The organism is Klebsiella sp. 28, assembly GCF_018223905.1.
In the GTDB taxonomy this organism is placed as follows: domain Bacteria; phylum Pseudomonadota; class Gammaproteobacteria; order Enterobacterales; family Enterobacteriaceae; genus Klebsiella; species Klebsiella pneumoniae.
The window spans coordinates 1-55607 of the sequence record NZ_JAGRQY010000076.1 but is presented as its reverse complement, the minus strand read 5'-3'; the positions used below and the strand labels follow the sequence as shown (position 1 = coordinate 55607).

The window sequence follows — 55607 nt, the reverse complement described above, 5'->3', positions numbered from 1 at the left end:
CTTTGTTCGTGGGCATAAGCAAAATCAGACAGCACAAGCGACAAGGCTGCCGCGGCAATCACATTTTTCATGTTTTATTCTCCCTGCTGAACAGGACAGAGGGTTACCGCGTCCACACCTGATGATGGTCTTTGGCTTGCGGCGTGTTTTGCGCCATCACGCCTGTGAGGAAGTGCGGCTGGTAGGCTTCTTCCAGATAACGGATGTCTTCCGGGCTCAGTTGAAGGGCTACAGCGTTGACCGCGCCGTCAACATGATGCTTTTGCGTGGCGCCGATCACCGGGGCGGTGACTTTAGTCAGCAGCCAGGCCAGCGAAATTTCGGTCATCGAGACCTGATGCCGTTCGGCAATTTCGGCGACGCGGGCAATAATGATCCGGTCCTGCTCTGCCGTGCCGTCGTATTTGCCCCGGGCATAATCATCTTCCACCTCTCGCCGCGTGTGGCCTTCTAAGCGGGAGAGACGGCCGCTGGCCAGCGCGCTATAGGGAGTCATGGCGATACCCTCTTCTGCGCACAGCCCGAACAGCTCTCGTTCATCTTCACGCATAATCAGGTTGTAGTGGCTCTGCACAGAAACAAAGGATGTCAGCCCTTCGCGTTCGGCAAGGGCGTTCGCCTTCGCCAGCTGCCAGGCATAGCAATTGGAAATGCCAATCGCGCGCACCTTGCCGGCGGTCACTGCGGTGTGCAGCGCCTCCAGCACGTCGATAACCGGGGTGTTGTAATCCCAGATGTGGTAGATGTAGAGGTCGATGTAGTCCATCCCGAGGTTTCGCAGACTCTGGTCAAGCGAGCGGGCTATCGCCTGTTTTCCGCTGATCCCCTCGGCAATCTGGGCAGCGGTTCGTGGCAGAAACTTGGTGGCCAGCACCACCTCCTCGCGTTTTGCCATCTCCCGCAGCGCCCGGCCAACGTACCGTTCGCTGGAGCCGTTCTGATAGGCGATGGCGGTATCGTAAAAATTGATGCCCTGTTCCAGAGCGTGGCGGATGATGTCCCGGCTGGCTGTTTCGTCCAGCGTCCAGCGATGCTGACCCGTTGACGGATCGCCAAACCCCATACATCCCATGCAGATACGGGAGACCAGTAAGTCACTCTTCCCGAGCCGGGTATACTGCATCGTTATTTTCTCCCTTTGGGTTATTCCACCAGAGTATTAAGCCGCGCGATCAGTCTGGCCGCGTGTTCCCGGGCAAGCGTTTTTTGCTGAGCGATTTTGTCGGCATCCCGGTCGGCGTAGCTAATACCGCAGGTATAAACCGGCGCCAGCAGCGCAAGATTGCACAGCCTGGCCGTGGTCTCGAAGGGAAGGAGATACTCCTCAATGGCATGGCCAAAGAAACCGTCAGCGGTATAGAGCGCCTGTGGCGCTCCCGTGGTGAAGGAGAGGAGCAGCTTTTTACCACCCAGTTTCGCCGTTGAGCCATGGGCGAAGCCGTGGACAAATACCTCGTCCAGCCACTGTTTCATTAACCCGGGCAGCCCATACCAGCTAAAGGGAAACTGCCAGACAATCACATCCGCCTGCAGCAGGCTTTCCTGCTCAGCGGCGATGTTGAATTTGCCGTCCGGATAGAGCCAGTCCAGACGACGGATTTCCGCATCAGGCAGGGCGGTCGCCAGCTCATCGAGGATGGTGGCGTTGGCGATGGAATGGTTAAGATCCGGATGCCCGGAAACGACAAGAATATGAGCCATTCCCAACGTTACTCCTGATGTTTAAATTCAGCGGAGAAGAGATTTTCCCAGCTAATAAACGAGCCGAGTGGAATACACTCGAAGGTTAATAGACCCGCTTTTGCCAGCGGAAATTCGGCCATGACATTATTCGCCTCTTCCACGGTGTCGCACTCGAGGAAAATAGCGACGCCGGGTCGATCCTGACGGAAATAGATGTCGCGAATAAAACCTGACTTGTACAGTCCCCAGGCGTGCAGGGCTTCTGCGGTAAGGTGCGGCGCATAGTGTTCCAGCGTCGCGCCGGGGGCAGGGATATCCAGACATAAAATTCGCATAGTTGTCTCCGGAAAGTCGTTGTCAGCGGGAAGAGACAAAAGTATACGAGCCGCAGGGGGGGAAGATTAGGCGGTCATTGACTTAAGAATATTTAGCCTGTACTTAATAATCAGGCGAGGGTGTCTTAAGGAGATGCTATGAATAACGCGCTTTATAATCAGATACGCATCTTTCAGAGCATTGCGCGCGAGGGCAATATCTCGGCCGCCGCGCGCAAGCTCGAAATCACGCCGCCGTCGGTCAGCAATGCGCTCAGGCTGCTGGAGGAGCATATTGGCCACCCCCTTTTTGTGCGCACTACCCGGCGTATCGAGCTGACGGAAACCGGGCAACAGCTGCTGGAGCAGACCGCCGCGGCGGTGGAGACACTGGAAAAGTCGCTGGAAATCATCCGCGACCAGAATCAGGAGCCCTCCGGGGCAGTGAGAATAACCCTCTCGCGCTTTGCCTACCTGCTTATTCTCAAACCGGCGATGGCGGCATTTTGTCAGCAATATCCGGGGATCCAGCTGGAAATATCGGTCTATGACGGTACCGTCAATATTATTGAAGAACGTTTCGACCTTGGGATCCGCTTTGGCGATATTCTCGAAGGCGGCGTGGTCGCCCGCCCGTTAATGAAGCCGTTTCGTGAAGGGCTATACGCCTCCTCTGCCTATCTTGCCGAATATGGCGTGCCCGCGATGCCTGCCGATCTCCATCATCACCGGCTGATTGGCTATCGCTTTATTACCAACAACCGCATCCTGCCGCTGATCCTCAATGACCACGGCGAGCAGCTCACCGTCGAGATGCCCGGACAGTTAATCAGCAATGATATTGACGTCATGGCCGACGGTATTCGCCACGGACTGGGGATTGGCCGTTTATTTGAACCTATCCTGCAATTACAGCCCGATCGTGAGCAGTTTATTCCCGTGATGGAGGACTACTGGAAAACCTATCCGCCGGTTTATCTCTATTACCCAAAAAACGCGGGCAGAACGAAAAGGGTGAAAGCCCTGATTGATTTCCTGATAATGCATGCCGCGGAATAAAGGCTATTTTGCGTGCGAAATATCTGAAGGCACAGATCCTGTCTTTCCCTCAGTCTTAACCCTATACTCCTTGCGGATAAAGCGGTTTTTATCGCGATGATTTTTGCCGCTCAACGGCTTAACCCATCACCAACGTCATAGGCTGGGAATATCAATAAGGGAGAGGTATCAATGGGCAGACGCTTCATAGTCTGTATATTCGCGCTGGTGGCGTTTTCGGCCAGTGCTGCGCATGGTGTTCACGGTGGCCATAACGGGCAGTCGGTGAGCGCTGGCGCCGACGGCGGCAACGGTTCGAACGGCGGCGATATCGATAATTCCTCGGGTCGGGCAGGGTGCCCTGGCGGCACCGATCCCGATAAGCACGGTCATTTTTATCTCCCTGGCACCAGCGAACCCTGCAATCCTGGGCCCCAGGATGCAGAGAAAGTCGGGTCTTCCCGCTAGCGTTCAGCTCAGATCGTGCAGCGCTTTGTCCAGCGGCGGGGAAAGCTGAATATCNNCCGCCAGTCCGCCACGCTCCGGTGAGCAGCACATGACGCCCGCTTTCACCGGGCCTGGCGGAAAGTAGCCGAGCCGCAGCAGCGGCCAGCGCTCGCCGTCGGTTGAATACTGCAGCCTTAACGCGTCGCCCTTGCGGGTCAGCCGCAGCCAGAAGGTGCGCGGGTCGCCGGGGAAAAGCCCGGTGGCCCAGTCGGAGTGGGTTAGCGTCAGTACGCTGCCGATGGCCGGGGCATCGTCATTAAACTCAATTCCCGCCTTCAGCCAGGTCTGCTCGTCGGCCATCATCATCAGCCCAGCCTGGTCGTAAAGCGTGGTGAAATCCGCACAGATTTTTGCCTGCAGGGTAAAATCGCCCGCCACTTCTGCGGCATAGAGATGGCCAGAGAAGCGCTCGAAGCCATACCAGGTATGGCGCCAGAAGTCGGTATGCTTATTAGTGACCACCGTCAGGCCGTCGGAATCGCGGCGCCACTCGGCAGGTTCATTGATCCAGTGAAAGTACGGCTGCATTTTTCCTCCGGGATATGCTTTCAGACAGGGTTATAACAGCGACTGCAGCGCGGGTGACGCCATGCTGGCCTCAAAGGGAATAATCTCTGTACGGGCGAGACCCAGCTGCTGGAAGGGATCCTGGCTCAGACGCGCTTGCAGAGTTTCCCGGCTATCGCATTTTGCCAGAATGACGCCGCCGGTGCGGGGAATACGGCGGCCGGAGGCGAGAAAGAGGCCGTCGGCATAGCCTTTTTTGAGCCATTCGATGTGGGCGGGGATCGCACGGTCAACCTCTTCGAGCGGTTTTATATACGTTAAAACAACCACATAAATCGTACTCATCCTGAAAGCCCTGGCAATCCAATGGGATCTCCAGCCTGACATATTTCGATGATGGAGAAAAGAAAACGCGGCATTTTTCCGTGCTATTTAGCAGGGATGGCGGGGCGCAACATCCCGGATGCTCATCGCAGACGTGAATTAATATATATGTTTTTGCGCATGTATATTGATCTTTCTTTGTGGCCCCGTATGCTGTCCGTCACGCTTGAGGAGAAATCATGTCTTTATTGCCCCTGCAACTGTTCAAAAACCTCGCCGATGAAACTCGGCTGGGGATCGTATTGCTGCTCAAGGCGCGTGGAGAGTTGTGCGTGTGCGATCTCTGTACGGCGCTCGTCCAGTCCCAGCCCAAGATCTCCCGCCATCTGGCGATGCTCCGTGAGAGCGGATTGCTGCTGGATCGTAAACAGGGTAAGTGGGTCCATTACCGCCTCTCTCCGCAGATGCCGGCCTGGGCGGCGCAGGTGATTGAGCAGGCCTGGCTCAGTCAGCAGGAGGATGTGCGGCTGATGATCAGCAGACTGGCTGGCGGGCCGGGGTGCCGGTAAAAAATTTATCTTAACATATATGATTTTTCGAATGTGATTGGCGGAGGAACGATGTTGCTGGCAGGTACGATTTTTATCCTGACCCTGGTGCTGGTGATCTGGCAGCCGCGGGGGTTAGGGATCGGCTGGAGCGCGGCCTTTGGCGCGGCGCTGGCGCTGGCCACCGGTGGCGTACAGGTAGCCGATATCCCGGTGGTATGGCATATCGTCTGGAATGCGACCGCCACCTTTATCGCCGTTATCATTATCAGCCTGCTGCTTGATGAGTCTGGCTTTTTCGAATGGGCCGCGCTGCACGTTTCCCGCTGGGGAAGAGGCCGGGGTCGACTGCTGTTTACCTGGATTATCCTGCTCGGCGCGGCGGTGGCGGCGCTGTTTGCCAACGACGGGGCGGCGCTGATCCTCACGCCAATCGTGATTGCCATGCTGCGAGCGCTGGGGTTCAGCAAGGGAACGATGCTGGCCTTTGTCATGGCCGCCGGATTTATTGCCGATACCGCCAGCCTGCCGCTGGTGGTGTCGAATCTGGTGAATATCGTTTCGGCAGATTTCTTTGCCATCGGCTTTAGGGAGTACGCTTCGGTGATGGTGCCGGTCGATCTCGCGGCGATCCTCACCACCCTGGCGATGCTGCACCTGTTCTTTCGCAAGGATATCCCGCCGGCCTGGGATATGGCGTTACTGAAAGCGCCGGCCACGGCAATAAAAGATCCAGCGACGTTCCGCACCGGCTGGGGCGTGCTGCTGCTGTTGCTGGCTGGCTTTTTCGTCCTTGAACCGCTGGGGATCCCGGTCAGCGCCATCGCGGCGCTCGGTGCCGGGATCCTGTTTGCTGTCGCGAAGCACGGGCGGGTAATTAACACCGGTAAGGTGCTGCGCGGCGCCCCGTGGCAGATAGTGATCTTCTCGCTGGGAATGTATCTGGTGGTGTATGGTCTGCGAAACGCCGGGTTAACGGACTATCTGACCACGGTGCTGAACATGCTGGCGGAGCGCGGCCTCTGGGCCGCGACGCTGGGCACTGGTGTTCTGTCGGCCTTCCTCTCTTCGATTATGAATAATATGCCCAGCGTACTGGTCGGCGCCCTGTCGATTGATGGCAGCGCGGCAACAGGGACGATCAAAGAGGCCATGATTTATGCCAACGTCATCGGCTGCGATCTGGGGCCCAAGATCACGCCAATTGGTAGCCTGGCCACGCTGCTGTGGCTGCATGTGCTGGCGCAGAAGCACATCACCATCGGTTGGGGGTATTATTTCCGCTGCGGCATCACCATGACCCTGCCGGTGCTGCTTGTGACGCTGGCCGCGCTGGCGCTGCGTCTCTCCTTCAACCAGCCATGAGAACGTACTATGAGCATCACCATTTACCATAACCCTGACTGCGGCACCTCGCGTAATACGCTGGCGCTGATCCGTAACAGCGGCGCCGAGCCCACCATTATCTATTATCTGGAGACGCCGCCGTCGGGTGATGAGCTGCGCCAGCTGCTCGCCGCGATGGGGATCCCGGTGCGCGCGCTGCTGCGGAAAAACGTCGAACCCTACGACGCGCTGGGCCTGGCGGAAGACCGGTTTACTGACGACCAGATAATCGACTTTATGCTTCAGCATCCGATCCTGATTAACCGTCCGATCGTAACGACACCGCAGGGCACCCGACTCTGCCGCCCGTCAGAGGTGGTGCTGGAGATCCTGACGGCGCCGCAACAAGGCGCATTCGTGAAGGAGGACGGTGAGCCAGTCATTGATGCCGCAGGGCAGCGTGTGAAATAGCGCGCAGAATGGCGCCGGCTGTAGCAGCCGGCATGCCGTGTTAAACCTGCTGTATGGTAGGCTCTCCAGGTATGTAGCGCCTGGATTGCTGACAATATTCTCGCTTAGCGCTATTTCTCCACTATCCAGTCTGTTTCCCTTACTTTTCCTGCCGTTATACACCGCCTCTGCGCCGGTGGTTTATGTCTCTCGATAAATTATTAACTGTTTGTTTTTAATGGGTAAAATATCGTTTTGTGCGTAATGATATAAAGTCAACGTCGTTTGCATTATTGCGAACATTAAATCTGTAAAACTAGATGTTTGTCGACTTTTCATCTAAAAAGGGAAGGTAAGGGGCTGGACAAAACCATTGCGTGGTTATCAAATGGTTAAAAATGCTCGTGTTTGATGTTAATACAAACAAATTATAAATCGTCAGCCTGCTTTATACGGTTAACTTGCGCTGCGGCGCACCTTACCTGGAGAATTTATGCATTCCTCTGTTAATAAAAACGAAAGCCGTACCTTTTTCGGCCATCCTTATCCGCTGGGCTCGCTGTTCTTCACTGAAATGTGGGAGCGCTTCTCGTTTTACGGCATCCGTCCTTTACTGATCCTGTTTATGGCGGCGACAGTGTACGACGGCGGCATGGGCCTGGCGCGAGAGAACGCCTCGGCGATCGTTGGGATTTTTGCCGGCAGTATGTATCTGGCCGCGCTGCCGGGCGGCTGGCTGGCGGATAACTGGCTTGGCCAACAACGCGCCGTCTGGTACGGCTCTATCCTGATCGCCCTGGGGCACCTGTCGATCGCTCTGTCAGCATGGCTGGGCAACGATCTGTTCTTTATCGGTCTGATGTTTATCGTCCTGGGTTCCGGGTTGTTTAAAACCTGTATCTCGGTGATGGTCGGCACCCTGTATAAAAAGGGCGACGCGCGCCGCGACGGTGGTTTTTCGCTGTTCTACATGGGGATCAACATCGGCTCGTTTATCGCGCCATTGATCTCTGGCTGGCTTATCAAATCGCATGGCTGGCACTGGGGCTTCGGCATCGGAGGGATCGGGATGCTGGTGGCGCTGATCATTTTCCGTGTCTTTGCCGTACCGTCGATGAAGCGCTATGACGCGGAGGTTGGCCTCGATTCCACCTGGAACAGCCCGGTGGCGAAAAAGAATGGCGTTGGAGCGTGGCTGCTGGCGCTGGCGCTGGGAGTGGCGGTGCTGGTCACGCTTATCAGCCTGGGCACGATCGTGATTAACCCGGTAGCGGTGGCCAGCGTGCTGGTCTATGTGATTGCCGCCTCCGTGGCGCTCTATTTCATCTGGCTGTTCGTCTTCGCCGGACTCAACCGTAAAGAGCGGGCGCGCCTGCTGGTGTGCTTTATTTTGCTGGTCTCGGCGGCCTTTTTCTGGTCCGCGTTTGAACAGAAACCGACCTCCTTCAACCTGTTTGCTAACGACTATACCAACCGGATGATCGGCGATTTTGAGATCCCCGCGGTCTGGTTCCAGTCGATTAACGCCTTGTTTATCATTCTCCTCGCGCCGGTATTCAGCTGGGCGTGGCCTGCGCTGGCGCGTAAAAACGTTCGTCCGGGCAGTATGACCAAATTCGTGATTGGCATCCTGTGCGCAGCGGCGGGCTTTGGCCTGATGATGCTGGCGGCGCAGAACGTTCTGAGCAACGGCGGGGCCGGTGTGTCGCCGCTGTGGCTGGTGGGCAGCATCCTGATGCTGACGCTCGGTGAACTGTGCCTCAGCCCGATTGGGCTGGCGACCATGACTCTGCTGGCGCCGGAGAGAATGCGCGGCCAGATGATGGGGCTGTGGTTCTGCGCCAGCGCGCTGGGTAACCTGGCGGCGGGCCTGATCGGCGGTCATGTGAAGGCCGATCAGCTGTCGCTGCTGCCGGACCTCTTCGCCCGCTGCTCCATCGCATTGCTGATCTGCGCCGCCGTGCTGGCCGTGCTGATTGTCCCGGTCCGCCGGATGCTGGAGAACAGTCGGTCCAGCGCCGCGCAAAAATCCCTCAGCAACGCCTGACGCAAGCCTCAGGCCGGCCCGGTGGGGCCGGCTTGTTTTTTGTCCAATCCCCGCCCCAGCAGAACAAAATCCCCTTTTCACAATGCGCGATGTCCCATAACGTGAGCGTGTTCTTTGAAATCACGTCGCTTTCCGGTCCATAGTGTAGTCAGGTTTACTATGTGGTTAATATAAGGACACACCTATGCCAGCAGTCATTGATAAAGCATTGGATTTCATCGGTGGTATGAATACGTCTGAGCCAGTACCACAGTCTATGGATGAAAGTACCGCGAAGGGAATTCTCAAATATTTAAAAGAACTGGGCGTACCAGCCACCCCGGCCGACGTCGCTGCGCGCGGCCAACAGCAGGGCTGGAGCGCTGGGTTTACCGACAAAGTGGCGGAGTGGGCTGAACGGGTCGCCGCCGGCGAACGGCTGGTGATTAAGCATCCGGAATTCTTTTCCACCTATATGCGGGAAGAGCTGCGCGCCCTGGTGTAATCGCCGCGCATCCACCCCGCCCCTTCAGCTTAATGCCTTCCCCTATTGGGAAGGCATTTTGGCGGATGACAAACCCGTTTCGTTATTGTGCCCGCCTTACTGCCGGGTGGCGGCTTTCGCCTTACCCGGCCTACAAAAAAATGCAATATCAAACAGTTATGCAGTTAGCTGTAGGCCCGCGCAAGCGCTGAATATTGCACTTTGTCTGCAGTCTGATTGCCTTCCCCTATTGGGAAGGCATTTTTGTTACTGCCCTCGATAGCCGCCGCCCAGGGCTTTGATCAGGGTAATGTCGGTGCTTAGCCGCTGGGCCTCAATGTCCAGCAGCAACAGCTGCTGGGCGAGGACCGCCCGGCGGGCTTCTTCGGCGGCGTAGCGGCTGAGGAGGCCGCGCTGATAATGGGCGCGAGCGCTATCGGTGGTGGTCTGCGCCGCGGTGACTTTTAGCTGCTGCAGCGCGCGCTGCTGATTCAGGTCGTTAAGCTGGCTGGAGCTGATAGCGACATCGCGAACCGCATCCAGCACCGCCTGGTTGTACTGTTTGATCAGGATGTTGCTGGCGGTGCGTACCGACTGCAGATTAGCGTTCAGACGACCGCCGTCGAAGATCGGCAGATACAGCCCGGGCAGCAGGTTGATCTGCTGGAAAGAGGACTTAAACAGATCCCCGACGCTCAGAGCGTTATAGCCCCAGAACGCTTTGATATCAAAATGGGGATAGAAGGCCGCTTTCGCCGCATCGACCTGGCTCAGGGAGGCGGTGACGTAGCCGCGCAGCGCCTGCAGGTCCGGACGGCGGGCCAGCAGCTCGAAAGAGAGCGACGGCGGCAGCGTCTCCTGGAGCGCCGGCAGCGCCACCGGATGGATGGCCGGCATGCTCTGCGCATCGGCGCCGATAAGCGCCCGCAGGGTTTCACGATACTGGGTCAGCATCCCCTCGGCGCTAATGATCTGCTGGCGAGCGGCGAGCTGTTCGGCCTGGGCGTTGGCCACATCCACACTGTCTTCCAGGCCGCGCCGGGTCCGGTGCTCGTGGGCTTCCACCGAGAATCGGGCAATGCCCTCCAGCTCCTGCAGCAGCGCGATTTTCTGGAACGTCGCCTGCATGGCGAAATAGAGCTGCGCCACGCTGCTGGCGATGTCGAGCTCAATGCCGGCGGTCTCCGCCAGCCGGGCGTTTTTCTCGCCAATAGCGGCGGCGACCCGTGCGCGATCGGCCCCCCAGAGATCGATATTCAGCTGCGCCCCGACGCCAACGGTATTCAGCGTATACCAGGGGCCGTTTTTATCCACCGGCAGGGAGTATGAGTAGGGCCAGCTAAAGGATTTGTCGGTGATCCGCAGGCGGTTTTGCGCCGCGACGGCGGTAGCCTGCAGGCCCATCGCCGACCGGGCGAGTTCCACCGTGGACTGCGACTGGGAGATGCGCAGCCGGGCGGCCTGCATGGTCGGCGAGTTCTGCAGCGCCCGGTTGATCAGCATATTGAGCTGAGGATCATCATAGGCCTCCCACCAGCGGGCGGCCGGCCAGTCGCTGTTCGCCAGGTGGATCACCTGCGCCAGCTGGGCCTGCTGCGGATTGACGATGGCGACCTGGGCAGGCTCATCCTGGATCAGCGCGCAGCCGCTGAGCAGCGTCAGCGTCAGGGTAAAAAGAGTGCCGCGCAGGCGCGCGGAGAAAGGAAGGATCATCATGACGTTTTAGCCTGTTGCTCAGTCGCTATCGGTGTCGGCCCCCAGTCGGGCAGGGCGGCCAGCGCGGCGGCCAGCGCCGGGCCAAAGGGGTTAGTCAGGTCGGCGGTCAGCTGTTCGCCAGGCGCCGTCGCCTCCTGTTCGATACGTTCAGCGTAGCGCCGCAGCTGTTCGGCGCAGCGGGTCAGGGTCGGGTCTCCCGGCGCGGCGTTGAGTCGGTAGCCTTCGCTGAGGCGGGCGATCTCCTCGGCCTGGGCGAGGGTGGCGCGCATCGGCCAGCCTTTCGCCTGGGGCCAGGGGTGAGCATACGTGCCCAGCGGTTCGGCGCGAACCCGGTGGATCAGCGCTTCGCTGTCGGTGAAGGCGACAAGCAGGGGAGCCAGCGGAACCGCCTCCTTCGGGGCGGCGAGGCAGTCCGCCAGCCGGCGATAGAGTGCCGCAAGGCGGGTTTTCAGCTGCGGCGCTTCGCTGTCCGGCCAGAGATACAAATGAACAATGGAGGAGACCAGCACCCCGAGCAGGATGCCCAGCACCCGATCCCGGAGCTCGGTGAGGTTCGTCAGCGGAGCAAACCAGCTGAGAAAGGCCAGCGCAAAGGTGAAACCAATCTGGATCCCGGCGTAGGCGATACGCTCCGAGCCGGCGGCAATCCACGCCGCCAGCGCCAGCACCGGCAGGGACATCGCCAGCAGGCCCGTCAGCGAATCGGTCCAGGGCTGGACAAAGACGATTAACAGCAGCGCCAGCAGGGAGGCGAGCAGCGCCCCGGCGATGCGCAGCCATGTCTTTTGCATCGTGGCGCCCAGCCCGGGCTGGGCGACGATCACGCAGCTCAGCATAATGGTATGTAGACCCTGCCAGTCGGCAGCGGTATAGAAGACATAGCAGATTAGGGTCGCCAGCAGGGTCTTGAGCGCAAAATGGAGATATGCCGGGTTGCGCCAGGCGTCCGGCGCCAGCAGGGGCGCCTTCTCCACCTCACCCTGCGGCAGGGCAACCGGCTCGCCCTGCGCCAACCGCTGCAGAGTGGTAGCCATCTCCTGCAGAACAGCGCGATTGACGCCGCAACCGCTGAGCGTCAGGGGAGGAATGGCGCCGTCAAACGGCCCCTCGCTAAGGGCGTTCTTCAGCTGAAGTACCGCCTGCGACAGCTGCTGGCGATCGTCACTATCCGCCTCGTCTGCTTGCAGCAGGGTCGCCAGCTGGTAGCAGCGCAAAGTGGCGGCCAGCCGCGAGCGCCAGGCCTGGGGAGCGGCGGCGATCTCCGGTGTCGCCCGGCTGGCCTGGGCGAACAGCGACTGCAGCTGATTGAACTGCGCGGCGGTCTCGCCGAAGGTCGGTAGCGCTTCAGCGTCCGGGGCCGCCAGCCGCCGGGCGACCTCGTGCAGCATCCCGGCCAGACGCGCCTTAAACTGGTTGCCGGGAAAGGCCTGCTGAAAGCAGGCGTTGACCAGCAGGGTGACGAGGATCGCGGTGTTAATCGCCACCCACAGCCAAAGCAGCAGCCGCACCAGGATCTCGCTCTGGCTGGTCATCGACGGGAAGGTCTGAGCGTAAATCACCGCCAGCGCCACCACGAAAAAGGCCAGTCCCAGCTTGCCCAGCACCCGCATCAGATAGAGGGCGCAGAAAAAGAGCGCCACGGAAGCCGCCAGGCGGATCAGCGGGTAGTCATAGGTCCACTTGATGATCAGCAGCACGCCGCCGAGCGCCACGGTGACGGTGACAAAAAAGACCACGCTGACCAGCTTAATCATCAACACGTTAGGCTGGCTGACGTAGAATACGACGATCAGCGCAACGGCCAGGAAAGGGATCTGCAGGGTCATAAACAGGGTGATGAGCACCGCGCAGCTTAGCGTCAGGCGCAGCGTGTAGCTGGCGCGTCCCGGCGCGTCGCGCAGTTCCTGGCGTAAAAAATGGGCGAGAGGAAACATAGCGTCGCCCGGCTACGGCTGCAGCACGGCGCTGGCCGAGGCGCCCATGCGGAACAGTTCCGGGTCGGGATCGCTGACGGCGATTTTCACCGGGAAGCGCTGCGAGACGTGGACCCAGTTAATGCTTTTCTGGATCAGCGGCAGCCCTTCGATGACGCTCCCACCTTCGGGCAGGACCCCGGAGCCGACCGAATCCACCACCCCGTTAAAGGTCCGGTTGTGGTTGGTCATCACGGTGATCCGCGCCGCCACGCCGGGGCGCACGTTGTTCAGGTCGGTTTCGCGGAAGTTCGCGATCACATACCAGCGGTCGTCATCCAGCAGGGTGAAGACCGGTTTCAGCGCCGAGGCGTACTGGCCGACGGTGGTTTTCAGCGCCACCACCACGCCGTTGAACGGCGCGCGCACTTCGGTAAATTCCAGATGCAGTTCAGCGAGGGCGATTTGCGCCAGGACCCCGGCGCGTTGCGCCACCATGGCATCCACGCCAGTCACGGCCGCCGAGGCCTGTTTGGCCTGCAGCAGCGTGGCCTCCAGCTCCGCCCGCGCCGCTTTCTCAGCGGTGCGCGCCTGATCGAGATCTTCCTGGGAAGCGAACCCCTGCGGCACCAGCGGCTCAAGGCGGATACGCGTGGAGGTGGTCTGCTTAACCAGCGCTCTGGCGCGCTCGACGGCGGCCGCCACCGACTGGGCGTTATACTCCTGCGCTTTGATGGTGCGCTGGGTCAGCATGATCTGCGCGTCGAGGGTCGTCAGCCGGGCTTTCGCGTCATCGAGCATTGCCTGATAGGGGCGGGGGTCGATGCGGAACAACAGATCGCCTTTTTTCACCCGCTGGTTATCGCGAATGGGCATCTCCACGATGCGTCCGCTGACCTCGGGCACTACATCGATGGTATCGGCATAGACATAGGCGTCATTGGTCTCCGGCGAGGTTTGCAACTGCCAGATAACGAGGATCAGCGCCAGGATGGCGGCAAGGACCAGCGCCAGCAGAGGCCACTTTTTGCGTAACAGGGGAGTGCGGGAAGTTGTCATAAGCGATCAGTGAACAAAAAACAGAAACCACAGCAACGTGGCGAACAGGAACATCAGCGCGACGTAGCTGAAGACCAGGGGAGAAAAGCGCGGCTGCCAGCCTTTACGGGTAATCAGGATATGGCAGGGGATCAGTAAAAACGCACCGCCCAGTAAGCAGAAAAACCAGCCGGGAAAAGCAGCGCCCAATACCGGGATCTCTGGCGAAAGTGAGCAGCCGGAAAGCGGCAAGACGAGCAGTAACCGCGCCGGGCGGGCGATGGTGGCAATATGATTCAATGGAACATCCCTGAGTGATCATACCAGTGTGTCATGAGTGTAATCGCCTCGTTGCGGGAATGAAAGTCAACCGATCGTTGACTGCGGGATCCTTGCGCGATGGGAGAGCATGATGTGAGGCGTCAATTCCCGCGCTTGCGCATAGTCAGCCGCCACGGCGAGGGCTATGCTTAGCCTGAAAGATAAAAACGACCGAGGCAATGTCATGGATAAGGAATTACTGGAAGCCGGCTACCGGGCCTACACCGGGGAGAAAATCGACGTCTACTTTAATACGGCGATCTGTCAGCATTCCGGGAACTGCGTGCGCGGCAGCGCGAAGCTCTTCAACCTGAAGCGTAAGCCGTGGATTATCCCGGATGAAGTGGATGTCGCGACGGTGGTAAACGTGATTGATACCTGCCCGAGCGGCGCTCTGCAATATCGTCATAAATAAGCGAGGAGAAGATGGAAATACTGGAAGGGCATAACAAATTTTATGTTAACGACGCGCAGGGAAACCAGGTGGCGGAGATTGTTTTTGTTCCCACCGGCGAACACCTCAGCATTATCGAACATACCGATGTTGATCCCAGCCTGAAAGGCCAGGGCGTGGGGAAACAGCTGGTGGCGAAGGTAGTGGAAAAAATGCGCCAGGAGCAGCGGAAGATTATCCCTCTCTGCCCGTTTGCCAAACATGAATTCGATAACACCCGCGAATACGACGATATTCGCGCATGACGTACCGGCACCGGTGCTAACCGGTGCGCTTTTCTCGCGCCCTCAACGATCCGCCGGATCGCGCTGGTGGGAAAAGCGGCGGATCAGATCCGGGAGATGTTCGCGCCGCATCGGTGGTGAAAACAGATAGCCCTGGAAGCGATCAATCCCCAGCGATTTTAACTGCGTAAATTTCGCCAGTGAATCCACCCCTTCCGCCACACAGCGACTGTCGCTTAACTGGCAGTAGTAGGCCAGGCTTTTTATTAGCGCAAGCGCCTTTGGATCGTGCTGGGCGTCGTTGACGATGCTCATATCCAGTTTATACGCATTGAAGTGCAGTCGACGCGCCGGAAAGATAACGCTCCCCTGAGAAAAGCAGTCGTCCAGCATCACGCGCACGCCAGCACGTTGCAGCTGCGCCACGTGGGCGGCGGAGCGGCTCTGATGGCGAAAATCGATAGTTTCAGCATATTCCAGCACCAGCCTTGCCACGCCCTCTGGCTGCCGAAGCTGCTGGCGAGCGGCTTCCACCATCCGCAGCAGGCTGTCACTGTCGGCGAGTGAGGAGGGTATGTTGACCGAAAAATAGAAGGTGCCTGGATACTCATTAATATTCTGCACGGCCTCCTGCAGAACAAAGGCCGTAAGCAGCAGCCAGGTGTAGTCGGCGCGGAAGTGCGGTAGAAAGGTCTGGGGGTGAAGTACCTGGCCGCGGTGGCGCCAGCGGATCAGGATCTCCACCCCCTGTAGCTGTGAGCGACTATCGACGATAGGTTGAAAAACCGGGAAGACCTGGCGATCGTGAATCGCTTGTACCCATTCCTGTTCAAACGCCGTCAGTGCGTTTGCGGGTGAGCGCGGCAGCAGCGTGCGCGGAAAGCGGGGGGCCAGATGCGGATGACATTCCACCAGCTTTTTCACCCCAGCCAGCCGCTGGGTGTAGAGCGTTTTCTGGCTCAATCCGAGACGTTGGGCCTGCTCGCCTATCGTCTGCCCTTGCAGCAGGGCGAGGATCACCTTGAGCTCGGCGTGGGTCAACCCGACGACCCGTTTTCCGTGGATCAGGGCGGCTTCGCTGGCAAGCCGCTCAAGCCGCGGCGCATTCTCCAGCCGATGGGCCAGCTCCGCGCAGGACAGATCGGCGGGGGCAGTATGGACGTTGCGCAGACGATCCGGATGACTCACCTGATAGAGCAGCGTTTGCCACAGCCAGATGGCCGGGCTGCGGCTCAGAATCAACATCGGTAACGGCGGCAAGGCCTCGTCGAGTAGCCTTGCCGCCTGGCGCAGCGTGGTGAGCATCCACAGGGGATCGTCAGGGAGATACACCACGATCCGCTTCACGGCAGCCAGCTCGCGCAGGGACACGCCCTCGACCGGCAGCTCAACGGGCCGCTTCGCGGCGTTCAGCATCAGCTGGCTCAACCCGCGGGCGGCCAGCGAGCAGGGCGAGAGGATATAATCGGTCATCATTGATAGACAAAGGTGATGCCGATGATCGACTGCACGTTGCCGGCGGTAACCTGGCCTGTGGTCCGGGCATAGGTGGCCGTCAGGCCGAGGTTGACCGGCGAGGTGCCGACGGTGCCCAGCGAGACCGTGCTGTTCGCCGGGACGGCGCTGCCGTTGCGCGTCAGCTGAACGCCTATCCCCTGCGCCGGCGAGGCGGAGGCGGTATTGGTGAAGATCGCGTTGGCGCTGTCCGCGGTGGTGCCGGAGAGGTAATACCCCAGCTGCTGGCTTTGCGCGCAGTGGACGGTGAGCGGCACGGCCATCGATCCCGGGTAGTCGGGGAGGGTGACGGTGACATCGCGGGCGGAGACATCGCAGCCGCCGGTGGGGACCACCACGTCGTTGTTGGCGTAAATGTTCCAGATGAACTGGAAGGAGTCGCTATTGTAGTTGTTGGTCTGATGCAGGATCAGCACCGCGATTAACGATCCTGCGGTGATGGCCACTCCACCGGCAGTGCTCACCGGCGTCAGATACAGGACGGCCGGCCAGGGTTTATCGGTCCGTGAATCATAAATCACCCGCGCGGTTTCCGTGGTGGTCGGGAACGGGTAAGAGGTGCCGTTATATTTCACGGTGCCTGAAAAACTCGACAGCACACCGCCATAGGCGGATCCGCGCTGCAGGGTCACGTAGTCGGTGATCGTTTCCGGATAGTCGTTATGGCAAAAAATCTGCGTGGAGAGGTCGACCACCAGGTTTTGCCCAACGTTCACCGCCGGGGTCAGGTTAACGTAGACGTTGGCTGACCCGCCGCCGATGGGAATCGTCGCCCCGGTGGCCGTTTTGCAGGCAAAGGACCAGGCGTTCATCGACCAGCCCAGCAGCAGCAGGGTGGTGAACAGGGGGATTATTTTTTTCATCATGATGCTCTCCTGGCTCAGGCGTAGGTATAGGTGACGTTAATCACCGCCTGAATGGTGCCTTGCGTGGCGCCGCCGTTGACGGACAGCGCCCTGACCTGCAGCGGGAAGCGAGCGGACTGGCTGGCCTCATCCACCTGTACCGACTGGCTGCTGCCATTGTTCAGCGTGGTGCCGTCCTCGTTCTGCAGTTCGAGCTGAATATTGCCCGCCGTTCCCTGGTTTTTGTAATAGCCGGTGCTGTCCGCCGTTCCGCTGAAGGTGGCTTTCACCCGTGAAGTACCCACGGGGCAGTTGCTCAGATCCAGCGCCACGCTGTGCCAGGCCGATGCCGAGCCCGCACCGATCAGGCTAAAGGTATAGAGATCGCCCAGCTCGACGGTGGCATTGACGGTGGAAACCGTGCAGGGTCTGGCCACCACCTTGCCGTTGACGGTGAGAGTGACGTCGGCCGCCCGCAGGGAAGCGCTCGCGGTTAACAGGCCGGCCAGCAGCCAGCCCACATGAGTCCATTTCATTTCAGCCTCCGCTTACTGAAATTCCAGGGTGAATATCGCTGTCGCATTGACATGCCCGGCGGTGACGGGCACCTGAGTGGCCATCAGCCGGGCGTAAAAGTTGAGAATATTGGTCTGGCCCGGGGTCAGCGTGGTCCAGGTCATGGTGGATGACGGCGCATTGACCGGCAGCCGGGACTGCTGCTGATCGAGAATTTCCACCCCCATTCCTGCCGCCGCCGAGGCCCCGGCATCGAGTTTTAACAGGCTGGTGTTGACGCTGTCCGCCACGCCGGTAAAACCGACCTTCACCGCGGTGACGGAAGTGCCGCAGGGCGACAGCACGATGCGGAACGGCACCGGCGGCGTCGTCGCCCCAACGGCATAAAACTGCTTCGCGGCGTTATCCTGTAAATCGACAGTAAAATCCTTCGATTCGCCGGCTACCGCGCAGGCGTTATCGCGGACATAGCCGCTGATGGCGATCGTGCTATCGGCGGCAAGCGCAGCCGGTGCGCCCAGGGTGAACAGGGCGCCCAGCAGATACTGCAGTGTTCTCATCATGATCTCCTTAGCGGCACGCGACCGAAAGCTGACTGAGCGCCTGCTGCTGGCTCTCCGGCGGCAGACGGTAATCGGCCACGCACTGAGCGTCCGGGCCATCGCCCCATTTCACCCGCACTTTGCCCGCCAGCGCCATCCCGCTCAGGTAGACCTGGCCGTTGTCCGCGACGATGCTGCCGCTCTGGTTGCTGTCGCCGGTGGCGAGGGCGCCAAACGGCACCGGTTTGCCGCGATGGGTCAGCGTCATCAGGATCTTCATCCCCACCTGGGCGTTAAAGTTGGCGCGGACAATCGCCCCATGGGTGGGCACCACGCTGACCACCGCATCGTCAAGGTCGACATTGTCCGCCAGGGTGTTGGTATCCAGCGCGATCCGGTTTTCGCGATACTCAGTGGCATAAGGCAGGACGGCATACCCGCGCCAGTCGGTGCGTACCCCGGTCTGGTTTTCCACTTTCACGCCGCCGGCGCCGGGGGCTTTCACCAGCACCACGGTATCGTTTAACGGTTGGCTCAGGGTGATGCCGTTGGCGTGCGCCAGCACGCCGCCGCTGACCCCGTAGTAGAGCTGTTTAAAGCCATCGCTGCGGCTGTAGCCGACGTTGGCGTTGCCGTAGCCGCCGCGGTAGTTGAGGGCGGTGTAGCCTGTGCTCCCGTTGTCGCCGTTGCCGCCGGCGGCATAGCCGGTCTGCACGCTATAGCTGAGGTTGTTGTCTTCCAGCAGGGTGCCGTACAGGCCCGCCAGATTGGTCATGCGGCCATTGAGATCGTGCGACAGGCTGTAGCTGGCGCTGGCGTGCCGCCAGACCGAGCGGCTGTCGGAACGCAGCCAGTGGCTGAAGGGGATATTGATATTGATCGCCAGCATTTGATCGCGCCCCTGCTGCCAGGCGTTTTTTGTCAGGCTGTAGCTTAGCGACCAGTTGATATCGTCCACGGCGGCGTTGAGGCCGGCCTGCAGCTGCTCATCGGCATCGTCGGTGCCCCAATAGGTCTGGTGGCTACCGCTGAGATAGAGGGTGGCGGTGCGCCCCAACTGCTGAGTCACGCTCAGCTGCACCTTGCCGCGCTTGCTGTAAGCCAGATTGTAGTAGTCGGTAAATTTCGGTTTTACCTGGATAACGCCGTCCTGGGTTTCCACACTGTAGCCGCTCATCCGGCGGTAAGTGGTATCGGCAAAGTTATAATAGCCGCGGGTAGAGTAGCGGTAGCCCACCAGCTGCAGGTTGGTGCCGGTCTCATCCAGGGATTTGTTATAGAGAAAACGCACCGACTGCCCCTGATGTTCGCTGTCGTCAGCCAGGGTGGCGTTGGCCTGAGTGATATCCAGCGACAGGGCGCCGAAATAGCCCATGTTTTTCCCCACCCCAAGGTTAAAGGCGCGATAGCGGTCTGCCAGCTGGGTGCCGCCGTAGAGCGTCCAGCCTGCCGGCAGGCCATGCATGGCCGTGCCCTGGAAAAAATCGGGCGTTTCCTGCTGACTGTTGCCGCTGCGGTACTCCCCGGCGGTGAGGGCGAAGCGGGTATGGCCTTCACGCTGGAGAACCGGCACCGTTGACCAGGGCACGCTGAAGACCTGGCGGGAGCCATCCGCTTCTTTGATCGTGACCTGCAGATCGCCGCCATTGCCCGCGGCGTAGAGATCGTCGATGGTAAATGGTCCCGGCGGCACTGTGCTCTGGTAGATTTCGTAGCCGTTTTGCCTGATTGACACCTGCGCCGTGCCGCGGGCGATCCCGTGGATCACCGGCGCAAAGCCTTTCTGGCTGTCCGGTAGCATATTGTCGTCGGAGGCCAGCTGGGCGCCGCGGAAGTTGATCCCGTCGAAGACATCGCCGTTGGTGTAGCTGTCCCCTAGGGTGAGTCGCGAACGCAGAGGCGTAATGTCCCGCTCAAGCCAGCTGTTAACGTGCTGCCAGCGATTCTCGTTGGATGAGGTGCTACCGCCGCTGCTGTAGCTCCAGGTGCTGTTATCGCGCAGACGCCAGGCGCCAATGTTCAGGCCGCTCTGTAGATTCAGATAGGCGTAACGGCTGCTGCCACCTGTGGTGTTATGGGCGTTATTGCCCGTGAAGTTATAGTTTATCAGCCCGGCGGTGATACCGTTATCCCACAGCTCCGGCGGAATATAGCCGCGCGCTTGGTTACCCATAAATGCCTGGGGGACGGTGAGGTACAGGCGCTGCTGTCCGACGTCGAAGCGCGTGGTAGCTTCGCTGATAAGCGTGGTCAGCGGCACGCAGGCCGTGCTGTCCAGCGTCGCCATGCCCGGCACCCGACCGGTATCCACACCCATGCTCGCCAGCTGGCCGCGTGTCAGGCAGGGGGACAGACCGTGACCCTGGGCATCGGCCTGGAAGGTGACGTCCCGGGTGGTCATAAAACCATTGTTGAGATAAATATCGACGCGATAGGTGCCTGGCGGAACCTCCTGGCCTTTTTCAAATCCCGACAGGTCAGCCACCGCCGCCGGATCGTCAGCTAAAAAGCGGGGGTTAAAATAGAGGTCCGCCCGCGCGGCAAACGGCTGTGAGCAGAGCCACAGCGCCAGCGCCGGAGATACCAAGCGCCGGGCAGTTCGGCAACCTAAATGATCCAGTCCATATTTCCGATGTGACATTATCCCTCCGGTCCGACGTTGCCCGGCTGTCATTGCTTCTGGTCATGCGCAGCGTGTCCCGCGCGGCGGGGCGCTTCTGGGTTAGCGCAGCACGCCATTCATTTTCGGCGTCAGCGCGCCGTAATCATTAATCGTGCGATAGGTGATGGTGTTCCCGGCATCCGCGGGTAGCTTGACGCTGGTTTTGCCCATCGGCGGTACGAGGGCGTTCTCCAGAATGCGTGTCCCGGCGTTCAGTTCGGTCACCGTCAGGTAATAGGGGGTGGGGTTCGTCAGCGTCAGCGACGATCCGCTACGGCTAAAGGTCAGCTTTTCCGCCGCTTGATCCGGAGGCAGGGCCAGTTTTCCCGGACGGTAGTAGAGCTTGATGCGGCTGATAATCGCCAGCTGCAGGGTATTGTCGCTGAGCTTTGATTTATCCATCGAAGGGATCGCCTTCACGTTCATCCAGAACAGACTTTCCCGATCCTGCGGCAGCTGGTTATTGGTGGCGTCGATAATGCGCAGGGTGTTCTCTTTTTTACCCTGCATGGCAAACAGCGGAGGAGTGATGACAAACCGGCCGTCTCGCTGACCATCGGCATTTTCCACCCATGACTGAATAAGCCAGGTACTGTTTTCATCATTATTGGTCACCGCGAGCTGGACCTGCTTCTGTCCCGCCGGGTAGATAACCCGGGTCGCGCCAAGCGCAACGCCCGCCTGCGCGCTGGCGCTAAAGATACTGGCGGCGAAAAGCACACATCCTGCCAGTAAGCCATGCGCCATCGTTGCCGTTTTTCTCACATTATCTCCTTGTCTGCTCACCGTGTTGTCCTGTTTGTCTGCGGATTAATTACTGATAGGTCAATGAGAACCAGGCCTGGGCATTGGCTGCACCGCCGGTGACCTGGCGTCCGGTCGCCCGATATTTGGCGACGAAATTTAGCGTCGTCGGTCCGCGGTAGAGTGATATCCAGCGATCCGCTGGACGATTGAGCGGGAGCTGCTGGCCCTGGCTGTCGAATAGCGCAATACCGATCCCACTGGCGATCCCCGGACCTTCACCCACCGACAGCACGTCGGGGTTTTTTCCATCAGCCACGCCGTGAAAGGTCACACCCACATGCTGGCTGACCGCCGTACTGCAATCCTGTAAATGAATCGCGAAAGGGATTGGGTTGCTGTCTTCGCCGACAGCATGAAATCGATTACTGCTGATCTGCCCCAGATTGACCGTCATCTGCCGATCGCCGGCTTCGACGCGGCAGGAGCTCGCCATTATCAGGCCCTGAAAACGCATGCTGCCCCCCGGCAGCGTGACGTTCCAATGATTACCGGCCAGCGCCAGCGGAGGCAGTAGCAGCAGCAGACCAGATTTCATTCCCTGCATCGTTTCACTCCGGTTGAAAATAGAGAGCGGGCCCTCCTGGCCCGAATAGCTTCCCTGCCTGACTCGGGTCTTACTCGTACTGCACTTTGAACGTGGCATCCGCGTTCGCTATACCAGCCGTCGCTGCGCCGGTCGCGTAGTAACGTGCCTGGAACGGGATGATGTTGGGGCCGTCATTCAGCGTGGTCGCAGCACTGAAGGTGGCGCCGTCCAGTGCCAGTGGCGTACCGGTATTGTCGAGGATCTGCACGCCGACGTTGGTTGCGCTGCCGGCGGCAGAGTTTTGCAGGGCCAGAACGGTGGTATTGCTGCTGTCGATGGCCGTACCGGCGAAGGCGACGGACGCTTTGGTGGCTACCGTAGTGTCGCAATCATCCAGCTGGATGTTGAAACCGACGGCCGAACTGGTGCTCCCCGCCGTGGCCAGTTTCGCGGAACGCACCTGGCCTAACTGAACGGTTTGATCGATAGAGCCGGCATCCACCGCACAGGCCGCATTAACGACTTCTCCTTTAAAATGCACGGTCCCGCCGTTGACCGTGGTGGTATCGGCCAGAGCTGCCGTGGAGCTCAGTGACAGGGCTGACACAACAATCATTGCCAGTGTTTTGATTTTCATACTGTTTTCCTTTGAACGATGTCGAAATAACGAACCGGATTGGCAGCCGTTGTGCCTTCCAGGCATTTCAGATTTCAGCCGAGTGGTCCGGCTGCCGGCTCTGCACAGTTTTCGCCCAACCGATGAGACAATTGGGGCCATTTTGACTCGTTGGGATAAATGATCTGTATTTTGTGTCAACCTGGTATTCTGTGGTTTTAAATTCTGCAAAATTTGGTTTTTATGGTAATATAATCTGGTGTGGTGGAAGGGGGGGCGAAAGGAATAGCGATGGCGCTGGCGACGGATCGCCGGTGCAGCAGAGATATGGTTAGAGAAAAGTGAGTAATTGCAGGTTTAAAAATATATAATAATCAATGAGATATGATTTTTTTTTGCGGAAATATGGCGCAGTGAGTTGCAAAATATGTCAAAACATTTTTATGATATAAACAGTTTGGCCCCAATTGACCTGTTCGTTATTTTTTTAATTCTTTAAAATCAATCTATTATTTCATTTTTCGTCTTCTGGTCTTTTTCCTCTAAAAGATTATTTCTTTCCCAGATGCCAGCGAAACGTGCCGCATTACTGGCGGTGTAACGTACTGTGTGACGAATATTACGATGTCCTAGATAATCCTGTATCAAACGCGTATCTGTCCCTCTTTCAGCCAGTTCATAGCCGCAGGCGTGACGCAGCATATGGGGGTGAGTGTGCGTGACGGTACCCGCATTTTCCCCGGCGGAGCGAATAATACGATACGCCTGCTGGCGGGAGAGCGCGGTGCCGCGGCGGGAGATAAACAGTGCGTCCGTTTTGTCCGCCGCTTTCCAGCCGGCACGGACCAGGCTCCAGCGCTCAATCGCCTCGCGCTCATCAAAACGCAGTGGATGAATCGTCGAAAAACCATTCTTTAATCGCCGCACATTAACCCGCCCTTCATGGAGATCCAGATCGTGATAATGCAGATCCAGCAGTTCGCTAATGCGCATGCCATGGCGAAAGGCCAGCAGAATGAGGCAGTAGTCCCGTTCGCCGGTAGGGCCCTGACGAGCAGCCTGCATCATGGCCTGAACTTCTTTGGCGGTTAGAAAACGACGTCGGTTCACAATAGTTGCTCCTGAAAATAGGTATGAATGACCGTCACAGCGAAACCATACGCCATGACGAAATAGGTTCTGTAATGCTAAAACGGTACAGGGTGAAGATGATTAATCACGAATTGATAACATATTACATTGCCAGACACTAAAAATATCGTCGGGTGATAATTCTTAATTTTAAAGATTTTAATCATCGGCTCAATAGTATCTGTGCGGGTTGCCGCCAGGTATATAAAATGAAAGGATATTTTCCACTACCAGCCGTTATTAAAAACACAGCCGCGGAAATTTTTTCCCACCAATAAATACCCAGTCTTATTCCTGAGTAAACGCAGGGTTATATTAACTCTCAGTCATAAGGATTAAATAAGAACTTGTGGGAACAGTAATCCTAATTAACGCAGGGTTAATAATCATGAATATTTTAATTTGTCGACCGATCGCGATACAACGCCATCCGTGGCGTCAAGGCTATTGGATCGGCGACGATCGCTGTTTGTCACGGGGATTGTCCCAGATGCCATAGAAGCGTCCCGCATTGCTGGCGGTATACCAGACGGTGTGGCGGATATTGCGATGCCCGAGATAATCCTGAATCAAGCGGGTATCGATCCCCATATTCGCCAACGCAAAGCCACAGGAGTGCCGCAGCATGTGCGGGTGGATCTCCAGTGGCAGCCCCGCCAGTCCCCCTGAGGACGCGATAATCTGATAAAACTGTTGGCGGGAAAGGGGATTACCTTTGCGGGAGAGAAACAGCCATTCGCTGGCGGCCTGCGGCCAGCTGCTGCGAATGGCCAGCCAGCGCTTTAGGGCGTAGATCTCTTTATCCAGCAACGGGTGGGTAGTCGAAAACCCTTTTTTAAGCCGATGGATGTAAACACATCGGGCAGCAAGGTCGATATCCGATATTCGTAGACGACAGATCTCGCTGGCGCGCAGACCATGGATGAAGCACAGTAACGTCAGGCAATAATTACGTGCAGCATAAGGACCGGTATCGGCCGCTTTAAGTAAAGACTCAATTTCATTCTGAGTCAGGAAGTTCCTTTTTTTTATGTCGGCGTTATTCGTCATGGTTTTCCCTTTTATTGCAGGCATATTTTTGGTTTTCCGAGCCTGCGTCAGGTCATTGTTAAATTTGACTGCCTTTTTATTTTGAAACAGCGTGGTGATAACGTTTTAATTTGCTACGAGCGCGAGCGGTATCATGGGCTAGCTCCATTGCTAACGATAAGAGGCCGCGATCTGAAGGGTAAAGAAAGGGTGAGCTGGCTGAACTGATGAATCTTTCCTGGGGGTTTCCACGTCCTGTACATCCCTGATCCTCTTGATGACACCCGCATGATGATGAAGGCTTGGGCTTCCGGCCACGGCAAGGCGGCTATCAATGCCGTCATGATTGATTGCCTGTCTACTGGGCAATGTCACCCCAGTAAACCAGCCTCCCTCGCCGACAACCTTCGGGAATGGCATGAGAAATTTCTCAGACAAAATACAACCTTAAGTCGTCTGGATAGCATTCACTGCAAAACTACAACAGTGATTAAACCATACTGCAAAAAGCCTGGTGATAATAGCATTGTCTGTAATAGAGCACATTACGCCGTATTTCAACGGGTAAGCTTAATCTGGTACATGCGGTTGAATGAGATGAAAACTCGTCACGGTCAACGTATACAGGAAGATATCAATGGGAGGTAGTAGAGGACAGGTAAGTATTGCGACACGGTCTGGCGGCGGGTTGGAATGCTCGCTTCGGCGCGGGAAGGACTCACATCCAGGATACGCCGAAGCCTGCCGGTTCACCACTTTTCGTCACGTGCCTCCTGGCGCTTGTCGCTGCGCCAGGTGGCCTGTACGGAAAGCGATGGCAGCAGTAACCAGGGTAAGTAAGCCTCTTTTCATGGGAGTGATCCTGCTGAAGAGTACAATAAATAGCAGTTAAAGAATATTCTTGCCGGAAGCGCAGCATAATAACTGACAAAAAATGCTCGCCAAGAAATAACTTATTTATTTTTATCTGTGATTTTTTGAGTAATTATTCCTGTTAAAAGGTATTGGTAACCAATAACGCATAAAAAGATATAGCTGTGGTATGCTCAAGATATTGAGGCATTCTGCGCTAATACAGTGTCGAGAAGATAGCGATCGGTAGATAATGCGGAGCCTGGTGACTACGAACAATCCCGTGAACAGCTTCGACAAATTCCTCACCCTTCAGCGCTGACACCTTCGCTCGCCTGTCGTAAAGTTGCTGTCAGGCGGTTTACGTTTACTACAATGGTATAACGATGACGACTCCGATTGCGCTCCGCGACTGGCGCCTGCTGGCGGCCGGGTGCGGCGGCCTTCTACTGCTGGCCGCCGCTATCACCTTGCACAGCCACTGGGGTGACTTTCTCCAGTGGTGTCTCGCCACCCAAATTACCCTGCATCGCTATCTGGTGATGTACCTTCTGTTGCTGAATAACCATCAGTACAGCGGCGGTATCTGGCTGCTGGTGGGGGCCTTTCTCTATGGCGTGCTGCACGCCGTCGGACCGGGACACGGTAAATTTATCGTGACGACCTACCTGAGCACCAATCAGGAGAGCCTGACGGCGGCGCGGGTGGTGCCCTTTCTCGGCAGCCTGTTACAGGGCGTCACTGCGATACTCTTCGTCTTTATTCTTGCGGTGGGGCTGAATCTGGCCGCCGGCGATCTTAGCGCCAGCCGCTGGTACGTCGAGAAGATCAGCGCCCTGACCATCGGCGTCTTTGGGGCTTATGTTATCTTTCGCGCTCTGCAAAGCCTGTGGCCGACAAAACAGGTGATTCGCCGTCTGACGCCAGCGCATCAGCATGACGCCTCGTGCGGCTGCGGCCATCACGGCGTGGGGCAGGATCTGCAGGGCGCTGACTGGAAGACGCGCCTTGGCGTGGTGCTGGCTATCGGCGTTCGGCCCTGTAGCGGGGCGATCATGATTTTATTATTCGCCAATGCGTTGGGGATTGTTAGCTGGGGCATCGCCGCGGTGATGAGCATGGCGCTGGGCACCGCGCTCTCGATCCTCGGTCTGTCGCTACTGGTTCACTATGCGCGCCATCGGACGGTCAAACGATTGGCCACGAATCACCGCCCGCGGCCCTGGCTGGTTCCGCTGATGAAGATCCTCGGCGGTCTGGCGCTGATCCTCTTTGCCGTGGGATTGTTTTTCAGCGTGGTGCCGATCAGCGCCAACGGCGACTTTATCGCCGCTGGCTGTTAGCCCGTTTCCAGCAGTCGCATCAACACCCGCAGCGCCTGATCCAACTGCTGGCGTTCACCGTCACTGAGTCCTGCCAGCAGTTGCCGTTCGTTGTCGACGTGGGTTTCCACTGCGGCATCGATCCGTTCGCGTCCGGCGGAAGTCAGGGCGACCAGCATACTGCGGGCATCCTCCGGATTGGGCAGGCGGGTAATAAACCCGCGTTTCTCCAGCGCCTTCAGACGATGGGTCATGGTGCCGGAGGTAATCATCAGCGTGGAGAAGAGCTGGGTGGGCGAAAGTACGAAAGGCGCCCCGGCGCGCCGCAGCGTCGCCAGCATGTCAAACTCCCAGCGCACCAGATCGTGGCGCGTAAAGGCCACTTCCACCTGCGGCTCCAGCAGCATAGCGCATCGTTTCAGGCGACCTATCGGCCCCATGGGGCTGCAGTCGAGGTCTGGCCGTTCCCGCTGCCACTGGGCGAGGATGCGATCCACGGCGTCGATCGGCGGTGATTTGTCCATTAGTGCTCACTTGTCTTGATATCAAGATACTTGGCGGTACATACTTCACTCCCTAATTTACCTTGGAGTGAAGATAAAATCATGGCTTTTCTCTCACGTAATCTGATTCTCGACCTGCTGCTCACCGCGCTGGCGCCCGCTATCTGGGGGACGACCTACATCGTCACCTCCCAGTTTCTTCCCCCTGACCGCCCATTTATTGCTGCGCTGTTGAGGGTGCTGCCGGCAGGTATCGCCCTGCTGATCTGGAGCCGTCGTTTTCCGCAACGCGGCGAATGGGCAAAGCTGATCGTTACCGGCATCTTAAATATCGGCGCGTTTCAGGCGCTGTTGTTTATCGCCGCCTATCGCTTACCCGGCGGGCTGGCGGCAGTGATCGGCGCGATCCAGCCGCTGCTGGTGATGCTCCTCGCCTGGTGCGTCGACCGGCAGCGCTCGCCCTGGCTGGCGGTGTTCTCCGCCATCGCCGGCATACTCGGTATGGCCATGCTGCTGCTGTCGCCGCACACCGTCCTCGACCCGCTGGGCATCGGCGCGGCGTTTCTCGGGGCGATCAGTATGGCGCTGGGCACCTGGCTCTCCCGGCGCTGGGCGCTCTCCCTGCCGATCGTCGCGCTGACCGGCTGGCAGCTGACGATCGGTGGGGTGGTGCTGGCCCCGGTGGCGCTGATCGTTGACCCTCCTTTGCATCAGGTAACAGTGCTGCAGGCGGCCGGCTATCTGTGGCTGTGCCTGGCGGGCGCCATGCTGGCCTATGGCCTGTGGTTTCGGGGGATTGGCCGCCTCTCACCGGTGGCCGTGTCGGCGATGAGTCTGCTGAGCCCGGTGACCGCCGTGGTACTGGGATGGATATTCCTCGGACAAAAGATCCAGGGGATGGCGCTGATGGGATTGATCGTGGTGCTGGCGAGCGTGATGTCTATCCAGCGCGCGCTGGCGCGTCAGGCGGCGGGAGCAAAAACGAAAAAAGCCCCGTAACGGGGCTCGACATTGCTGCGTGCGGGGTGGGCGGCGGGAGCCAGACCAGCCACCCGCAGGCGGCCTGTCCGGCAGCTCCCTCTGCAACCATTCGCTTATTTAGACAGCTCGGCGGTCATATGGACCTGGTTGCCGGTATAGGCTTCGGTGATGTGGTAGGAAGCGCCTTGTTCTTTCGCAATGGTTGCGATTTTCGCTTCTGCGCTGTCCAGGGTGTCTGCTGTCACGCTCACCGGATGAGCGAAGCTAGCGAAAGAGACCAGGGAGAGCATACCGGCAGCGGCGAGTAATTTTACGTTTTTCATGGTGTTTGTCCTTTTAACTTTTATGGTGGAAAGCATGTTTGCTTTCGATGGACTTATAATAAGCCTGCTAACTATAACGTGCGTGGCAAAAAGTGCGATTTAGATCACATTTTTATGGCGGTTTGATGGCGTAAACATGATCGTTTATCTATTTTTTAATTTAAAAACAATGAATTAATGATTTGTTTCTGAAAGGGGGGATCACATGGGCTGCCCTTGTTCAGGGAGAGGAATGCGCCTCATTCATGCTTTCATCATTCGTTGTGTGAATGGTTTGGTGCTGTTTTCACCACCGCAAAGGCAGATTCAGACTTATCGCGATGGCCTTCCGAGGGCTTTTTCTGCATGTTGTTGCGGGCACTTTCTCTCGCTCTGGCGTTAGGCTTGCTGCGCTGTAAACAACCACCCTCGCGTTTTCATCTATCAATGACTGTTTATTAATAGTCGATGGTTATCTGTTATATAACTTAATGAAACGTGAACAAATGTATATTTGTCGGCGAATAAATAGCATTCTTTGACGCCGATAGCACCAGCGAACTTATATTTTTAGGTTCGTTACCTGACGCCTTAAATATTGCGGCTCCCGGTCAGTCGAAGATTCTATTAGCAGTGGCATAAATCAGCATCGCCTGATGTTTCTGGTTCTATGCGAATTCACAGTGTGCTCATTGATTCGTAATTCACTCTGACAAGGAAATGGCAATGAAAAAGGTTCTTCTCTCTGCAGCAATGGCAACCGCGTTTTTTGGCATGACTGCTGCCCATGCAGCTGATACCACTGTTGGCGGCGGCCAGGTTAATTTCTTCGGTAAAGTTACCGATGTATCCTGTACTGTTTCCGTTAACGGCCAGGGCAGCGATGCGAACGTTTACCTGTCTCCGGTAACCCTGACTGAAGTTAAAGCGGCAGCAGCGGATACTTACCTGAAACCGAAATCTTTCACCATTGACGTCTCTAACTGCCAGGCTGCTGATGGCACTAAACAGGATGACGTAAGCAAACTGGGCGTGAACTGGACCGGCGGTAACCTGCTGGCTGGCGCAACCAGCAAACAACAGGGCTACCTGGCGAACACTGAAGCTTCCGGTGCTCAGAACATCCAGCTGGTGCTGTCTACTGACAACGCTACCGCGCTGACCAACAAAATCATCCCGGGTGACAGCACTCAGCCGAAAGCGAAAGGCGACGCTTCCGCTGTAGCTGATGGCGCGCGTTTCACCTACTACGTAGGCTACGCCACCAGCGCGCCGACCACGGTAACCACCGGTGTGGTTAACAGCTACGCGACTTACGAAATTACTTACCAGTAATTCCGTCAGAAAATAAAACTGCCCCGCGATGGGGCAGTTAATAACAATAATAAAGCGGCAATGTCCGCCGCTTGTATTTTTATTCTGAGGTCAGCATGAAGCGTATTGCCCTTTTTTTCTGTTTCATTTTTAGTTTTGCGGCCCATGCCAACAATATTATTGTTAACGGTACCCGCTTTATTTATCCAGGAAATGAAAAAGAAATAACGGTACAGCTTTCAAATAACGCCGACCGTCCGGCGCTGGCGCAGGCCTGGCTGGATAACGGCGATGCCGATGCCACACCGGATACCATTACCACCCCGTTTATTATCACCCCGCCGATTTCGCGCGTTGACGCCAAGAGCGGCCAGACGCTGCGTATTAAGCTCGGTAGCAGCGCCGGTCTGGCGAAAGATAAAGAGACGCTGTGGTGGCTGAATCTGCTGGAAATTCCGCCGGTGGTGGCCAATCAGAAAAATGAAGGCCAGAACGTGCTGCAGCTGGCGATCCGTTCGCGCTTTAAATTTATTTATCGTCCTGCCGGACTGGGCAACCGCGATGCGGCGGCCGAGAAGCTGACCCTGACCGCCAGCGGCAGTAGTCTCGCCATCAACAACCCGACGCCGTTCTACATTACCGTCAGCCGTATTTCCCGCGACGGCGGTAAAGCCCTGAACAGCAAAACCGTGATGCTGGCGCCGCAGTCTAGCCAGACGGTGGCGCTCTCCTCCGCCGTCAACCGCGGCGAAACCCTGACCGTTAACAACATTAATGACTATGGCGCCGATGTCGCAGTGAAAGTGGCCGTTAAATAAGGGAAAAGCTAATGAAGCAGAGGTCATTCTGCCCGGGAAGATTAAGCACCGCGATCGCCATCGCGCTGTGCTGCTTTCCGCCATTTTCCAGCGGACAGGAAAACCCGGGAACGGTATATCAGTTTAACGACGGCTTTATTGTCGGCAGTCGCGAAAAGGTCGATCTGTCGCGCTTTTCGACCAGCGCGATTACCGAAGGCACTTACTCCCTTGACGTCTACACCAACGACGAGTGGAAAGGGCGCTACGATTTACGCATCGCGCGCGATAAAGATGGTCGGCTGGGCGTCTGCTACACCAAAGCGATGCTGGCCCAATATGGCATCGCGGCGGAAAAGCTCAATCCGCAGCTGAGCGAGCAGGAGGGCTACTGCGGTAGCCTCAAATCCTGGCGCAACGAAGAAAACGTCAAAGACAACCTGGTCCAGTCCTCCCTGCGGTTGAACATTTCGGTACCGCAGATCTATGAAGATCAACGCCTGAAAAACTATGTCAGCCCGGAGTTCTGGGACAAAGGTATTACCGCGCTCAATCTTGGCTGGATGGCGAACGCCTGGAACAGCCATACCTCTTCGGTAGGCGGGTCGGATAACAGCAGCGCCTATCTGGGCGTCAACGCCGGACTGTCGTGGGACGGCTGGCTGCTGAAGCACATCGGCAACCTGAACTGGCAGCAGCAGCAGGGTAAAGCGCACTGGAACAGCAACCAGACCTATCTCCAGCGCCCTATCCCACAGCTCAACTCCATCGTCAGCGGCGGGCAGATTTTCACCAATGGTGAATTTTTCGACACCATCGGTCTGCGCGGGGTTAATCTTTCCACCGATGACAATATGTTCCCGGACGGCATGCGCTCGTATGCTCCGGAAATTCGCGGCGTGGCGCAGAGCAACGCCCTCGTCACCGTGCGTCAGGGCAGCAATATTATCTATCAGACCACCGTTCCGCCCGGACCGTTTACCCTGCAGGATGTCTATCCTTCCGGCTATGGCAGCGATCTTGAGGTCTCGGTGAAAGAAGCGGATGGCTCGGTAGAAGTGTTTAGCGTGCCTTACGCCTCCGTCGCCCAGCTGCTGCGCCCGGGCATGACCCGCTACGCGCTCTCCGCCGGTAAAGTGGACGACAGCGCGCTGCGCAACAAGCCGATGCTCTATCAGGCGACCTGGCAGCACGGGATCAACAACCTGTTGACCGGCTACACCGGGGTCACCGGTTTTGACGACTATCAGGCCTTCCTGGTGGGGACCGGGATGAACACCGGCATCGGCGCGCTCTCTTTTGACGTCACCCATTCGCGGTTGAAGAGCGATGCCCATGATGACTCGGGTCAGAGCTATCGCGCGACCTTTAACCGCATGTTTACCGATACCCAGACCAGCATCGTGTTGGCGGCGTATCGCTACTCGACGAAAGGTTATTACAACCTCAACGACGCGCTGTACGCCGTCGATCAGGAAAAAAATAGTCGCAGCAACTACACCCTGTGGCGGCAAAAAAACGGCATGACCTTCACGGTGAACCAGAACCTGCCGGACGGCTGGGGCGGGTTTTATCTCAGCGGCCGTATCTCCGATTACTGGAACCGCTCCGGGACCGAGAAGCAGTATCAGGTCAGCTACAACAATTCATTTGGTCGTCTCTCCTGGTCAGCGAGCGCGCAGCGCGTCTATACGCCAGACAGCTCCGGTCATCGTCGCGACGATCGTATTTCACTCAACTTCAGCTACCCGCTGTGGTTTGGCGATAACCGCACCGCCAACCTGACGTCGAACACCTCGTTCAATAACTCGCGCTTTGCCAGCTCGCAGATTGGTATCAACGGTTCGCTGGACAGTGAAAACAACCTTAACTACGGCGTGTCGACCACCACTGCCACCGGCGGTCAGCATGATGTGGCGCTCAACGGTAGCTACCGTACACCATGGACCACCCTCAACGGCAGCTACAGCCAGGGCGAAGGCTATCGTCAGAGCGGCATTGGCGCCAGCGGGACGATGATCGCCCACAGCGGCGGCGTGGTGCTCTCACCGGAAAGCGGCTCGACGATGGCCCTGATTGAAGCCAAAGACGCGGCCGGGGCGATGCTTCCGGGATCGCCGGGCACCCGTGTGGACAGCAATGGTTACGCCATCCTGCCGTATCTGCGCCCGTACCGGATTAACGCCGTGGAAATCGACCCGAAAGGCAGCCATGACGACGTGGCCTTCGATCGCACCGTGGCGCAGGTTGTGCCGTGGGAAGGCAGCGTGGTTAAGGTCGCGTTCGGCACTAAGGTGCAGAACAACCTCACCCTGCAGGCGCGTCAGGCGAACCACGAGCCGTTGCCGTTTGCGGCAAGTATTTTCTCCCCCGACGGCAAGGAGATCGGCGTTGTCGGCCAGGGCAGCATGATGTTTATCAGCGATGCGAACGCCAAACGCGCGATTGTGAAGTGGAGCGGCGGGCAGTGTTCGGTGGATCTGGGACAGCAAACAACAAAGGATAGCGTATGTCGCTGAGGAAATTACTAACGCTTTTTATCGTCTTAATGGCGCTGGGAACCACCTCGTCCTGGGCCTCCTGTACGCGTCTCTCATCGCCAACGGTGATGCTGGACATGGTGGTGGGCAGGGTGGTGGTGCCCCCGGATCTGCCGGTGGGCTCGGTGATCCTTACCCGCGACTGGACGATGAGCGCTCCCGGCGGGGCAAGCTATCGCTGTACTTCCGGCACCAACCGCTTTGCGGCGAAGATCGTATCGCCAGGGGCCACGGACCTTGGAAATAAAATCTACTCCACCAACGTGCCGGGAATCGGCATGCGTTTCAGCCGCGGCGGCGCAACGGTAAATATCGTCTATCCCGACGTCTTTTCGTCCCGGGTATATAACACCACCAACTATTCCCTCGAAGGGTCGCGCTTTACGCTGGAGATTATCAAAACCGCGGCAACCACCGGCAGCGGCACCCTGGCGGCGGGTAAGTACACCTCCTACGACTGGGAGAGCGGCGGTAACCCGATCCTCGAAACCTATCTGAGCGCCAACGCCATCACCGTGGTCTCGCCCTCCTGTTCAGTGCTGAGCGGGAAAAATATGAATGTCGATGTGGGTTCCATCCGGCGCACCGACCTGAAAGGGGTCGGCACCACCGCCGGCGGGAAGGATTTTAATATCGACCTGCAGTGCAGCGGCGGCCTGAGTGAAACGGGATATGCCAACATTAGCACCTCGTTCTCCGGTACCCTGGCCACCAGCACTACCGCTACCATGGGCGCCTTGCTGAATGAAAAAGCCGGCAGCGGGATGGCGAAAGGCATTGGCATCCAGGTGCTGAAGGATGGCTCCCCGCTGCAGTTTAATAAGAAATACACCGTCGGCCGCTTGAATAATCAGGAGACCCGCTACATCACCATACCGCTGCACGCGCGTTTTTATCAGTATGGCCCGACGACCAGCACCGGCGAGGTGGAGTCGCATATGATCTTTAACCTGACGTACGATTAATACGGGAGGGGGAATGAAGGGATTGCCGAAAAACACTATCGCGTGGCTGCTATTTTGCGGCAGCCTCGCCGCCCCCTCGGCGTGGGGTTTTGAGACCAATTACGATCGCGGACGGGTCGATTTTGCCGGGCGGGTGACGGATATTTCCTGTAGCGTCGCGCTAAACGGCGGCCAGCATGCCGGCAGCGGTAATGTCTGGCTGGCGCCGGTCAGCCTGGCGGAAGTCCACGATCGCGGGGCCGGGGCGTTTATGAAACCGCAGCCGTTTACCCTGGCACTGTCAAACTGCCAGCTGCGCCATGATGGTGGGGCAGCCTCGCAGGATGAGGTGCGTCGGGTCAGCGTGCGCTGGGTCGATGGTTTTTTACTGACGGCGGTCGGTAACGAAAACGCCGGGTATCTGGCCAATACCTTGCCGGATGGAGCGCAGAATATTTATCTGGCGCTATCGACTAACGATAATAATACTCTGGATAAGAGTAATAAAATTGTCCCGGCGGACCCGCAGCAAAATCAGGTGCGTTTGCAGGAAAGCGCGGTCAGCGGCGGCCTGTTCACCTATTACGTTGGCTATGTTTCGCCAACGCCGAAAAGCGCCACCAGCGGGCCGATTACCAGCTGGGCAACGTGGGAATTAGTTTATAATTAAGTGACGTTAAAAAGCCGGGAATTCCCGGCTTTTTTTACATGGCAATATCATCGGCGACCAGTTGTTCAATACTGACTTCCCGCCAGTAATGTCCCTGGATAGCAAACCACTCCATTCCCTGCAGCCATTCTTTATGGGCTTCACTTTCCACACCTTCAATAATCACATTATGATGGTTGCGCGATAAAAAGGTCACCAGCGCATCCATCAGCTGGCGGCCGGACTCTTTGCGCATCAGGTGCCAGAAAAAATCCTTATCAATTTTCACATAGTCAAAGTGATAACCGCGAATAGCGTTAATTCCCGCGTAGCCGGAGCCGAAGTCGTCGAGCCACAGTGAGGTATCCTGTGGGCTCTGCCAGGCGGCAAGAGAATTATGCAGCAGATTCTCGGCGTTTTCGGTTACCTCGAAATGGACGCAGGTCAGGGCGGCGATTTTGGCTTTTATGTCCTTCTGGCGCAACAGGTTAAGGATATGGTCATCAACGTTAATTGTTGCGGAAATATGGTTACGTAAAAACCAGGCTTTATGCTTTTCAATCAGTGCCAGTTGTTCGAGAAANNAACGGCGGCGGTAGCATGGCGGAAAAAATCTTCGGGGGAAATAGAAAGATTATCAAAGCGGCTTAAGCATTCCACCGCGACCAGAGTACCTTGTGGGGAAAACATTTTCTGAAAGACGTAGCGTACAGCGATATCATTACGAGATAAAATGTTGTCTTCGAATATTTTAGTGTTCATTATCCCTCTTCACGAGGTTAGTCAGACAATAGGCAGAGGATACATTAATTATAGGCTACCTGATGATTAATGGGAATGGCGGGAAATGTAAATCAACAGCGAATAAGTACGCTTTATCCGCTACTGATTTACCGGGAGAACATTTAGCATTGATGGAGAGCGGCAATACGCTGATTCATAGTGCGGGAATTATCAATACCCAGTTTTTGCATGATATGGATGCGGTGGCTATGAACCGTTTTATGAGCAATGCCGAGCAGGGCGGCAATACGCTTATTATTATTGTTGGCAATGAGCAGTTCGAGGATCTGACACTCCCGTGGTGAAAGCTGTTTGCGCAATCCTCGCGGCGGCAGTTCGCTGACGCCTTTGGCGCGTTGGACGATAGATGAAAAAAGAGTTAGCGGAGATTTCTCACTAATAATCATAGCGTTGTCAAAGTTTATCAACTCTCTGCACAGCCCGACAATGTCGCTTTTCACCATTAGCACCGGCTGCTGGCAGCGCAGCAGGGAAAGGCGGAGCGCATTCAGCAGATCGACGATTCTGATGGCAGAAATATCCTTATTAATTAAATTGAAAATAATCGTCTGGGCCAGTGGCAGATGTTTCTCATGGATGACATCGGCATAACTCAGACGGGTGGCATTTTCATGGCTATCAATAAGGTAGTGATAGATTGAGTGACCAATGAGATTGTCATTGGTGTACAGCAATATACTGTCCAAGGTTGTCAGATTCTCTTTTTGCGCTTGGCTTCTAAGATCAGGTCCAGCAGTATCTTCTCTATTCTGCGCTGGTCATCGAGATGGCGGAACTTAAACTGGCAGGATATCTGATAGTAGCTCTCACTCTCTTCATTAGCGTTATCCAGGGTGATAACAATGACATTTTTGACCACCAGGTCGATGGTGATCTCGCCATATTCTGCAAGCATAAGTACGGCGTTTTTCAGTAAGGCGTTGTGGCTGAGAAATTTAAGATTCGGCGTTTTGGTCATCAATGCGCAACCGCCATCTGAAATGTCTTTGATATCGAAAAGATAGTTTTCGCCGTTTTTATGGCGGCCGCGGCAATAAAAGTCATGCTCATGGCGTAAACGAAAGCGGGGATCGCGGCGACGCTGCACTACCTGCAGGCATTCAGGCAATGAAAAAGCGTAGCGGATACCTTTATCGACACCGCTATTGTCATGTTTTGTCAGGGCCGCATTAAACTCTATTTTCCCTGAATCGCTATGCAGGAGAAAGCGAATTTTATGCCCGGACGGGATTTTGCGATGGGTCTGAATATGAAACTCGGCAAAGTCCACGCGCGTCAGTTGGGTTATGATACTGGTGTTGTTAAAAAATATTTCAATTTCAGTACGTTTGCGCAACTCCTCTCTGAAAATAGCAATAATTTCATACTTACTGGTCTTTATCGTTCCCTCTGTCATATGCATCCCTTGTAAATAGTTGTCGTGAGGCGTTTGATTTTTCTTATAGCAATAGCAACATTCTGATTGGGTTAATCAGATGTTTTTATGAGCGTTTGATGTTATTGACTATCTTTGCAGCCAGATTGATATGTATAAACTTGGAATTTGATATTGTATTTCCTGTAATCAAGAGTTTCGAATTTTGGTCATGACAAAAACGACAACGGCCTCCAAGCTGGAGACCGGTCGAAGGATAAAAACTTAAGTTTAATTAACGGGGATAATGAGAGAACGATCGTCGATCACGCCCCATTTGTAGGATCTATAGTGCCAGTAGCGGTGAGGTTTTTCCAGGCAAATATTGAGGAGGGATAGGGTTCCCTCCATTTTGTCTGGCAGGTCAGCGGCGCGCGGCGGTGGCGATATTATCGAGGGTGCGCAGCGCTTCCGCAGGCAGGACCAGCTCGGCAGCGGCAATATTTTCCGCGAGGTGCGTGCGGGAGGAGGTGCCGGGGATCAGCAGAATATTTGGCGCTCGCTGGAGCAGCCAGGCGAGGGCGACCTGCATCGGCGTCGCCTCAAGCGAAGCCGCGACCTCGTTCAACTCCTGCGCCTGCAACGGCGTAAAACCGCCCAGCGGGAAAAAGGGCACCCAGGCGATGTGCTGGGCGGCCAGCGCATCCACCAGCGCGTCGTCGGCGCGATGGGCAACGTTATAAAGATTTTGCACGCAGACGATGGGCGTCATTTTCTGCGCATCCGCGACCTGCTTTGCCGTCACGTTGCTGAGGCCGATATGGCGGATTAATCCTCGCTCTTTCAGTTCCAGCAGGGTGGCGAGTGGCGCCTCCAGCGAACCCTCCACCGGGCCGTGCGGGCTCAGCATACTGCGCAGATTAACCACTTCCAGTACCTCAAGCCCCAGGTGACGCAAATTGTCTTCAACGGCCTGGGTCAGTTCGGCGGGCGACATGGCCGGTAGCCAGTTGCCTTTCTCGTCACGGCGGGCGCTGACCTTGGTGACAATGCACAGATCGTCAGGGTAGGGGTGGAGCGCTTTGCGGATCAACTGATTGGTGACATGTGGACCGTAGAAATCAGAGGTATCGATATGGTTTATCCCGGCCTCGACGGCGGCCTGTAGTACGCGCACCGCTTCTTCAGGATCTTTGGGCGGGCCGAAAACACCGGGGCCGGCCAGCTGCATCGCGCCGTAACCTAAGCGATAGACCTGGCGATCGCCGAGCGTGCCGCGACCGGATAAGGTGACACTGGACATAAGAACTCTCCTCACGGTGGCTAAGCCGTAAGTGTAATCCGCTCACAAGGAAGGCAAGGGGGAGAATATTGTCAGAATGTGCGACAGCAGCTCAGGCAGCCGCTGTCGCCAGAGGGGATTAGCCGAAGAACATCACCGACACGCAGAGCAGGCCTACCACCAGCGTAATTGCGTTACCCACCGAGCGGTACGGCTTCAGCGCCGGAATGAGCCATGTCGACAGCGTGGGCATAATAAACAGGATCATGGCGATAAGCGGTCCGCTGATAGCGTAGATCATTGAGATCGCATTCGGGTTGATAAAGCACACCGCAAAAGTGAAGGCGGAGACCAGCAGGATCGACATCGCGCGGTTGAAAGCGCGGCTCTTACGCACGCCCAGCAGGCCCAGCGAGCTTTTGACGATTTCGCTGGCGCCCTCAATCACTCCGAAGTAGGTTCCGAGAAACGACTTCGACATAGCGACGACGGCGACGATGATGCCGGTCACCGCCAGCCATCCCGGCGCGCCTGGCACCATCGACAGGGCGGAGAGGATAGTCACCCCCTGATCGCGGGCGGTCTCTATATAGGTTGCCGGGATCGCCAGCAGACAACTGAAGACAAAAAACAGCACGCTGGCGCAGATGATGGTGTAGGCCACCTTCATGATTTTTTTGCATTTACCCATGGCCAGGTCGCCGTGTTTCTCCTGCTGATCGATAGCAAAAGTCGAGATGATCGGCGTATGGCTAAAAGCGAAAACCATCACGGGAATAGAGATCCAGACCTGGTGGAGCGTCTGCGGGCTGAACTGCATCTGGCTGGTGAGATGCTCCGGATGCCAGTCGCGGATTAAATAGAGGGAGAGAAACAGGAAACAGGCGATAAGCGGGAAGACCAGAAAGCCCATCACCTTGATGGTGACCTGCCGTCCCATGAGAAAGATCAGGTTGAGGACCAGCACGACCCCCAGACTCAGCAGCGCACGCAGCCCTGGGGTCATCGGCGTGCGATGCGCCACCTGTTCGGCCAGCGAGTTGGTGATGGCCACGGCGTAGATGAGCACCACCACAAAGAAGGCAAGGAAATAGAGGCCGGTGATCAGGTTGCCAATTTTCTTACCATAGTAGTGATTAACTGCGCCGGTGATCCCGGTTCCCGGCGCGATATTGGCCGAGAGAATAAACTGGCTCAGCGCTTTGTGGGGCCAGTAAGTGAGCGGCCAGGCGACCAGCGCGGTGATGAACAGCACAATGGCGCCAGCCGAACCCAGCTGGATCGGTAGAAATAGCGTCCCAGCGCCTACTGCAGTGCCATATAAGGCAAAACTCCATAGAGTTTCTTCTTTAGACCAAATTTTAGACATTATGCGACTTTATCAACCGTCAAACCAAAAAAAAGGAGTGCAATTTACCATATTTATGGTTCGTCTGTTGCGATAGTTTTTGGTGATAAAGTCGCGGCGGATCGTCGAAGATCCGCGCCGGGATTAACCGCGCGCCGTCTGGCGCGGGCGGCGGTGACGAATAACGCGCTCGCGCAGGGTGTCCCATACCCAGTTAAAGGCCATGGTGTAGGGCAGGAAGAAAAGCATAAAACCGATCTCCAGCATAAACGCCTGCAGCAGCGAGACGCCCAGCACGATCGCCACCATGGTGACGCCAATGATGACGAATCCGGTTTCGAAACCGAGCGCGTGCAGGGCGCGTACTTTCAGCTGGCGGGGGAAGCGGGAGACCGGCCACAGGCGATCGAACGCCGCGTTATAGATAATGTTCCATACCATCGCCAGGGTGGCGAGCAGAATGCTCAGTCCGCCCATCTCCACTACCGAGCGCTGCATCAGCCAGGCGGCGGTAGGGGCGAGGATCAGCGTCGCCAGTCCTTCGAAGGTGATGGCGTGGATAACGCGTTCGGTGAGCGTCTTGCGCTGATGTGGGGTCTGTTGCATGGCGAGCTACCTCCAGTTTTAGCCTGAACAGGAAATTACCCGGCAGTTTATGGAAAAATATGATAAACAAAAGATAGGACCCATCGATATTGTAGATACATCATGCGTTATTCACCGGAAGCCTTAACCGCCTTTGTCGAGGCGGTCGACAGCGGATCGTTCTCCGCCGCCGCCCGCCGCCTGCGGAAAAGTCAGTCGACGATCAGTACCGCCATCGCCAATCTGGAGGCCGATCTCGGCGTAATCCTCTTTGACAGGGCAACGCGGCAACCGACGCTGACCCCGCAGGGGGAGCAGGTGCTGAGCTATGTCAAAGCGATTCTTGCCGCCAGCGAGCGGCTGGACGAACTGGCTGTGTCGCTGTCCGGCGAGACGGAGCCGCGGCTGACCTTCGTGCTCTCCGATACTCTGCACCCGGACGTGCTGGAAGATCTGCTGGTGCAGTTTGACCGCCGCTTTCCTCATACCGAGTTTGAGTGTTTGATTGGCGAAGACGAGGATGTGATCGATCTCCTGCAAAAATCCCGCGCCCAGGTGGGGCTGATTGAGGCGAGGGAGCGCTACCCCACCGATATCGGCAGCACCCGCCTGCCGCTGCAGACGGCGATGGGCATTTATGTAGCCCCTGGCCATCCGCTGGCGGCGCAGGGTAAGGTCGCCTGGGATGAGCTGCGCAGCTGGCGCGAGCTGCGTTTGAGCACCTTTCTGGCCAGCGCCACCGAACCTGCCGCAGGCCAGGTCTGGTCGGCGCCAAACTACCTGCTGCTGCTCAGCATGGCGGCGCAGGGGTTCGGCTGGTGCATTCTGCCCAGCGCGCTGGTGGCGGAGTTTGCGCCGCAGGGCGGGCTGGTGGCGCTCGATATCCCCGGCTGGCCGCGGGCAATTTCAGTCGATCTGCTGTGGAATAAGAAAGCGCCGCCGGGAGCGGCCGGCAGCTGGCTGCGTCAGCATCTGCAGCGGCGTGAACGTTAACGAATAGCTATTTCTTTGTGATTGGCTTCACTTTTTTTAAACAATTACAAAGTTTTTTGATAACAATTATCTAGTATATCGCTGTTTCTTTGCGCAAATGCATGGGCAGGGGTAGAGGATGAAGGATGTCGTGATCGTCGGCGCGCTGCGAACGCCGATTGGCTGCTTTCAGGGCGCATTATCGCGCCATTCAGCCGTCGAGCTGGGGAGCGTGGTGGTGAAGGCGCTGGTGGAGAAGACGGGAATCGATCCGCACAGCGTGGATGAGGTGATCCTCGGCCAGGTACTGACCGCGGGGACCGGACAAAATCCGGCGCGTCAGTCCGCTATTCGCGGTGGGCTGCCTAACACCGTATCGGCTATCACCATTAACGATGTCTGCGGTTCCGGCCTGAAGGCTCTGCACCTCGCTACCCAGGCGATCCAGTGCGGGGAAGCGGACGTGGTGATCGCTGGCGGCCAGGAGAATATGAGCCGCGCTCCGCATGTGCTTACCGACAGCCGCACCGGCGCCCAGCTGGGCAACAGCCAGCTGATTGACAGTCTGGTGCATGATGGGCTGTGGGATGCTTTCAACGATTATCATATGGGCGTCACGGCGGAAAACCTGGCCCGGGAATTTGGCATCAGTCGCGAGCTGCAGGACGCCTGGGCGCTCAGCTCACAGCATAAGGCGCGCAAGGCGATTGATTCCGGTCGCTTTCGCGATGAGATCGTCCCGGTTGTCACCGAGCATAACGGCGCGGCGCGCACCGTGGATACCGATGAACAACCGCGGGTGGATGCCAGCGCGGAAGGGCTGGCCAGCCTGCAGCCCACCTTCGATCGCCTTGGATCGGTAACCGCCGGCAACGCCTCAAGCATCAATGACGGCGCGGCGGCGGTAATGATGATGAGCGAGGCTAAAGCGCTGGAGCTGGGGCTGCCGATCCTTGCGCGGATCCGCGCCTTCGCCAGCGTCGGCGTCGATCCGGCGCTGATGGGCATTGCCCCGGTGCATGCCACCCGTCGCTGTCTGGAGCGGGCCGGCTGGCGGCTGGACGACGTCGATCTGATCGAAGCCAATGAGGCCTTTGCCGCTCAGGCGATCTCGGTTGGCCGGGTACTGGAGTGGGATGAGCGCCGGGTCAACGTCAACGGCGGCGCGATCGCCCTCGGCCACCCCATCGGCGCCTCCGGCTGCCGGATTCTGGTGTCGCTGGTGCATGAAATGATCAAGCGCGATGCCCGCAAAGGTCTGGCGACGCTGTGCATTGGCGGCGGTCAGGGCGTGGCGCTGGCGGTAGAACGCGCATAGCGCTATACCTCGATTTCCATGGCCTCCTGCGGGAGGCCTTTTTTATGCGCCGTGCTTTGCCGAACCCTTATTTTTTCCCCTCCCTCTTTCACTCTCCCCGGCGAAATTATTGAGCTTCGTCACGTCTTGTTGTGCCACCTTTTTTGAAACAAATAACTACGATCCTGGTCACTAAAACTATGGTGCCTAAAAAATAAAATGATGTTTCATAAAAACGAAATGTCATTTTATTTATTGTAAGGGTACCCTATGTTAAAACGATCTCTGGTTCTCGCCGCCCTCTGCGGTATGTCTTTTGCGGCAACCGCGGTAACGATAGATTTACGTCATGAATTTATTGATGGCGGAAAGAGTGATAAAAGTAATGCTGACCGCGTCTCCGTTTCTCACCGCTTTGCCAACGGCTTAGGCTTTACCGTCGAGGCCAAATGGCGTTCGGGTGGCGACAACGGTTCGCAACCCTATTCGGACGTGGTGGGCAATGGTCATGAAGACACCATCAGCTGGCGCTGGAAAGCGACGTCGAACTTGTTCCTCACCCCCGGGTTTACCATTGAGAGCAACGACAGCCGCTCCATCTACAAGCCGCACCTGCACGCGCAGTACAGTTTCGACAACGGCTTCTATGTCGCCGCTCGCTATCGCTATGAATACACCCGCTATCCGAACAACGCCGGCAAAGATGATGACAAAGTTAACCGCGGCGACGCGTGGGCCGGATTTGTCCTCGGCGACTGGCGTACAGAGCTGAACTATGTCTATGCCCGCAGCTCGGAAGGGGTCAGCCGCAACGACAATAAACCCTACTCGCAGGAATATAACGTGAAGGTGGCCTATAAGCTGGATAATAACTGGTCGCCGTATGGCGAAATTGGCAACGTCGGGGTCAATGACCGCAGCGATCGCCAGACCCGCTTCCGCGTTGGGGTGGCTTACTCGTTCTGACCGACCATTCATCCCTCATCGTTTGTTTTCCCCGGCGCCGTCAGCCGGGGTTTTTTATGGGGGAGAGAGAAGGGACAAAAAAAGCCCTCCATGAAGGAGGGCAAGGCCAGTTACAGAAAGAAGTGTGGCGTGGATCAGGCGCTCAGCATTGACGGGTGCGCAGGTAATTTCGCGATATAGATGGCCGGTTTACCGTCTTTATCGGAGCTGAACAGAATGGCGCTATCGTCCGGGGTAAATGAGGGGTGCGGGTGCGTTACCTGGCGGCTGTTGGCCACCGTCGCCCACGAGGTATCATGGCGCGCGACGCGGAAGTAGCGCTTTTCCGCCACGTTAAAGACATACAGCCAGGGATCGTTATCAATGGAGTAGCCGCCGGTATCCTTGACATCCACCGGTGTACCTGAGCCATCGCCTACCAGCAGCGTGCCATCGAAATTGCTCATCAGATGCGAGCAGGCCGGCATCGTCATCAGGGCCTCGTTGACGCCGCTTTCGGGATCAAAGCGATAGATCGTCCGCCCCTGCTGGCCTTTCAGATAGGAGACGTAGATCAGCGCCGAACCGTCCGGCACCCAAAATTCATGAGTACAGCTTTCGCCTGGAGCATGCGCTTTGACTTTGCGAACATGGCTGCCATCCTCGTTGACCAGCCACATGCGGGCGTCCACCAGATCGTGCGGCCCTTCATGGCAGAAGGCGACGGTATGGTCGTCGAAGGGACGATAGATCGGGTGTCCCAGCCAGATTTTTTCCTCATGGATCACCTGGCTCTCACCGCTGCGCAGGTCGACGCGCAGCAGGCGGCAGTGCGGTCCTTTATGGAAGAAATCATGGAAAATCTGCCAGTCGTTGAGTGGCGTCCAGTCGCTTTTGGCAATCTCAATGCCCACCAGTTTGCTGCAATCGCTGTTTGCCACCCAGGTGCCATACCCTACCCAGTCATCGCTAACGCGATAAACTTCGCGCTCGGCGAGGGTGGTCAGGTTGACTTCCAGCAGGATACGGTCATTTTTCACGTAATAAAGCGACTTATCGTCCGGGGAGAGGAAGCCGCCGAAGGTGTTATCCCCGGCGCCTTCGGTTAGCTGGACGGCCTCGGCGCTGGCGATATTCAGCAGATAGTAGTTCCAGTGGCCGTCAAACTCGCCGGCGAACAGTAAATGGCTGCCATCGTTAAAAAAGCACTTCTGATAGAAGTAGTTGCGATGACAGGTGACCTCCGGGGGGGTTAAGCGGGTGACTTCCGCCCCGGTATCCGGATCGTGGCTGACGTGATAATTCAGTTTGACCCGCATGCCTTTAGCCATGTAGTGCTCCTTTCTTTCCTGCGATGCCGCTGGACCAGAGGCGTGCCGCTGAGTGATATGTTTTAAAAGACAGGTGTTAATTTATCAAAACATTGTTTCATTATTTGTGATGGCTCACGCAGTTCAGCGTAATTCCCGCGTTTTCAGCGGGCTGCTGGCTTCGCTTCGGCACCTCTGCAGACAATCGGTTGAATCTTCATCTTTTCAAAACCTTTTCCGGCCTGGCGCGTGCCGGGAGGCTCCTTCGCTTTTTCTTTTTTTGTAATCGTCATCATAAAAAATGAAACATCGTTTTAAATAATATTGAAAATGGCTGGGGGCGGGGCTAAGATGGCACCCATCAGCAAAACGGAACTCTGTTTTATTTTCATTATGGTGGGCTATGCCCGAGAGTTCGCCCCACGCTCAGTCGCGCCGCCGGCGCGGACCGGGCCGAGAGAACCTTGCCTGCAAACAGCAGGCTCTGAACGACTAAGGAACATAATATGATTCTTGATGCATTCTCCCTGCAGGGAAAAGTGGCCGTCGTGAGCGGATGCGATACCGGTTTAGGTCAGGGGATGGCCCTCGGGCTGGCGGAAGCGGGCTGCGATATTGTCGGTATCAATATCGTCGAACCGGTGGAGACTATCGAGCGGGTAACCGCGCTGGGACGCCGTTTTCTCAGCCTGACCGCCGACCTGCGCCAGATCGACGGTATTCCTCAGCTTCTGGAGCGGGCGGTGGCGGAGTTCGGCCATATTGATATTCTGGTCAATAATGCCGGCCTGATTCGCCGCGAGGACGCGCTGGCGTTCAGCGAAAAAGACTGGGACGACGTGATGAACCTCAACATCAAGAGCGTATTTTTTATGTCCCAGGCGGCGGCGAAACACTTTATCGCCCAGGGCAGCGGCGGGAAGATCATTAACATCGCCTCCATGCTGTCGTTCCAGGGGGGGATCCGCGTGCCGTCGTATACCGCATCCAAAAGCGCGGTGATGGGCGTCACCCGCCTGCTGGCCAACGAGTGGGCCAAACACAACATCAACGTCAACGCCATCGCCCCGGGGTATATGGCGACCAACAACACCCAGCAGCTGCGCGCCGACGAGCAGCGTAGCAGCGAAATCCTCGATCGCATTCCCGCCGGGCGCTGGGGGCTACCGGCCGATCTGATGGGGCCAGTCGTGTTCCTTGCCTCCTCAGCCTCCGATTACATCAATGGCTACACGGTGGCGGTGGACGGCGGCTGGCTGGCGCGCTAACCGTCCGCGATGGCCGGGGTCTGTGGTATCGCTCCGGCCTTGTGAGCAATTATTGTCCATACGGCAAAGTGCGGATCGTCCATACTCCGGAACACGGGTATAATGTTACCGCTCTGTATAAACAGGGTTATTAACTATTGGAAACGCATTTTTTGTTACTTTGAAAGTTTAATGTCCATCACAAAACCCATCCTGCCAGCAATATAGTCCATATCTTTGGCTTATCCTGCCTGACCCATTCATCCACCAGTCACGTACTTTCGTCTTATGTCTTACTCTGTGTGGCAGGAAAAAAATGACTTCAATCAGTAACGACTCTACATTATCGCCGCGGACGCAACGTGATACCCGGCGGATGAACTGGTTTGTTTCCATCGCCGCGGCGGTGGCGGGCTTGCTCTTTGGCCTGGATATCGGCGTGATATCCGGAGCGTTGCCCTTTATAACCGACCATTTCACCTTATCCAGCCAGCTTCAGGAGTGGGTGGTTAGCAGCATGATGTTGGGGGCGGCGATAGGCGCGCTGTTTAACGGCTGGCTGTCGTTCCGCCTTGGTCGTAAATACAGCCTGATGGCGGGGGCCGTACTCTTTGTGGCCGGCTCTATCGGATCCGCTTTTGCCGCCAGCGTGGAGGTGCTGCTGGTGGCCCGCGTGGTGTTGGGCGTGGCAGTCGGGATTGCCTCTTATACCGCGCCGCTGTACCTCTCCGAGATGGCCAGCGAGAACGTGCGCGGGAAAATGATCAGTATGTATCAGCTGATGGTCACCCTTGGCATTGTGCTGGCGTTTCTTTCCGATACCGCCTTTAGCTACAGCGGTAACTGGCGCGCCATGCTGGGCGTGCTGGCGCTGCCGGCGGTGATCCTGATCATTCTGGTCGTCTTTTTGCCGAACAGCCCGCGCTGGCTGGCGGAGAAGGGACGCCATATCGAAGCGGAAGAAGTGCTGCGGATGCTGCGCGATACCTCGGAAAAGGCGCGCGACGAGCTTAACGAGATCCGTGAGAGCCTCAAGCTGAAGCAGGGCGGTTGGGCGTTGTTTAAGGTCAATCGTAACGTGCGCCGGGCGGTGTTCCTGGGCATGCTGCTGCAGGCGATGCAGCAATTCACCGGCATGAACATCATCATGTACTATGCGCCGCGTATCTTTAAAATGGCGGGCTTTACCACTACTGAACAGCAGATGATCGCCACCCTGGTGGTGGGCCTGACCTTTATGTTTGCCACCTTTATTGCGGTGTTCACAGTGGATAAAGCGGGCCGCAAGCCAGCGCTGAAAATCGGCTTTAGCGTGATGGCGCTGGGCACTCTGGTGCTGGGCTACTGCCTGATGCAGTTCGACAATGGCACCGCATCCAGCGGCCTCTCCTGGCTCTCCGTCGGCATGACCATGATGTGTATTGCCGGGTATGCGATGAGCGCGGCGCCGGTGGTGTGGATCCTCTGCTCCGAGATCCAGCCGCTAAAATGCCGCGACTTCGGCATCACCTGCTCGACCACCACCAACTGGGTGTCGAACATGATCATCGGCGCCACTTTCCTGACGCTGCTTGACGCAATTGGCGCCGCCGGCACCTTCTGGCTCTACACGGCGCTCAACGTGGCCTTTATCGGCATCACCTTCTGGCTGATCCCGGAAACCAAGAATGTCACCCTCGAGCACATTGAGCGCAACCTGATGGCGGGCGAGAAGCTGCGCAACATCGGTAATCGTTAATGTGAGGCGCGCGGCAACCACGGGCTGGCGACTTTGCGCGTCTCCCGATGGTTGTCGCCGTGAATGATATGCAGGGCGCTCAGGCGCCCGATGTCATAATGCGGCAGTTGCACTGTGGAGAGCGGCGGTAGAAACAGATCGCCAATGCCCACCATGTTGTCGTATCCCACTACCGCCACGTCCTGTGGAATGCGTAACCCCTGGCCCAGCAGCGTCTGATAGACCATAAACGCGATGCGATCGTTGCCGCAGATCACTGAGTCAAAGCCAGGTTTACCCTCGCGGATATGCGCCAGCACCACCGCCGGGATATCGTGGTAATGCTCATCGCCCTGGCCCATATACGAATGGCTCAGATGGTCCGGTTCGATACCGGCCTCCCGGCAGGCGCGCTCCAGCCCCCGGCGGCGGCGGATCGTCGCCGGCTGGCTGGCGGGTAAGTGCAGGCACAGCGGACGACGATAGCCAGCGGCAAGCAGGGCTTTCACCGCGTCGTACTGCCCCTGTTCATCGTCCGGGATATAGCTGGCCACCGGCTGGCTGAGGCTTTCGCAGTTGGCCAGCACGCAGGGCAGAGTCAGCAGTTTCTCCGGCAGCGGTACCTGGCGCAGGCCCATGGTGGTAAAGATAATGCCGTCCGGACGGTGGGAGAGGAGCAGGTCGACCACCGCTTCCGGACGATCGTCAGAAAACATATTGACCACAAAGCTGTTCCAGCCGTGGGCGCGGGCCGTCTCTTCGATCGAGAGGGTGATCTCCACCGAAAAGGGCGTGGTGACGGTATCCAGCGCCAGCACGCCGATGGTGCTGGGGGTGGCGCGCGCCCCGCGGATCTTCTTCGCCGACAAGTCGGGGACGTAGTTGGTCTCGGCGATGGCGGCCTGCACGCGGGCCAGTGTCTCAGGCTTCAGCCGCTCCGGGGTGTTCAGCGCCCGTGAGACGGTCATTAGAGATACATTCGCCAGTTTTGCTACATCTTTCAGGGACGCCATTTTTTCCTCCGCCATTGCCGCAGAGTACAGGCTATACAACTAAGTCGCTGATGTAAAAGAGTGAAACGATTTTCTGCTATCGCCGTCGTGAGCTATGTTGCGGTTGATTTTTGATCGCGATCGCATCTTCATTATGTTAACGTTAACTTTTGTGATTAACATCATATATCGCAGCGAATCCACCTGCGTTTTGTTTTTTGTTAACGTTACCATAATTGCATTCCTCTAACACGAGAATGTCATGATGAAAGCGCCTCACTCACACAGCTACCCGTTGCTCAGTGCCTTACTATTTTTCTTTTTCGTGACCTGGTCGTCATCCGGCTCCTTGCTCTCTATCTGGCTTCACCAGGAGGTTGGGCTGAAGGCAGGCGATACCGGTATTATCTATGCCGTACTGTCGGTTTCCGCGCTGTTTGCGCAAGTTTGCTATGGATTTATCCAGGACAAGCTGGGGCTGCGCAAACATCTGCTCTGGTATATCACCGCGCTGCTGATCCTCTCTGGTCCGGCGTATCTGCTGTTCGGCCACCTGCTGAAAATCAACGTCCTGTTGGGCAGCATCTTTGGCGGGATCTATATCGGTTTGACCTTTAACGGCGGCATCGGCGTGCTGGAATCTTACACCGAGAGGGTGGCGCGTCAGAGCCAGTTTGAATTCGGCAGGGCGCGGATGTGGGGCTCGCTGGGCTGGGCGGTGGCCACCTTCTTCGCCGGCCTGCTGTTTAACATCAATCCGCAGCTAAACTTCCTCGTCGCCAGCTGTTCCGGGCTGGTGTTCTTTATCCTGCTGGCGCGTCTGCGGGTCTCCTCGGCGCCGCATGCGATGCAGGAGGCGGTATCGGGCGGTAAGGTGACGCTGGAAGATGCACTGCGCCTGCTGACGCTGCCGCGGTTCTGGGCGCTGGTCTTTTTCGTCATCGGCACCTGCATCTACGGCGTCTATGACCAGCAGTTCCCGGTCTATTTCTCATCGCAGTTCGCGACCCTGCAGGAAGGCAATGAGATGTATGGCTACCTCAACTCCTTCCAGGTGTTCCTCGAGGCGGCCGGCATGTTCTGCGCGCCGTGGCTGGTGAACCGTATCGGCGCCAAAAACGGTCTGATTTTCGCCGGCATGGTGATGGCGATGCGCATGGTGGCCTCCGGTCTGGTGGAGGGGCCGCTGCTGATCTCCATCACCAAACTGCTGCACGCGGTGGAGTTGCCGATACTGCTGGTGGCTATCTTTAAGTACAACAGCCTCAACTTCGATAAACGTCTCTCCTCCACCCTCTATCTGGTGGGCTTCGCCTGCACCAGCTCGATTATCGCCAGCGTATTGTCGCCGCTGGCGGGCTACAGCTATGAAAAATATGGCTTCGCCCAGTCCTACCTGATCATGGGCCTGCTGGTGTTCTGCACCACCTTTATTTCCATCTTCTTGTTGCGCTCCGGCAAATCCTCCGCCGATCCGCTGGTGTCGCAACCTACCGCTATCTGAATCAAAAAGAGTGAAAATGATGACTTACACAATCTCCCGGGCTGAACAGGTACTCCAGACACAACGCCAGGCGCTCAATCTGCGCTGGTATCCGCACTATCACCTGGCGGCCCGCGCCGGGTGGATCAACGACCCAAACGGTCTGGTGTGGTTCGACGGCTGGTACCATGCCTTTTATCAACATCACCCGTACTCCACCCAGTGGGGACCGATGCACTGGGGGCACGCGCGCAGTAAGGATCTGGTGCACTGGGAGCATTTGCCGGTAGCCCTGGCGCCGGAGGGCCCGGAGGATAAAGACGGCTGCTTTTCCGGCTCGGCGGTGGTCGATGGCGATACCCTGGCGCTGATTTACACCGGGCATAAGTTCCACGGCGATCGTGGCGACGAAGCCAATCTGTATCAGGTGCAGTGTCTGGCCACCAGCCGCGACGGGATCCACTTTGAGCGTCAGGGGATGGTGGTCGACACCCCGCCGGGTATGCACCACTTCCGTGACCCGAAGGTCTGGCGTGAGGGAGATAGCTGGTACATGATCGTCGGCGCGCGCGAAGGCGATACCGGCCAGGTGCGGCTGTACCGTTCAGCCGATCTGCGCCAGTGGCAGGACGCGGGGGTGCTGGATGAAGCGGAAAGCACCATGGGCTATATGTGGGAGTGCCCGGACTTCTTTACCCTCAACGGCAAACGCGTTCTGATGTTTTCCCCACAGGGGATGCAGGCCGCGGGGTTCAGCAACCGCAATCTGTTCCAGAGCGGCTATCTGATCGGCGAGTGGCAGCCAGGCCAGCGTTTTATTCGCCATGGCGAATTCCGGGAGATGGATAACGGCCACGATTTCTATGCCCCGCAAAGCTTCGCCACCCCCGATGGCCGGCGGATCGTGATTGGCTGGCTGGATATGTGGGAATCGCCGCTGCCGGAGCAGCAGGACGGCTGGGCGGGCATGCTCTCCCTGCCGCGCGAGCTGAGCCTGAGCGCGGATGACCGCCTGCAGATGCGCCCGGCGAAAGAAGTGGAGAGCCTGCGCGGCGCCTGGTTCCCGTGGCCGGTCAGCACCCTGAACAACCAGCAGACGACGATGGTCGACAACTGCGAGGCGATGGAGGTGAATCTGCGCTGGGACTGCGCCCGCAGCAGCGCCGAGCAGTATGGTCTGCGCTTTGGAGATGGCCTGCGCATCTACGTGGATGCCCAACAGCAGCGTCTGGTGCTGGAGCGGCATTATCCGCAGTATGGCCTGTGCGGGACGCGCAGCGTGCCGTTGACCGCCGGGGCGGATCTCAACCTGCGAATATTTTTCGATAGCTCTTCGGTGGAGGTTTTTGTCAATGACGGCGAAGCCTGCCTGAGCAGCCGTATCTATCCGCAGGCTCCCCACCGTGAATTAGCGTTATTTGCCTGGAGCGGCTCGGCGGCATTAACCGAAGCCGGCGCCTGGCAGCTCGAATAATAATAAGGCTGTTGTCGTTAATAACCCGTCTTTGACGATGGGCGGGTTATTATTGCCTGCATCGTCGTGCGTTACCCATTAATAAAAAATTCAGTTCATTCCATAATAAAAGGGTTTACCGATGAATAAAATCTGGGTCGGGTGTTTTCTGACGTCTCTGTATCTGCCATCCGTTATGGCGCAGGCGCCGTTATCGCTGGAGGAGCGACTGGCGCAAATGGAGCAGCGGCTAAAGGCGACGGAGGCGCGCGCCGCCAGCGCAGAGGCGGAAATTAAGACGCTGAAAGGCCAGCAGCAGGCCGCGACGGTCGCCCGCGCGGCGCCTGCTTCGCCGCGTTTGCAGCTAAATGACAATGGCGAATTAAAATTTTATGGCGACGTCGAATTTAACCTCGATGGCGCCAGTCGCACCGGCAGCCTGACGTCGGTCAAAACCAGCGCGAATAAAAGCTGGGCGCCCGGCGATAAAGAGCGCTGGGATATTAACGGTCGTATTCTGCTGGGTTTCGATGGCAGACGGAATGGCGCCGACGGGCAATATGCCGGATTCAGCGTGCAGCCTCTGGCGGATATGGATGGCAAAATGAATCTTGATGATGCGGTATTTTTCTTCGGCCAGCAGGATGACTGGAAAATAAAAATAGGCCGCTTTGAAGCCTGGGATATGTTCCCGCTGAATCAGGATACCTTTATTGAATATTCAGGTAATACCGCCAACGATCTCTATTCCGATGGCTATGGCTATATTTACATGATGAAAGAGGGGCGCGGGCGCAGCAGCAGCGGCGGTAACCTTCTGTTTAGCAAAACGGTGGATAACTGGTATTTCGAAGTTAACACCCTGGTGGAGGACGGCAGTTCGCTGTTTGTCGATCAGAACTATCATGGTAACGCGCTGGAAAACCGCAAAAATGTGGTGTACGTGCGGCCGGTGGCGGCGTGGCAGTCCGGCGCCTGGTCGGCGGCCGCGGCGATAGAGAGCAATCTCGTCAACAATGCTTACGGCTATCAGAGCCAGAGCGGACGCTGGGTCGACCAGTCAAACCGCACCGGCTACGGGCTGACCATGAGCTGGAACACCCTGAAAAGCGATCCGCAGGATGGGGCGGTGGTCAATCTGAGTACCGCCCTGCTGGACGCGGCGGACGAAACCGACTTCAGCGCCGGGATCAACGCCCTTTGGCATCGCGTGGAGCTGGGCTATATCTATGCGCACAATAAAATCGACCAGTTCAATATGGCCGGGGTGACCAGCGAATGCGATGGCGATTGCGCTATCCTGGCGCCGGGGCGCTATGACATCCATACCCTGCACACCTCCTGGCAGTTGCCGAATATCATGGCGATGCCGAACTTCAATATTTACCTTGGCGCCTATGCCTCGTGGCTCGATTCCACGGCAGCGAAGAGCGGGAATCCCGATGAACGCTACGGCGCCCGGGTGCGCTTTAAATATTTCTTCTGACAGGGCCGTCTGGCAGACCCTCCCGCGGCGTGCGCCGCGGGAGAGTTCAGACGGGCAGGTTAGCGCATCGCGCGGCGCAGAATGCGGTCGGTCTGGCGCTGGAAGTCCTCGGCCGCTTCTTCCACCGACTTTTTACCGTAGTCGATGTACTGCAGGGTGGTGCCGAACTGGGCGACGATCTGCGGATCGTCGAAGTACGGGGAGACCGGCAGAGCGGTGGGCAGGGATTGCGCCAGCTTCAGGCCGGACACCGCCGGATCGTCGGCTTTGATTACCCCATCCTCGGTCAGGTAGGTGACCGCCGCTTTACTCAGCGGCACGCCGCGCTCCAGTCCAAGAATATCCACCCCTTCTTTGCTGTTCAGCAGGAAGTTAATCACTTTCGCCGCCGCCTGCGGGTTTTTCGTCGATTTGCCAATCGACAACATTTGCGCGGGCTTGAAGAACAGTCCGGCATCGGTGGCGCCCGGCAGCATCGGGTATTCCCCCAGCACCAGCTTCGCCGGCGGCTTCAGGTTATCGGAATATTTGTTGATGGTGGAGTTCCACATGTAGGTCCCGCCCCATTCGCCCTGGATCCACGGCTTCATTTCGTACATGTTGCTCTTGCCGAAGGAGGCATAGTAGCGGGTGTCCGGCATCACATGGCTGTCGATAAGCTTCTTATACATACCGAAGAAATCCGCCCACTGCGCTTTGCTGTAGGAGAATTTTCGCCCTTTCTCATCGATGGCCGGCTGATTGTATTTTTGCACCATATAAGAGTTGAGCAGGGCCAGCACGTCCTGGTGTTCGAGCACCACCGGGTAGTACTGTTTCCCGAGCTTGCTTTCGAAAGTTTTTCCCGCCGCCATGAGTTCATCCCAGGTTTTCGGGAAGGGGATGCCCGCCTTTTTCCATGCTTCGTCGTTAAAGTAGAAGACGCGGGCGGTGACGGAAATTGGAATACCGTTAAGCTTGCCGTTGACCGTGGTGGACTGCAGTTCTTTGGCGTCGAACTGGCTGAGGTCGATCTCGTCTTTCAGGGTATTCAGATCGTAAAAGCCATCGCCATTTTTCGAAAAGATCGGCAGCCAGTTCCAGTTGGTCTGCATCACGTCAGGCTCGGTACCGCCGGCAATCTGGGTGGTCAGGCGTGAAAGATGGCCGTCCCAGCCGGTGTATTCTGCTTTGACGTTGATGTCTGGGTTTTGTTTGTGGAATTCCTCCAGCGCCTTGAGGGTGACCTGATGGCGGCCGTTGCCCCCCCACCAGGACATACGCAGGTCGACATCCTGCGCTAGCGAAGAGAAGGCGCTAAGGCCCAGGGTGGCGGAGAGGGTGGCGCTTATCAGCACGTTTTTCATTGTTATGCTCCAGGGTTCACAGAGAGAGGTTCTGTTCGGTTTTGGCGTCAAAGATGTGACACTTGTTGAGATCAAAGGTGAAATAGACTTTGCGATTCAGTCCCTTGGCAATCATCGGCTTCGCATCGTCCGACGGCACGCGGGCGGTCAGCTCATAATCAGCAACCCTGAGATAAACAAAGAATTCATGTCCCATGTTTTCTACGCGTACCATTTCACCCGCGCAGGAACCTTCGGCAAACGGTTCATCGGAGAGAGAGACAAACTCCGGGCGCACGCCAAAGAACACCTGCTGATTCTTATGGGTTTCAACTTTGCTTTGCAGCCGATCGTTGAGCGGCAGCCGCTGATCGCCCAGCGTCAAATGCAGGCGACCACCGTGCTCAACCAACTGGCTGGGACGAATATTCATCTCCGGCGCGCCGATAAACCCAGCGACAAACATATTTTTCGGCTGGTGGTAGAGATTGTCCGGGGTATCAACCTGCATAATGTGGCCGAGCTTCATCACGCAGATGCGGTCGCCCATGGTCATCGCTTCCGTCTGATCGTGGGTGACGTAGACGGTGGTCGCCGGTTTGCCAGATTTTTTCAACTGCTTATGCAGATCGGAAATGCGGATCCGCATCGAGGCGCGCAGCTTGGCGTCAAGGTTGGAGAGCGGTTCGTCGAACAGGAAAACGTCCGGTTTTTTGACGATCGCCCGGCCCACCGCCACGC

At 57.2% G+C, this 55607-nt stretch carries 58 protein-coding genes and 1 pseudogene (1 of these 59 running past the window's edge); 25 read left to right on the top strand and 34 right to left on the bottom strand.

The window, feature by feature from the left end; translation table 11 throughout:
* The 4 genes in view from KHQ28_RS14165 to KHQ28_RS14150 are tightly spaced (at most 32 nt apart) and all read right to left on the bottom strand, a layout consistent with a single transcriptional unit that may run on beyond the window.
* Positions 1-71, bottom strand: the beginning of a protein-coding gene (locus KHQ28_RS14165) for a carboxymuconolactone decarboxylase family protein (RefSeq protein ID WP_032418368.1). The gene continues 733 nt to the left of window position 1, outside the view; the window shows 71 of its 804 coding nt (coding positions 1-71); the start codon lies at positions 69-71; its stop codon lies beyond the left edge, outside the window.
* A 32-nt stretch (positions 72-103) separates the two neighbouring features.
* A complete protein-coding gene (locus KHQ28_RS14160; RefSeq protein WP_032418369.1) occupies positions 104-1123 on the bottom strand; it encodes an aldo/keto reductase in 1020 nt (339 codons plus the stop codon).
* Positions 1124-1143: 20 nt separating this feature from the next.
* On the bottom strand, positions 1144-1701 hold the full coding sequence (locus KHQ28_RS14155) for an NAD(P)H-dependent oxidoreductase (protein ID WP_004174492.1): 558 nt from the start codon (positions 1699-1701) through the stop codon (positions 1144-1146).
* Between the two features lie 8 nt (positions 1702-1709).
* On the bottom strand, positions 1710-2018 hold the full coding sequence (locus KHQ28_RS14150; RefSeq protein WP_004151785.1) for a superoxide dismutase: 309 nt from the start codon (positions 2016-2018) through the stop codon (positions 1710-1712).
* A gap of 138 nt (positions 2019-2156) precedes the next feature.
* Here KHQ28_RS14150 and KHQ28_RS14145 point away from each other — a divergent pair, with 138 nt between their 5' ends.
* Both KHQ28_RS14145 and KHQ28_RS29615 read left to right on the top strand, forming a co-directional pair.
* Entirely contained in the window at positions 2157-3056 is a 900-nt protein-coding gene (locus KHQ28_RS14145; protein WP_004174493.1) for a LysR family transcriptional regulator, read from the top strand.
* A gap of 171 nt (positions 3057-3227) precedes the next feature.
* Positions 3228-3503 (top strand): hypothetical protein, encoded by a 276-nt coding sequence (locus KHQ28_RS29615; RefSeq protein WP_004174494.1) that lies wholly within the window; start codon positions 3228-3230, stop codon positions 3501-3503.
* A 3-nt stretch (positions 3504-3506) separates the two neighbouring features.
* On the opposite strand, the gene KHQ28_RS14135 is transcribed toward KHQ28_RS29615, so the two are convergent.
* Together KHQ28_RS14135 and KHQ28_RS14130 are read right to left on the bottom strand one after the other, a co-directional pair.
* Complete coding sequence (locus KHQ28_RS14135; RefSeq protein ID WP_211777621.1) at positions 3507-4070, bottom strand: DUF1349 domain-containing protein; 564 nt, start codon at positions 4068-4070, stop codon at positions 3507-3509.
* 30 nt (positions 4071-4100) lie between these two features.
* Positions 4101-4394 (bottom strand): YciI family protein, encoded by a 294-nt coding sequence (locus KHQ28_RS14130; RefSeq protein ID WP_002916282.1) that lies wholly within the window; start codon positions 4392-4394, stop codon positions 4101-4103.
* 218 nt (positions 4395-4612) lie between these two features.
* On the opposite strand from KHQ28_RS14130, the gene KHQ28_RS14125 reads away from it, so the two are divergent.
* From KHQ28_RS14125 to KHQ28_RS14105, 5 genes are all read left to right on the top strand, one after another.
* Complete coding sequence (locus KHQ28_RS14125) at positions 4613-4942, top strand: metalloregulator ArsR/SmtB family transcription factor (RefSeq protein WP_032418370.1); 330 nt, start codon at positions 4613-4615, stop codon at positions 4940-4942.
* A gap of 51 nt (positions 4943-4993) precedes the next feature.
* A complete protein-coding gene (locus tag KHQ28_RS14120) occupies positions 4994-6286 on the top strand; it encodes an arsenic transporter (protein WP_032418371.1) in 1293 nt (430 codons plus the stop codon).
* A gap of 9 nt (positions 6287-6295) precedes the next feature.
* A complete protein-coding gene (arsC, locus tag KHQ28_RS14115; protein WP_004181224.1) occupies positions 6296-6718 on the top strand; it encodes a glutaredoxin-dependent arsenate reductase in 423 nt (140 codons plus the stop codon).
* 472 nt (positions 6719-7190) lie between these two features.
* Positions 7191-8744, top strand: a complete 1554-nt coding sequence (locus tag KHQ28_RS14110; RefSeq protein WP_002916277.1) for a peptide MFS transporter — start codon at positions 7191-7193, stop codon at positions 8742-8744.
* Positions 8745-8928: 184 nt separating this feature from the next.
* Positions 8929-9228 carry a DUF1889 family protein gene (locus tag KHQ28_RS14105; protein ID WP_002916274.1) on the top strand — a complete coding sequence of 100 codons (300 nt, stop codon included), beginning with the start codon at positions 8929-8931 and terminating at the stop codon, positions 9226-9228.
* Positions 9229-9474: 246 nt separating this feature from the next.
* Here the strand turns inward: KHQ28_RS14105 and KHQ28_RS14100 are convergent, their stop codons facing one another.
* From KHQ28_RS14100 to KHQ28_RS14085, 4 genes are read right to left on the bottom strand one after another with little or no spacing between them, the layout of a single operon-like run.
* Positions 9475-10923 carry an MdtP family multidrug efflux transporter outer membrane subunit gene (locus KHQ28_RS14100; RefSeq protein ID WP_002916272.1) on the bottom strand — a complete coding sequence of 483 codons (1449 nt, stop codon included), beginning with the start codon at positions 10921-10923 and terminating at the stop codon, positions 9475-9477.
* Positions 10920-12857 (bottom strand): multidrug efflux transporter permease subunit MdtO, encoded by a 1938-nt coding sequence (gene mdtO, locus KHQ28_RS14095; protein ID WP_032418372.1) that lies wholly within the window; start codon positions 12855-12857, stop codon positions 10920-10922. The genes KHQ28_RS14100 and mdtO overlap by 4 nt, the downstream gene beginning before the upstream one ends.
* Before the next feature lie 12 nt (positions 12858-12869).
* On the bottom strand, positions 12870-13895 hold the full coding sequence (gene mdtN / locus KHQ28_RS14090; protein ID WP_004181222.1) for a multidrug transporter subunit MdtN: 1026 nt from the start codon (positions 13893-13895) through the stop codon (positions 12870-12872).
* Between the two features lie 6 nt (positions 13896-13901).
* Positions 13902-14174, bottom strand: coding sequence for a YtcA family lipoprotein (locus KHQ28_RS14085; protein WP_002916204.1), 273 nt, complete (start codon positions 14172-14174; stop codon positions 13902-13904).
* A gap of 205 nt (positions 14175-14379) precedes the next feature.
* On the opposite strand from KHQ28_RS14085, the gene yjdI reads away from it, so the two are divergent.
* Positions 14380-14610 (top strand): 4Fe-4S mono-cluster protein YjdI, encoded by a 231-nt coding sequence (gene yjdI, locus KHQ28_RS14080; RefSeq protein WP_002916202.1) that lies wholly within the window; start codon positions 14380-14382, stop codon positions 14608-14610.
* Positions 14611-14621: 11 nt separating this feature from the next.
* Positions 14622-14894: a GNAT family N-acetyltransferase gene (locus tag KHQ28_RS14075; protein WP_002916201.1), complete on the top strand. Its 273-nt coding sequence runs from the start codon at positions 14622-14624 to the stop codon at positions 14892-14894.
* A 42-nt stretch (positions 14895-14936) separates the two neighbouring features.
* Here KHQ28_RS14075 and KHQ28_RS14070 read toward each other — a convergent pair whose 3' ends face one another.
* The 11 genes from KHQ28_RS14070 to KHQ28_RS29610 form a co-directional block, all read right to left on the bottom strand.
* A complete protein-coding gene (locus KHQ28_RS14070) occupies positions 14937-16349 on the bottom strand; it encodes an EAL domain-containing protein (RefSeq protein WP_015958940.1) in 1413 nt (470 codons plus the stop codon).
* Positions 16346-17251 carry a fimbrial protein gene (locus KHQ28_RS14065; protein WP_004151788.1) on the bottom strand — a complete coding sequence of 302 codons (906 nt, stop codon included), beginning with the start codon at positions 17249-17251 and terminating at the stop codon, positions 16346-16348. The genes KHQ28_RS14070 and KHQ28_RS14065 overlap by 4 nt, the downstream gene beginning before the upstream one ends.
* 17 nt (positions 17252-17268) lie before the next feature.
* Entirely contained in the window at positions 17269-17754 is a 486-nt protein-coding gene (locus tag KHQ28_RS14060) for a fimbrial protein (protein ID WP_004229447.1), read from the bottom strand.
* A 27-nt stretch (positions 17755-17781) separates the two neighbouring features.
* Entirely contained in the window at positions 17782-18309 is a 528-nt protein-coding gene (locus KHQ28_RS14055; protein WP_032418373.1) for a fimbrial protein, read from the bottom strand.
* A 10-nt stretch (positions 18310-18319) separates the two neighbouring features.
* The gene (locus KHQ28_RS14050; protein ID WP_032418374.1) at positions 18320-20932 is read right to left on the bottom strand and encodes a fimbrial biogenesis usher protein; all 2613 of its coding nucleotides are present in this window, start codon (positions 20930-20932) and stop codon (positions 18320-18322) included.
* Between the two features lie 81 nt (positions 20933-21013).
* A complete protein-coding gene (locus KHQ28_RS14045; protein ID WP_004889897.1) occupies positions 21014-21739 on the bottom strand; it encodes a fimbria/pilus periplasmic chaperone in 726 nt (241 codons plus the stop codon).
* Between the two features lie 28 nt (positions 21740-21767).
* Entirely contained in the window at positions 21768-22304 is a 537-nt protein-coding gene (locus tag KHQ28_RS14040; RefSeq protein WP_004174507.1) for a fimbrial protein, read from the bottom strand.
* Between the two features lie 70 nt (positions 22305-22374).
* Positions 22375-22923 carry a type 1 fimbrial major subunit FimA gene (fimA, locus tag KHQ28_RS14035; RefSeq protein ID WP_002916190.1) on the bottom strand — a complete coding sequence of 183 codons (549 nt, stop codon included), beginning with the start codon at positions 22921-22923 and terminating at the stop codon, positions 22375-22377.
* Between the two features lie 480 nt (positions 22924-23403).
* Positions 23404-24012 (bottom strand): type 1 fimbria switch DNA invertase FimE, encoded by a 609-nt coding sequence (gene fimE / locus KHQ28_RS14030; protein ID WP_032418375.1) that lies wholly within the window; start codon positions 24010-24012, stop codon positions 23404-23406.
* A gap of 465 nt (positions 24013-24477) precedes the next feature.
* Positions 24478-25083, bottom strand: a complete 606-nt coding sequence (fimB, locus tag KHQ28_RS14025) for a type 1 fimbria switch DNA invertase FimB (protein ID WP_032418376.1) — start codon at positions 25081-25083, stop codon at positions 24478-24480.
* Between the two features lie 150 nt (positions 25084-25233).
* Positions 25234-25482 carry a hypothetical protein gene (locus KHQ28_RS29610; protein WP_049182382.1) on the bottom strand — a complete coding sequence of 83 codons (249 nt, stop codon included), beginning with the start codon at positions 25480-25482 and terminating at the stop codon, positions 25234-25236.
* 818 nt (positions 25483-26300) lie between these two features.
* Here KHQ28_RS29610 and KHQ28_RS14020 point away from each other — a divergent pair.
* A complete protein-coding gene (locus KHQ28_RS14020) occupies positions 26301-27257 on the top strand; it encodes a nickel/cobalt transporter (protein WP_004889905.1) in 957 nt (318 codons plus the stop codon).
* Here KHQ28_RS14020 and KHQ28_RS14015 read toward each other — a convergent pair.
* Complete coding sequence (locus KHQ28_RS14015; RefSeq protein ID WP_002916184.1) at positions 27254-27760, bottom strand: MarR family winged helix-turn-helix transcriptional regulator; 507 nt, start codon at positions 27758-27760, stop codon at positions 27254-27256. The two genes, KHQ28_RS14020 and KHQ28_RS14015, sit on opposite strands and share 4 nt — an antisense overlap.
* A gap of 81 nt (positions 27761-27841) precedes the next feature.
* Between KHQ28_RS14015 and KHQ28_RS14010 the strand changes: the two genes are divergently transcribed.
* Complete coding sequence (locus KHQ28_RS14010) at positions 27842-28738, top strand: EamA family transporter (protein ID WP_004185514.1); 897 nt, start codon at positions 27842-27844, stop codon at positions 28736-28738.
* A gap of 95 nt (positions 28739-28833) precedes the next feature.
* On the opposite strand, the gene KHQ28_RS14005 is transcribed toward KHQ28_RS14010, so the two are convergent.
* Positions 28834-29043 carry a DUF1471 domain-containing protein gene (locus tag KHQ28_RS14005; RefSeq protein WP_002916131.1) on the bottom strand — a complete coding sequence of 70 codons (210 nt, stop codon included), beginning with the start codon at positions 29041-29043 and terminating at the stop codon, positions 28834-28836.
* Between the two features lie 705 nt (positions 29044-29748).
* On the opposite strand from KHQ28_RS14005, the gene mrkA reads away from it, so the two are divergent.
* The 5 genes from mrkA (at position 29749) to mrkF (ending at position 35287) form a co-directional block, all read left to right on the top strand.
* Positions 29749-30357: a type 3 fimbria major subunit MrkA gene (gene mrkA, locus KHQ28_RS14000; protein WP_002916128.1), complete on the top strand. Its 609-nt coding sequence runs from the start codon at positions 29749-29751 to the stop codon at positions 30355-30357.
* 95 nt (positions 30358-30452) lie between these two features.
* A complete protein-coding gene (mrkB, locus tag KHQ28_RS13995) occupies positions 30453-31154 on the top strand; it encodes a type 3 fimbria chaperone MrkB (protein ID WP_000820818.1) in 702 nt (233 codons plus the stop codon).
* Between the two features lie 11 nt (positions 31155-31165).
* Positions 31166-33652, top strand: a complete 2487-nt coding sequence (mrkC, locus tag KHQ28_RS13990) for a type 3 fimbria usher protein MrkC (protein ID WP_000813718.1) — start codon at positions 31166-31168, stop codon at positions 33650-33652.
* On the top strand, positions 33643-34638 hold the full coding sequence (mrkD, locus tag KHQ28_RS13985; protein ID WP_004149659.1) for a type 3 fimbria adhesin subunit MrkD: 996 nt from the start codon (positions 33643-33645) through the stop codon (positions 34636-34638). The genes mrkC and mrkD overlap by 10 nt, the downstream gene beginning before the upstream one ends.
* Positions 34639-34651: 13 nt before the next feature.
* On the top strand, positions 34652-35287 hold the full coding sequence (gene mrkF / locus KHQ28_RS13980) for a type 3 fimbria minor subunit MrkF (RefSeq protein ID WP_002916122.1): 636 nt from the start codon (positions 34652-34654) through the stop codon (positions 35285-35287).
* Between the two features lie 34 nt (positions 35288-35321).
* Here mrkF and mkrJ read toward each other — a convergent pair.
* The 6 genes and pseudogenes from mkrJ to KHQ28_RS13950 form a co-directional block, all read right to left on the bottom strand.
* Positions 35322-36028, bottom strand: a pseudogene (gene mkrJ / locus KHQ28_RS13975) (phosphodiesterase MrkJ).
* 143 nt (positions 36029-36171) lie between these two features.
* Positions 36172-36744 (bottom strand): transcriptional regulator MrkI, encoded by a 573-nt coding sequence (mrkI, locus tag KHQ28_RS13970; RefSeq protein ID WP_002916079.1) that lies wholly within the window; start codon positions 36742-36744, stop codon positions 36172-36174.
* Positions 36745-36761: 17 nt separating this feature from the next.
* The gene (gene mrkH, locus KHQ28_RS13965) at positions 36762-37466 is read right to left on the bottom strand and encodes a transcriptional activator MrkH (RefSeq protein ID WP_004152886.1); all 705 of its coding nucleotides are present in this window, start codon (positions 37464-37466) and stop codon (positions 36762-36764) included.
* A gap of 382 nt (positions 37467-37848) precedes the next feature.
* Positions 37849-38727 carry an aldo/keto reductase family oxidoreductase gene (locus KHQ28_RS13960; RefSeq protein ID WP_002916061.1) on the bottom strand — a complete coding sequence of 293 codons (879 nt, stop codon included), beginning with the start codon at positions 38725-38727 and terminating at the stop codon, positions 37849-37851.
* Positions 38728-38845: 118 nt separating this feature from the next.
* Complete coding sequence (locus KHQ28_RS13955; RefSeq protein WP_002916058.1) at positions 38846-40075, bottom strand: amino acid permease; 1230 nt, start codon at positions 40073-40075, stop codon at positions 38846-38848.
* 123 nt (positions 40076-40198) lie between these two features.
* Positions 40199-40660: a multidrug/biocide efflux PACE transporter gene (locus tag KHQ28_RS13950; protein ID WP_002916056.1), complete on the bottom strand. Its 462-nt coding sequence runs from the start codon at positions 40658-40660 to the stop codon at positions 40199-40201.
* Between the two features lie 102 nt (positions 40661-40762).
* On the opposite strand from KHQ28_RS13950, the gene KHQ28_RS13945 reads away from it, so the two are divergent.
* The 3 genes from KHQ28_RS13945 (at position 40763) to ompK26 (ending at position 43874) form a co-directional block, all read left to right on the top strand.
* Entirely contained in the window at positions 40763-41632 is an 870-nt protein-coding gene (locus KHQ28_RS13945; protein WP_002916055.1) for a LysR family transcriptional regulator, read from the top strand.
* A gap of 118 nt (positions 41633-41750) precedes the next feature.
* Positions 41751-42929 carry an acetyl-CoA C-acetyltransferase gene (locus KHQ28_RS13940; RefSeq protein WP_002916052.1) on the top strand — a complete coding sequence of 393 codons (1179 nt, stop codon included), beginning with the start codon at positions 41751-41753 and terminating at the stop codon, positions 42927-42929.
* Positions 42930-43178: 249 nt separating this feature from the next.
* Positions 43179-43874 (top strand): KdgM family porin OmpK26, encoded by a 696-nt coding sequence (gene ompK26, locus KHQ28_RS13935; protein ID WP_004143995.1) that lies wholly within the window; start codon positions 43179-43181, stop codon positions 43872-43874.
* A gap of 134 nt (positions 43875-44008) precedes the next feature.
* On the opposite strand, the gene KHQ28_RS13930 is transcribed toward ompK26, so the two are convergent.
* The gene (locus tag KHQ28_RS13930; protein ID WP_002916048.1) at positions 44009-45184 is read right to left on the bottom strand and encodes an oligogalacturonate lyase family protein; all 1176 of its coding nucleotides are present in this window, start codon (positions 45182-45184) and stop codon (positions 44009-44011) included.
* 143 nt (positions 45185-45327) lie between these two features.
* Positions 45328-45459: a hypothetical protein gene (locus KHQ28_RS29495; RefSeq protein ID WP_032418377.1), complete on the bottom strand. Its 132-nt coding sequence runs from the start codon at positions 45457-45459 to the stop codon at positions 45328-45330.
* Positions 45460-45669: 210 nt separating this feature from the next.
* Between KHQ28_RS29495 and kduD the strand changes: the two genes are divergently transcribed.
* The gene (kduD, locus tag KHQ28_RS13925; RefSeq protein WP_002916003.1) at positions 45670-46431 is read left to right on the top strand and encodes a 2-dehydro-3-deoxy-D-gluconate 5-dehydrogenase KduD; all 762 of its coding nucleotides are present in this window, start codon (positions 45670-45672) and stop codon (positions 46429-46431) included.
* Positions 46432-46726: 295 nt separating this feature from the next.
* A complete protein-coding gene (locus KHQ28_RS13920) occupies positions 46727-48148 on the top strand; it encodes a sugar porter family MFS transporter (RefSeq protein WP_002916001.1) in 1422 nt (473 codons plus the stop codon).
* On the opposite strand, the gene KHQ28_RS13915 is transcribed toward KHQ28_RS13920, so the two are convergent.
* Positions 48145-49140, bottom strand: coding sequence for a LacI family DNA-binding transcriptional regulator (locus KHQ28_RS13915; protein WP_004149647.1), 996 nt, complete (start codon positions 49138-49140; stop codon positions 48145-48147). The two genes, KHQ28_RS13920 and KHQ28_RS13915, sit on opposite strands and share 4 nt — an antisense overlap.
* A gap of 94 nt (positions 49141-49234) precedes the next feature.
* On the opposite strand from KHQ28_RS13915, the gene KHQ28_RS13910 reads away from it, so the two are divergent.
* The 4 genes from KHQ28_RS13910 to KHQ28_RS13895 all read left to right on the top strand — a co-directional run bounded on the left by KHQ28_RS13910 (position 49235) and on the right by KHQ28_RS13895 (position 53541).
* Positions 49235-49369, top strand: coding sequence for a hypothetical protein (locus tag KHQ28_RS13910; RefSeq protein ID WP_004143987.1), 135 nt, complete (start codon positions 49235-49237; stop codon positions 49367-49369).
* A gap of 12 nt (positions 49370-49381) precedes the next feature.
* Complete coding sequence (locus KHQ28_RS13905) at positions 49382-50623, top strand: MFS transporter (protein WP_002916000.1); 1242 nt, start codon at positions 49382-49384, stop codon at positions 50621-50623.
* Between the two features lie 19 nt (positions 50624-50642).
* Positions 50643-52076: a glycoside hydrolase family 32 protein gene (locus tag KHQ28_RS13900; RefSeq protein WP_032419428.1), complete on the top strand. Its 1434-nt coding sequence runs from the start codon at positions 50643-50645 to the stop codon at positions 52074-52076.
* A 121-nt stretch (positions 52077-52197) separates the two neighbouring features.
* The gene (locus KHQ28_RS13895; RefSeq protein ID WP_004149644.1) at positions 52198-53541 is read left to right on the top strand and encodes a carbohydrate porin; all 1344 of its coding nucleotides are present in this window, start codon (positions 52198-52200) and stop codon (positions 53539-53541) included.
* A 59-nt stretch (positions 53542-53600) separates the two neighbouring features.
* On the opposite strand, the gene KHQ28_RS13890 is transcribed toward KHQ28_RS13895, so the two are convergent.
* Both KHQ28_RS13890 and KHQ28_RS13885 read right to left on the bottom strand, forming a co-directional pair.
* Positions 53601-54887, bottom strand: coding sequence for an ABC transporter substrate-binding protein (locus KHQ28_RS13890; RefSeq protein ID WP_002915998.1), 1287 nt, complete (start codon positions 54885-54887; stop codon positions 53601-53603).
* A gap of 16 nt (positions 54888-54903) precedes the next feature.
* The coding region (locus KHQ28_RS13885) for an ABC transporter ATP-binding protein (protein ID WP_228298272.1) at positions 54904-55607 on the bottom strand (704 nt) is incomplete at its 5' end.

What these genes read in the sequence shown, in the direction of transcription:
- KHQ28_RS14160 (WP_032418369.1), bottom strand. Translation starts at nt 1,123, where the DNA reads ATGCAGTATACCCGGCTCGGGAAGAGTGACTTACTGGTCTCCCGTATC.
- KHQ28_RS14155 (WP_004174492.1), bottom strand. Translation starts at nt 1,701, where the DNA reads ATGGCTCATATTCTTGTCGTTTCCGGGCATCCGGATCTTAACCATTCC.
- KHQ28_RS14150 (WP_004151785.1), bottom strand. Translation starts at nt 2,018, where the DNA reads ATGCGAATTTTATGTCTGGATATCCCTGCCCCCGGCGCGACGCTGGAA.
- KHQ28_RS14145 (WP_004174493.1), top strand. Translation starts at nt 2,157, where the DNA reads ATGAATAACGCGCTTTATAATCAGATACGCATCTTTCAGAGCATTGCG.
- KHQ28_RS29615 (WP_004174494.1), top strand. Translation starts at nt 3,228, where the DNA reads ATGGGCAGACGCTTCATAGTCTGTATATTCGCGCTGGTGGCGTTTTCG.
- KHQ28_RS14130 (WP_002916282.1), bottom strand. Translation starts at nt 4,394, where the DNA reads ATGAGTACGATTTATGTGGTTGTTTTAACGTATATAAAACCGCTCGAA.
- KHQ28_RS14125 (WP_032418370.1), top strand. Translation starts at nt 4,613, where the DNA reads ATGTCTTTATTGCCCCTGCAACTGTTCAAAAACCTCGCCGATGAAACT.
- KHQ28_RS14120 (WP_032418371.1), top strand. Translation starts at nt 4,994, where the DNA reads ATGTTGCTGGCAGGTACGATTTTTATCCTGACCCTGGTGCTGGTGATC.
- arsC (WP_004181224.1), top strand. Translation starts at nt 6,296, where the DNA reads ATGAGCATCACCATTTACCATAACCCTGACTGCGGCACCTCGCGTAAT.
- KHQ28_RS14110 (WP_002916277.1), top strand. Translation starts at nt 7,191, where the DNA reads ATGCATTCCTCTGTTAATAAAAACGAAAGCCGTACCTTTTTCGGCCAT.
- KHQ28_RS14105 (WP_002916274.1), top strand. Translation starts at nt 8,929, where the DNA reads ATGCCAGCAGTCATTGATAAAGCATTGGATTTCATCGGTGGTATGAAT.
- KHQ28_RS14100 (WP_002916272.1), bottom strand. Translation starts at nt 10,923, where the DNA reads ATGATGATCCTTCCTTTCTCCGCGCGCCTGCGCGGCACTCTTTTTACC.
- mdtO (WP_032418372.1), bottom strand. Translation starts at nt 12,857, where the DNA reads ATGTTTCCTCTCGCCCATTTTTTACGCCAGGAACTGCGCGACGCGCCG.
- mdtN (WP_004181222.1), bottom strand. Translation starts at nt 13,895, where the DNA reads ATGACAACTTCCCGCACTCCCCTGTTACGCAAAAAGTGGCCTCTGCTG.
- yjdI (WP_002916202.1), top strand. Translation starts at nt 14,380, where the DNA reads ATGGATAAGGAATTACTGGAAGCCGGCTACCGGGCCTACACCGGGGAG.
- KHQ28_RS14075 (WP_002916201.1), top strand. Translation starts at nt 14,622, where the DNA reads ATGGAAATACTGGAAGGGCATAACAAATTTTATGTTAACGACGCGCAG.
- KHQ28_RS14070 (WP_015958940.1), bottom strand. Translation starts at nt 16,349, where the DNA reads ATGATGACCGATTATATCCTCTCGCCCTGCTCGCTGGCCGCCCGCGGG.
- KHQ28_RS14065 (WP_004151788.1), bottom strand. Translation starts at nt 17,251, where the DNA reads ATGAAAAAAATAATCCCCCTGTTCACCACCCTGCTGCTGCTGGGCTGG.
- KHQ28_RS14055 (WP_032418373.1), bottom strand. Translation starts at nt 18,309, where the DNA reads ATGAGAACACTGCAGTATCTGCTGGGCGCCCTGTTCACCCTGGGCGCA.
- KHQ28_RS14050 (WP_032418374.1), bottom strand. Translation starts at nt 20,932, where the DNA reads ATGTCACATCGGAAATATGGACTGGATCATTTAGGTTGCCGAACTGCC.
- KHQ28_RS14040 (WP_004174507.1), bottom strand. Translation starts at nt 22,304, where the DNA reads ATGCAGGGAATGAAATCTGGTCTGCTGCTGCTACTGCCTCCGCTGGCG.
- fimA (WP_002916190.1), bottom strand. Translation starts at nt 22,923, where the DNA reads ATGAAAATCAAAACACTGGCAATGATTGTTGTGTCAGCCCTGTCACTG.
- fimB (WP_032418376.1), bottom strand. Translation starts at nt 25,083, where the DNA reads ATGACGAATAACGCCGACATAAAAAAAAGGAACTTCCTGACTCAGAAT.
- KHQ28_RS29610 (WP_049182382.1), bottom strand. Translation starts at nt 25,482, where the DNA reads ATGCCATTCCCGAAGGTTGTCGGCGAGGGAGGCTGGTTTACTGGGGTG.
- KHQ28_RS14020 (WP_004889905.1), top strand. Translation starts at nt 26,301, where the DNA reads ATGACGACTCCGATTGCGCTCCGCGACTGGCGCCTGCTGGCGGCCGGG.
- KHQ28_RS14015 (WP_002916184.1), bottom strand. Translation starts at nt 27,760, where the DNA reads ATGGACAAATCACCGCCGATCGACGCCGTGGATCGCATCCTCGCCCAG.
- KHQ28_RS14010 (WP_004185514.1), top strand. Translation starts at nt 27,842, where the DNA reads ATGGCTTTTCTCTCACGTAATCTGATTCTCGACCTGCTGCTCACCGCG.
- KHQ28_RS14005 (WP_002916131.1), bottom strand. Translation starts at nt 29,043, where the DNA reads ATGAAAAACGTAAAATTACTCGCCGCTGCCGGTATGCTCTCCCTGGTC.
- mrkA (WP_002916128.1), top strand. Translation starts at nt 29,749, where the DNA reads ATGAAAAAGGTTCTTCTCTCTGCAGCAATGGCAACCGCGTTTTTTGGC.
- mrkB (WP_000820818.1), top strand. Translation starts at nt 30,453, where the DNA reads ATGAAGCGTATTGCCCTTTTTTTCTGTTTCATTTTTAGTTTTGCGGCC.
- mrkC (WP_000813718.1), top strand. Translation starts at nt 31,166, where the DNA reads ATGAAGCAGAGGTCATTCTGCCCGGGAAGATTAAGCACCGCGATCGCC.
- mrkD (WP_004149659.1), top strand. Translation starts at nt 33,643, where the DNA reads ATGTCGCTGAGGAAATTACTAACGCTTTTTATCGTCTTAATGGCGCTG.
- mrkF (WP_002916122.1), top strand. Translation starts at nt 34,652, where the DNA reads ATGAAGGGATTGCCGAAAAACACTATCGCGTGGCTGCTATTTTGCGGC.
- mrkH (WP_004152886.1), bottom strand. Translation starts at nt 37,466, where the DNA reads ATGACAGAGGGAACGATAAAGACCAGTAAGTATGAAATTATTGCTATT.
- KHQ28_RS13960 (WP_002916061.1), bottom strand. Translation starts at nt 38,727, where the DNA reads ATGTCCAGTGTCACCTTATCCGGTCGCGGCACGCTCGGCGATCGCCAG.
- KHQ28_RS13955 (WP_002916058.1), bottom strand. Translation starts at nt 40,075, where the DNA reads ATGTCTAAAATTTGGTCTAAAGAAGAAACTCTATGGAGTTTTGCCTTA.
- KHQ28_RS13950 (WP_002916056.1), bottom strand. Translation starts at nt 40,660, where the DNA reads ATGCAACAGACCCCACATCAGCGCAAGACGCTCACCGAACGCGTTATC.
- KHQ28_RS13945 (WP_002916055.1), top strand. Translation starts at nt 40,763, where the DNA reads ATGCGTTATTCACCGGAAGCCTTAACCGCCTTTGTCGAGGCGGTCGAC.
- KHQ28_RS13940 (WP_002916052.1), top strand. Translation starts at nt 41,751, where the DNA reads ATGAAGGATGTCGTGATCGTCGGCGCGCTGCGAACGCCGATTGGCTGC.
- ompK26 (WP_004143995.1), top strand. Translation starts at nt 43,179, where the DNA reads ATGTTAAAACGATCTCTGGTTCTCGCCGCCCTCTGCGGTATGTCTTTT.
- KHQ28_RS13930 (WP_002916048.1), bottom strand. Translation starts at nt 45,184, where the DNA reads ATGGCTAAAGGCATGCGGGTCAAACTGAATTATCACGTCAGCCACGAT.
- KHQ28_RS29495 (WP_032418377.1), bottom strand. Translation starts at nt 45,459, where the DNA reads ATGATGACGATTACAAAAAAAGAAAAAGCGAAGGAGCCTCCCGGCACG.
- kduD (WP_002916003.1), top strand. Translation starts at nt 45,670, where the DNA reads ATGATTCTTGATGCATTCTCCCTGCAGGGAAAAGTGGCCGTCGTGAGC.
- KHQ28_RS13920 (WP_002916001.1), top strand. Translation starts at nt 46,727, where the DNA reads ATGACTTCAATCAGTAACGACTCTACATTATCGCCGCGGACGCAACGT.
- KHQ28_RS13915 (WP_004149647.1), bottom strand. Translation starts at nt 49,140, where the DNA reads ATGGCGTCCCTGAAAGATGTAGCAAAACTGGCGAATGTATCTCTAATG.
- KHQ28_RS13910 (WP_004143987.1), top strand. Translation starts at nt 49,235, where the DNA reads ATGTTGCGGTTGATTTTTGATCGCGATCGCATCTTCATTATGTTAACG.
- KHQ28_RS13905 (WP_002916000.1), top strand. Translation starts at nt 49,382, where the DNA reads ATGATGAAAGCGCCTCACTCACACAGCTACCCGTTGCTCAGTGCCTTA.
- KHQ28_RS13900 (WP_032419428.1), top strand. Translation starts at nt 50,643, where the DNA reads ATGACTTACACAATCTCCCGGGCTGAACAGGTACTCCAGACACAACGC.
- KHQ28_RS13895 (WP_004149644.1), top strand. Translation starts at nt 52,198, where the DNA reads ATGAATAAAATCTGGGTCGGGTGTTTTCTGACGTCTCTGTATCTGCCA.
- KHQ28_RS13890 (WP_002915998.1), bottom strand. Translation starts at nt 54,887, where the DNA reads ATGAAAAACGTGCTGATAAGCGCCACCCTCTCCGCCACCCTGGGCCTT.